General features: G+C 63.1%; 61 protein-coding genes and 1 tRNA gene. 35 read left to right on the top strand and 27 right to left on the bottom strand.

What is annotated here, in order from left to right; genetic code table 11:
• Positions 1–269: 269 nt before the first annotated feature.
• A complete protein-coding gene (locus V6K60_RS08885) occupies positions 270–959 on the top strand; it encodes a hypothetical protein (RefSeq protein ID WP_332450165.1) in 690 nt (229 codons plus the stop codon).
• 100 nt (positions 960–1,059) lie between these two features.
• Here V6K60_RS08885 and V6K60_RS08880 read toward each other — a convergent pair whose 3' ends face one another.
• Both V6K60_RS08880 and V6K60_RS08875 read right to left on the bottom strand, forming a co-directional pair.
• A complete protein-coding gene (locus V6K60_RS08880) occupies positions 1,060–1,794 on the bottom strand; it encodes a winged helix-turn-helix transcriptional regulator (protein WP_332450164.1) in 735 nt (244 codons plus the stop codon).
• A 40-nt stretch (positions 1,795–1,834) separates the two neighbouring features.
• Positions 1,835–2,272 carry a hypothetical protein gene (locus V6K60_RS08875; RefSeq protein ID WP_332450163.1) on the bottom strand — a complete coding sequence of 146 codons (438 nt, stop codon included), beginning with the start codon at positions 2,270–2,272 and terminating at the stop codon, positions 1,835–1,837.
• Positions 2,273–2,791: 519 nt separating this feature from the next.
• Here V6K60_RS08875 and V6K60_RS08870 point away from each other — a divergent pair.
• The 17 genes from V6K60_RS08870 to V6K60_RS08790 all read left to right on the top strand — a co-directional run bounded on the left by V6K60_RS08870 (position 2,792) and on the right by V6K60_RS08790 (position 18,099).
• Positions 2,792–3,940 (top strand): hypothetical protein, encoded by a 1,149-nt coding sequence (locus V6K60_RS08870; RefSeq protein ID WP_332450162.1) that lies wholly within the window; start codon positions 2,792–2,794, stop codon positions 3,938–3,940.
• 195 nt (positions 3,941–4,135) lie between these two features.
• Positions 4,136–5,206: a hypothetical protein gene (locus V6K60_RS08865; RefSeq protein ID WP_332450161.1), complete on the top strand. Its 1,071-nt coding sequence runs from the start codon at positions 4,136–4,138 to the stop codon at positions 5,204–5,206.
• 857 nt (positions 5,207–6,063) lie between these two features.
• Complete coding sequence (locus tag V6K60_RS08860; RefSeq protein ID WP_332450160.1) at positions 6,064–6,735, top strand: hypothetical protein; 672 nt, start codon at positions 6,064–6,066, stop codon at positions 6,733–6,735.
• 115 nt (positions 6,736–6,850) lie between these two features.
• Positions 6,851–7,582 (top strand): hypothetical protein, encoded by a 732-nt coding sequence (locus V6K60_RS08855; protein WP_332450159.1) that lies wholly within the window; start codon positions 6,851–6,853, stop codon positions 7,580–7,582.
• A gap of 26 nt (positions 7,583–7,608) precedes the next feature.
• Entirely contained in the window at positions 7,609–7,989 is a 381-nt protein-coding gene (locus V6K60_RS08850; protein WP_332450158.1) for a hypothetical protein, read from the top strand.
• A gap of 25 nt (positions 7,990–8,014) precedes the next feature.
• On the top strand, positions 8,015–8,461 hold the full coding sequence (locus V6K60_RS08845; RefSeq protein ID WP_332450157.1) for a hypothetical protein: 447 nt from the start codon (positions 8,015–8,017) through the stop codon (positions 8,459–8,461).
• Between the two features lie 552 nt (positions 8,462–9,013).
• Entirely contained in the window at positions 9,014–10,306 is a 1,293-nt protein-coding gene (locus V6K60_RS08840; protein ID WP_332450156.1) for a hypothetical protein, read from the top strand.
• A gap of 83 nt (positions 10,307–10,389) precedes the next feature.
• Complete coding sequence (locus V6K60_RS08835; RefSeq protein ID WP_332450155.1) at positions 10,390–11,154, top strand: LolA family protein; 765 nt, start codon at positions 10,390–10,392, stop codon at positions 11,152–11,154.
• A gap of 19 nt (positions 11,155–11,173) precedes the next feature.
• Positions 11,174–11,311 carry a hypothetical protein gene (locus V6K60_RS08830; protein WP_332450154.1) on the top strand — a complete coding sequence of 46 codons (138 nt, stop codon included), beginning with the start codon at positions 11,174–11,176 and terminating at the stop codon, positions 11,309–11,311.
• 132 nt (positions 11,312–11,443) lie between these two features.
• Positions 11,444–11,587: a hypothetical protein gene (locus V6K60_RS08825; protein ID WP_332450153.1), complete on the top strand. Its 144-nt coding sequence runs from the start codon at positions 11,444–11,446 to the stop codon at positions 11,585–11,587.
• A gap of 98 nt (positions 11,588–11,685) precedes the next feature.
• A complete protein-coding gene (locus tag V6K60_RS08820) occupies positions 11,686–12,465 on the top strand; it encodes an ATP-binding cassette domain-containing protein (protein ID WP_332450152.1) in 780 nt (259 codons plus the stop codon).
• The gene (locus V6K60_RS08815; RefSeq protein WP_332450151.1) at positions 12,462–13,169 is read left to right on the top strand and encodes a GTP-binding protein; all 708 of its coding nucleotides are present in this window, start codon (positions 12,462–12,464) and stop codon (positions 13,167–13,169) included. The genes V6K60_RS08820 and V6K60_RS08815 overlap by 4 nt, the downstream gene beginning before the upstream one ends.
• Positions 13,170–13,173: 4 nt before the next feature.
• The gene (locus V6K60_RS08810; RefSeq protein ID WP_332450150.1) at positions 13,174–13,794 is read left to right on the top strand and encodes a (Fe-S)-binding protein; all 621 of its coding nucleotides are present in this window, start codon (positions 13,174–13,176) and stop codon (positions 13,792–13,794) included.
• Entirely contained in the window at positions 13,791–15,032 is a 1,242-nt protein-coding gene (locus tag V6K60_RS08805) for a methanogenesis marker 16 metalloprotein (protein ID WP_332450149.1), read from the top strand. The genes V6K60_RS08810 and V6K60_RS08805 overlap by 4 nt, the downstream gene beginning before the upstream one ends.
• The gene (locus V6K60_RS08800) at positions 15,029–16,321 is read left to right on the top strand and encodes a cysteate synthase (protein WP_332450206.1); all 1,293 of its coding nucleotides are present in this window, start codon (positions 15,029–15,031) and stop codon (positions 16,319–16,321) included. The genes V6K60_RS08805 and V6K60_RS08800 overlap by 4 nt, the downstream gene beginning before the upstream one ends.
• Positions 16,314–17,438, top strand: coding sequence for a sulfopyruvate decarboxylase subunit beta (gene comE, locus V6K60_RS08795; RefSeq protein WP_332450148.1), 1,125 nt, complete (start codon positions 16,314–16,316; stop codon positions 17,436–17,438). Before V6K60_RS08800 ends, comE begins: the two co-directional genes overlap by 8 nt.
• Positions 17,439–17,835: 397 nt before the next feature.
• Entirely contained in the window at positions 17,836–18,099 is a 264-nt protein-coding gene (locus tag V6K60_RS08790; protein ID WP_332450147.1) for a hypothetical protein, read from the top strand.
• Positions 18,100–18,115: 16 nt separating this feature from the next.
• Here V6K60_RS08790 and V6K60_RS08785 read toward each other — a convergent pair whose 3' ends face one another.
• From V6K60_RS08785 to tfrA, 3 genes are all read right to left on the bottom strand, one after another.
• Positions 18,116–19,048, bottom strand: coding sequence for an AEC family transporter (locus tag V6K60_RS08785; RefSeq protein ID WP_332450146.1), 933 nt, complete (start codon positions 19,046–19,048; stop codon positions 18,116–18,118).
• A gap of 274 nt (positions 19,049–19,322) precedes the next feature.
• Positions 19,323–20,786: a fumarate reductase (CoM/CoB) subunit TfrB gene (tfrB, locus tag V6K60_RS08780; protein WP_332450145.1), complete on the bottom strand. Its 1,464-nt coding sequence runs from the start codon at positions 20,784–20,786 to the stop codon at positions 19,323–19,325.
• Positions 20,783–22,414 (bottom strand): fumarate reductase (CoM/CoB) subunit TfrA, encoded by a 1,632-nt coding sequence (gene tfrA, locus V6K60_RS08775; protein WP_332450144.1) that lies wholly within the window; start codon positions 22,412–22,414, stop codon positions 20,783–20,785. Before tfrA ends, tfrB begins: the two co-directional genes overlap by 4 nt.
• Before the next feature lie 71 nt (positions 22,415–22,485).
• Here tfrA and V6K60_RS08770 point away from each other — a divergent pair, with 71 nt between their 5' ends.
• Together V6K60_RS08770 and purM are read left to right on the top strand one after the other, a co-directional pair.
• Positions 22,486–23,874 (top strand): aspartate kinase, encoded by a 1,389-nt coding sequence (locus V6K60_RS08770; RefSeq protein ID WP_332450143.1) that lies wholly within the window; start codon positions 22,486–22,488, stop codon positions 23,872–23,874.
• Positions 23,867–24,865, top strand: coding sequence for a phosphoribosylformylglycinamidine cyclo-ligase (gene purM, locus V6K60_RS08765; protein WP_332450142.1), 999 nt, complete (start codon positions 23,867–23,869; stop codon positions 24,863–24,865). Before V6K60_RS08770 ends, purM begins: the two co-directional genes overlap by 8 nt.
• 450 nt (positions 24,866–25,315) lie before the next feature.
• On the opposite strand, the gene V6K60_RS08760 is transcribed toward purM, so the two are convergent.
• The 6 genes from V6K60_RS08760 to V6K60_RS08735 all read right to left on the bottom strand — a co-directional run bounded on the left by V6K60_RS08760 (position 25,316) and on the right by V6K60_RS08735 (position 27,784).
• On the bottom strand, positions 25,316–25,573 hold the full coding sequence (locus tag V6K60_RS08760) for a type II toxin-antitoxin system VapC family toxin (RefSeq protein WP_332450141.1): 258 nt from the start codon (positions 25,571–25,573) through the stop codon (positions 25,316–25,318).
• Positions 25,558–25,764, bottom strand: a complete 207-nt coding sequence (locus V6K60_RS08755) for a DUF2281 domain-containing protein (protein WP_332450140.1) — start codon at positions 25,762–25,764, stop codon at positions 25,558–25,560. The genes V6K60_RS08760 and V6K60_RS08755 overlap by 16 nt, the downstream gene beginning before the upstream one ends.
• A gap of 254 nt (positions 25,765–26,018) precedes the next feature.
• A complete protein-coding gene (locus V6K60_RS08750) occupies positions 26,019–26,255 on the bottom strand; it encodes a hypothetical protein (protein ID WP_332450139.1) in 237 nt (78 codons plus the stop codon).
• A gap of 76 nt (positions 26,256–26,331) precedes the next feature.
• A complete protein-coding gene (locus V6K60_RS08745; RefSeq protein WP_332450138.1) occupies positions 26,332–26,859 on the bottom strand; it encodes a ZPR1 zinc finger domain-containing protein in 528 nt (175 codons plus the stop codon).
• Positions 26,859–27,236 carry a cell division protein SepF gene (locus V6K60_RS08740; RefSeq protein WP_332450137.1) on the bottom strand — a complete coding sequence of 126 codons (378 nt, stop codon included), beginning with the start codon at positions 27,234–27,236 and terminating at the stop codon, positions 26,859–26,861. The genes V6K60_RS08745 and V6K60_RS08740 overlap by 1 nt, the downstream gene beginning before the upstream one ends.
• 50 nt (positions 27,237–27,286) lie before the next feature.
• Entirely contained in the window at positions 27,287–27,784 is a 498-nt protein-coding gene (locus V6K60_RS08735; protein ID WP_332450136.1) for an RNA-binding protein, read from the bottom strand.
• Between the two features lie 107 nt (positions 27,785–27,891).
• On the opposite strand from V6K60_RS08735, the gene V6K60_RS08730 reads away from it, so the two are divergent.
• From V6K60_RS08730 to purF, 3 genes are read left to right on the top strand one after another with little or no spacing between them, the layout of a single operon-like run.
• The gene (locus V6K60_RS08730; protein ID WP_011843085.1) at positions 27,892–28,119 is read left to right on the top strand and encodes an LSM domain-containing protein; all 228 of its coding nucleotides are present in this window, start codon (positions 27,892–27,894) and stop codon (positions 28,117–28,119) included.
• A 14-nt stretch (positions 28,120–28,133) separates the two neighbouring features.
• Positions 28,134–28,316 carry a 50S ribosomal protein L37e gene (locus V6K60_RS08725; protein ID WP_292519094.1) on the top strand — a complete coding sequence of 61 codons (183 nt, stop codon included), beginning with the start codon at positions 28,134–28,136 and terminating at the stop codon, positions 28,314–28,316.
• A gap of 9 nt (positions 28,317–28,325) precedes the next feature.
• Positions 28,326–29,762, top strand: a complete 1,437-nt coding sequence (purF, locus tag V6K60_RS08720) for an amidophosphoribosyltransferase (RefSeq protein ID WP_332450135.1) — start codon at positions 28,326–28,328, stop codon at positions 29,760–29,762.
• Positions 29,763–29,994: 232 nt separating this feature from the next.
• On the opposite strand, the gene V6K60_RS08715 is transcribed toward purF, so the two are convergent.
• Positions 29,995–30,069: transfer RNA gene (locus V6K60_RS08715), tRNA-Met, on the bottom strand.
• A gap of 162 nt (positions 30,070–30,231) precedes the next feature.
• Between V6K60_RS08715 and trxA the strand changes: the two genes are divergently transcribed.
• Positions 30,232–30,648 carry a thioredoxin gene (gene trxA, locus V6K60_RS08710; RefSeq protein ID WP_332450134.1) on the top strand — a complete coding sequence of 139 codons (417 nt, stop codon included), beginning with the start codon at positions 30,232–30,234 and terminating at the stop codon, positions 30,646–30,648.
• A gap of 56 nt (positions 30,649–30,704) precedes the next feature.
• On the opposite strand, the gene V6K60_RS08705 is transcribed toward trxA, so the two are convergent.
• The 12 genes from V6K60_RS08705 to V6K60_RS08650 form a co-directional block, all read right to left on the bottom strand.
• Complete coding sequence (locus V6K60_RS08705) at positions 30,705–31,274, bottom strand: flavodoxin family protein (protein ID WP_332450133.1); 570 nt, start codon at positions 31,272–31,274, stop codon at positions 30,705–30,707.
• A 2-nt stretch (positions 31,275–31,276) separates the two neighbouring features.
• Complete coding sequence (locus V6K60_RS08700; protein WP_332450132.1) at positions 31,277–32,380, bottom strand: DUF362 domain-containing protein; 1,104 nt, start codon at positions 32,378–32,380, stop codon at positions 31,277–31,279.
• Positions 32,381–32,441: 61 nt separating this feature from the next.
• A complete protein-coding gene (locus V6K60_RS08695) occupies positions 32,442–32,897 on the bottom strand; it encodes a GNAT family N-acetyltransferase (RefSeq protein ID WP_332450131.1) in 456 nt (151 codons plus the stop codon).
• Positions 32,898–34,280, bottom strand: coding sequence for a PAS domain S-box protein (locus tag V6K60_RS08690; protein ID WP_332450130.1), 1,383 nt, complete (start codon positions 34,278–34,280; stop codon positions 32,898–32,900).
• Between the two features lie 54 nt (positions 34,281–34,334).
• Entirely contained in the window at positions 34,335–35,651 is a 1,317-nt protein-coding gene (locus V6K60_RS08685; RefSeq protein ID WP_332450129.1) for an ATP-binding response regulator, read from the bottom strand.
• Position 35,652: 1 nt separating this feature from the next.
• A complete protein-coding gene (locus V6K60_RS08680) occupies positions 35,653–36,873 on the bottom strand; it encodes a hybrid sensor histidine kinase/response regulator (RefSeq protein ID WP_332450128.1) in 1,221 nt (406 codons plus the stop codon).
• Positions 36,779–37,942, bottom strand: coding sequence for an Hpt domain-containing protein (locus tag V6K60_RS08675; protein ID WP_332450127.1), 1,164 nt, complete (start codon positions 37,940–37,942; stop codon positions 36,779–36,781). The genes V6K60_RS08680 and V6K60_RS08675 overlap by 95 nt, the downstream gene beginning before the upstream one ends.
• Before the next feature lie 11 nt (positions 37,943–37,953).
• Positions 37,954–40,335 (bottom strand): methyl-accepting chemotaxis protein, encoded by a 2,382-nt coding sequence (locus V6K60_RS08670; protein ID WP_442919561.1) that lies wholly within the window; start codon positions 40,333–40,335, stop codon positions 37,954–37,956.
• A 125-nt stretch (positions 40,336–40,460) separates the two neighbouring features.
• Positions 40,461–41,414: a chemotaxis protein CheW gene (locus V6K60_RS08665; RefSeq protein WP_332450125.1), complete on the bottom strand. Its 954-nt coding sequence runs from the start codon at positions 41,412–41,414 to the stop codon at positions 40,461–40,463.
• A 44-nt stretch (positions 41,415–41,458) separates the two neighbouring features.
• Entirely contained in the window at positions 41,459–42,319 is an 861-nt protein-coding gene (locus V6K60_RS08660; RefSeq protein WP_332450124.1) for a DUF4097 family beta strand repeat-containing protein, read from the bottom strand.
• 24 nt (positions 42,320–42,343) lie between these two features.
• The gene (locus V6K60_RS08655; RefSeq protein WP_332450123.1) at positions 42,344–43,180 is read right to left on the bottom strand and encodes an ABC transporter permease; all 837 of its coding nucleotides are present in this window, start codon (positions 43,178–43,180) and stop codon (positions 42,344–42,346) included.
• Between the two features lie 6 nt (positions 43,181–43,186).
• Positions 43,187–44,143, bottom strand: coding sequence for an ATP-binding cassette domain-containing protein (locus tag V6K60_RS08650; protein WP_332450122.1), 957 nt, complete (start codon positions 44,141–44,143; stop codon positions 43,187–43,189).
• 352 nt (positions 44,144–44,495) lie between these two features.
• On the opposite strand from V6K60_RS08650, the gene V6K60_RS08645 reads away from it, so the two are divergent.
• Complete coding sequence (locus V6K60_RS08645; RefSeq protein ID WP_332450121.1) at positions 44,496–44,990, top strand: hypothetical protein; 495 nt, start codon at positions 44,496–44,498, stop codon at positions 44,988–44,990.
• Positions 44,991–45,014: 24 nt separating this feature from the next.
• Here the strand turns inward: V6K60_RS08645 and V6K60_RS08640 are convergent, their stop codons facing one another.
• Positions 45,015–45,215, bottom strand: coding sequence for a hypothetical protein (locus V6K60_RS08640; RefSeq protein WP_332450120.1), 201 nt, complete (start codon positions 45,213–45,215; stop codon positions 45,015–45,017).
• A 198-nt stretch (positions 45,216–45,413) separates the two neighbouring features.
• Between V6K60_RS08640 and V6K60_RS08635 the strand changes: the two genes are divergently transcribed.
• The 5 genes from V6K60_RS08635 to V6K60_RS08615 all read left to right on the top strand — a co-directional run bounded on the left by V6K60_RS08635 (position 45,414) and on the right by V6K60_RS08615 (position 48,656).
• Entirely contained in the window at positions 45,414–45,578 is a 165-nt protein-coding gene (locus tag V6K60_RS08635) for a hypothetical protein (RefSeq protein ID WP_332450119.1), read from the top strand.
• A gap of 6 nt (positions 45,579–45,584) precedes the next feature.
• Positions 45,585–46,883 (top strand): arginine deiminase family protein, encoded by a 1,299-nt coding sequence (locus V6K60_RS08630; RefSeq protein ID WP_332450118.1) that lies wholly within the window; start codon positions 45,585–45,587, stop codon positions 46,881–46,883.
• Entirely contained in the window at positions 46,880–47,824 is a 945-nt protein-coding gene (gene arcC, locus V6K60_RS08625; protein WP_332450117.1) for a carbamate kinase, read from the top strand. The genes V6K60_RS08630 and arcC overlap by 4 nt, the downstream gene beginning before the upstream one ends.
• Positions 47,825–47,885: 61 nt before the next feature.
• Complete coding sequence (locus V6K60_RS08620) at positions 47,886–48,224, top strand: DUF5518 domain-containing protein (protein WP_332450116.1); 339 nt, start codon at positions 47,886–47,888, stop codon at positions 48,222–48,224.
• Between the two features lie 60 nt (positions 48,225–48,284).
• On the top strand, positions 48,285–48,656 hold the full coding sequence (locus tag V6K60_RS08615; RefSeq protein WP_332450115.1) for a DUF5518 domain-containing protein: 372 nt from the start codon (positions 48,285–48,287) through the stop codon (positions 48,654–48,656).
• On the opposite strand, the gene V6K60_RS08610 is transcribed toward V6K60_RS08615, so the two are convergent.
• Positions 48,649–49,869 (bottom strand): MFS transporter, encoded by a 1,221-nt coding sequence (locus V6K60_RS08610; protein ID WP_332450114.1) that lies wholly within the window; start codon positions 49,867–49,869, stop codon positions 48,649–48,651. The genes V6K60_RS08615 and V6K60_RS08610 overlap by 8 nt on opposite strands.
• Positions 49,870–49,998: 129 nt before the next feature.
• Here V6K60_RS08610 and V6K60_RS08605 point away from each other — a divergent pair, with 129 nt between their 5' ends.
• The 3 genes from V6K60_RS08605 to V6K60_RS08595 all read left to right on the top strand — a co-directional run bounded on the left by V6K60_RS08605 (position 49,999) and on the right by V6K60_RS08595 (position 53,324).
• Complete coding sequence (locus V6K60_RS08605; RefSeq protein ID WP_332450113.1) at positions 49,999–51,375, top strand: MFS transporter; 1,377 nt, start codon at positions 49,999–50,001, stop codon at positions 51,373–51,375.
• Positions 51,376–51,461: 86 nt separating this feature from the next.
• Positions 51,462–53,072 carry an ATP-binding protein gene (locus V6K60_RS08600; RefSeq protein ID WP_332450112.1) on the top strand — a complete coding sequence of 537 codons (1,611 nt, stop codon included), beginning with the start codon at positions 51,462–51,464 and terminating at the stop codon, positions 53,070–53,072.
• Between the two features lie 93 nt (positions 53,073–53,165).
• A complete protein-coding gene (locus tag V6K60_RS08595) occupies positions 53,166–53,324 on the top strand; it encodes a rubredoxin (protein WP_332450111.1) in 159 nt (52 codons plus the stop codon).
• Positions 53,325–53,542: 218 nt separating this feature from the next.
• Here V6K60_RS08595 and tsaA read toward each other — a convergent pair whose 3' ends face one another.
• On the bottom strand, positions 53,543–54,025 hold the full coding sequence (tsaA, locus tag V6K60_RS08590; RefSeq protein WP_332450110.1) for a tRNA (N6-threonylcarbamoyladenosine(37)-N6)-methyltransferase TrmO: 483 nt from the start codon (positions 54,023–54,025) through the stop codon (positions 53,543–53,545).
• Positions 54,026–54,114: 89 nt separating this feature from the next.
• Between tsaA and V6K60_RS08585 the strand changes: the two genes are divergently transcribed.
• The gene (locus V6K60_RS08585; protein ID WP_332450109.1) at positions 54,115–54,513 is read left to right on the top strand and encodes a nuclear transport factor 2 family protein; all 399 of its coding nucleotides are present in this window, start codon (positions 54,115–54,117) and stop codon (positions 54,511–54,513) included.
• 9 nt (positions 54,514–54,522) lie between these two features.
• Positions 54,523–55,348: transposase (locus V6K60_RS08580; protein WP_332450108.1), on the top strand; the 826-nt coding region annotated here is incomplete at its 3' end.

Below are 55,348 nucleotides of genomic sequence, written 5' to 3'. Positions count from 1 at the left end.
AAGAAGAAATCGACCACCTCCTATTAATGTTCTCTGTCTAAATCGTCTACACGTTGGGGTTTCGATCTTTTTCTCCTCGATGTTACGAGGCGAACGGGATGCACGCCCGCTTCCTCGACGCGGAGGTCACCGGACGTCCATCCGCATGAACCTCGTGTACGCGACGGCGAAGGAAATTCAGGAACACAGCGCAATTTCAAAAATTTCAAGGGTAGGCAACTCCATTACTGGTTCAGGCCGTGCATCTCACCCGGCCGGGAACTTCGATTATGAAACCGATCCTCGCCGTTATCGTGGGAATAACGCTCATCTATGCCTGCATGCACTTCTTCGTCCTGCCGGAGAACCCGGACGTTACCCGCATCGAGAACATCACCCATATCGAGTCCCCGGCGTACGACCCGGCTGCTCTAGACCTCTGGGAGATCACTGTTAGGGAGACCGGTGTCGAGAACGAGTCGGCGGTACTGCGGCAGCTGGAGGTCGATCTCGCCGGAGACGGTGTGGTCCGGATGATGTGGCTCATCTTCTACGGGGTGGGGGATGGCGAGCAGCACGCGTACGAGGCGTACGTGGGACCTGGCGGAACCGTATCCGCCAAATCGCAGGAGTTCAATCATACTGTGCAGGGGGTCCACCCTCTCGCCCTCCTCGAAGAGGTCGACGCTATCGCTCTTGAGAACATCCCCTTCCGGGAGCAGGGTATGACGCTTCTTGTGAGCCCGAACGCCTACGGGGACCAATACGACGAGACCCGGGGGAGGCTCTATGAGGTCTCGGGCGGGGTGTTTCGGCCGGTCAAAAAGGTGACGTTCGGCCCGGATGCATCCTGGTACACCATCACGCTCACCCCACACCGGGACACGGAGCCTCCGGCGTCCGGGGCAGAACTCCCTGACTGCATGATTATATTCACGCGGCAGGATATCGCGGCGGCCGAGTCTGTGGTCTATAGGTAGTTCAGGTCAGTCAGCGTCCAGAGTCGGCAAAGCCGGGACTCATTCACCATCTCCGGTAAAACGTCTCCGGATCATTCACCCCGCCCGGGGTAATGAAGACCTAGCCGGTTGCGTCAACGCCTCTATCTATTGGATATCGGAGAGCATCTTGCCTGGGAAAATAGCGTACTCTCCTCCCGTCCTTCTCGCTCCGTACGGCCTCTTCTCGGATGAGCAGCGCAATATGCCAGGTCACCGATGAACCGGCGATACCGAGCGCGGATGCGAGTTCTGTTCGGGTCATACCCGGGTCCTGTGCGAGGGTATCGAGAATCTGCTTCCGTGCCCCACTGATGAGGTAGTCCTCTTCCTCACCGGCCGCTCTGCCATTCGTATAATATCGTAGAAGTCCGTGAGCGTGTTCTGATCGTATCTTCCTCGTCTCACAAAGGGTTGCAAGGTGGTATCGGAGCGTTCCAACGTTAACCCCCAGCCTGCGGGAGAGGGAAGCACGGTTGATCCCGGGGTTCTCCCGGATGCAGAGGTACGTTGCACGGCGGGTATCGTGTTCGAGGACATTCTTTCGGGAGATCCTTCTGTGCCCGAGCCAGGACCATGCCCCTGCCGCTATAAGGATCTGCACCGAGAGGAGGAGTGCGGGAGCGGTCATGAAGACGAAGTCAAGCAGAACCAGTTTCAGTGGTATGTTCCAGATGTATTCCGGGGCCGGATCGTCGGGTGCCAGTTCGGGAAACTCTCCCCCGCCGAGACCGGCGCCGGAGGCGCTCCCCGGGATGATTGCGAACAGGAGGGCTAAGAGCAGCGCGGCCCTTGCGAGAGAGAGTTTGTTTGACATTAAGAGATTCAGGCACCCGGTGATATAAAAATGATGTGATTCATCCTGCCGTGCCCTCGAATGTATAATCCTGTGTGCCTCGTACTGTTTCTCCATAGACCTGGAACCGCCACGTCCCGGCCTCCGGCGAAGGGATCCATGTGCGGATTTTTGCGTCTTTATTACCATCCAGATCGGTGTCGTGGTAGTAGGCGTAGGTGCTCCCGCTTGGCGAGACGATCTTCAGCGTCAACGACTGCTGGGGGACAAACCAATTCAGGTTCACAAACAACGTTGAGCTCCCGGGAGGTACGTATGCGCTGTGATAGTGTGTCTCTCCCTGCTGTATGGAGTAAAAGGCACATATCCCAGTGTCGCTTAGGGGTGTATCCTCTTCTAGAGTGGTGTTCACAGTACATTCGTTGCCGCCGGCAAAAGCCGGCGGCACAATCAGGACCAGTGCAAGCATCAGTGCAAAGATGCGGTTGTATGTCATCATACCACGGGAAAACTTCTATAACGACCTCTCTTAAGTTTTCTGTCGATCCTCTCTACACGTTCTCCGGTGGGAGGCAGACGGCCGCCCGGGAGTCGGTGTCGAGCAATAGCGAAGAGAGCCTGTCGTGCAGGGTGAGCATTAGTGCCGGCCCCTCCCGTAAAATGGGCATCTGTGATGGAGATACGATATCCGATATCGATTTTTTTCATTGCCGCGGGAGTTTATTATCGGTCGGCGCAGTGTGAGTCCCCGGTCGTTGTGGGATATTTTCAGGAGCAAAATAGATCGAACAGCCTCAACGTGTAGAGAGGTTCGACAGAAATCGTTTATAGAGGAACGTTGAGTTCTCAACTGTAGGTGCCGCAGGCGGCGCCTGCACCAGTGCGGAGGTTCACCCAGCCAGTTTGCCAAACGTCCGGGTGAATGTCCCGCGCGCCCGGAGGCAAAGAGAGTGTAAGTGCCTTGTTGTACTTGAAAGTATGCCTCACTTGCCTCCGGGACACTATCGGAGGAAAGCAAATGAATGGAAAAGCCGGAATACGAGCACTTCCTGTGCTTCTAACATTGCTACTGGTTTGTACGGCAATTACCCCTGTGGTTGCTGAAGATGTGCCAGTTCTCCGACCACAATCCGTGGAGAGACTGGAGAAAGAAGTACCGTCCAACATCGAACTTATGCAGGTTGATGATGAAATTAAGAACTCAACACCGTACTGGATCCTGCTGGCAGCCGGTGAGCTCGAACAGCAAATCATCCTGGAATGGGTAAGTAAACTCAATGTTCCTGAGGACGAAAAAGACCGAATGATTACGTTTCTTCAAGAGGTCTGGAACAAATATCCAGTAATGCTTGAAAAAGGGGGTAATACTATTCATATGTCCTTTACCCCAGGGACACGGTACACCAAATTAACAGAAAATGAAAACCTAACGCTCGAAAAGGTCTCGACAGCGATTACCGAGGTCCAGCTTGATCTATATAACAAGGAGATTTCTCCGCAATGGCATGGAGGTCAACACTCAGATATAATCTATCTATCTGTTAAAAAATGGGGATATTCTGATGCTTTAGCGAATGAAGCAAGTGTTGCTGCAGACGATCCCGATACTTGGCCATCGATAGTCCCACCATCTGGATATGAAGAATTTGATGATTTTATCAACACTGTTTGTCACTCTTGGGATCACTACTTTAATCCCACCTTGGGAACTGGTTGGGCACCCCTCAGATGTGGAGAGTTCTCTGGGAGTGCAAAGGATAAAATCGATCAATACGACTGGGAAGGTGGAATGCGTGACCTCGGTTGGTCAAGTCACTTCATGACCGATGTTGGCAATCCCCTGCACACTGGTAATGAGGTCGAGCAGGCAGCTTTCCCGTGGGTCCACTTTGCATATGAGGACTATGTAGGGAACAATTGGATGGCTGGATATCAGTTCAAAAATGTCGTCGCGAACAATTGGGAGTACCATGCTGTCTACTCACCCGATCTGACGACCCGGTTACTAGCAGGATTCTCAAAGAACTACGAAGACACTGTTTACTGGACGATCTTCTATTCTCCCGATAACTTTGATTCTAACCAGAATCTAAGATCGGCTACAGAAGCGTGTCTGCTCTCAACAGCGAAGGACACTCTGGGGTTGGTAAAATACGTGACCGATTGATCGGGTTAGATGTCTCTTGTTCCCCCTATCCTTTTTTACAGGCCATGGGGCCATACTGGAGGACAAAAAGAATTTCAGCGTTCTGCCTTCGAACACGGAGGGTAAAATGTGAGGTACACTAAAAACAGTCAAGAGATGAATATGACACCGACTGTACATCAAGGACTTGGCGTCCTGGTGGGGATCTTTCTTCTGATGTCAGTATTCGCAGCGGGATGCCTTGTGCCGGAGTATGGGGTAGGCCGCGACATCATGGTCTTCAAGGTCGATGCCGGAGGGACGGAGCAGTGGCAGACGGTCATCGATACCGGAGGCGACGATAGCGCATCGAGCATCATCCAGACCGCCGACGGCGGGTATATCGTCGGCGGAGAGGTCCTGCCCTGGCGCGGGGACCAGTCCTATGGGGTCTTCAAACTCGATGGCAACGGCCCCATCGTCTGGAACGTCACCGGCAGGGGAGCCCCGATCTCTTCCGTTTCCGAGGCGACCGGGGGCACCATCGTCGCAGTGGGTGAGTCCGGGGTCCTGCTCCTCGATCCGGCGGGGAAGATCCTGGAGAACGACGCCGAGACCGATAGCACCCTGCGGTCAGTCGTCGGGACCGCCGACGGTGGATTTGTCGCTGCCGGGACCGACGGCGAAGATCTCCTTGTGCTTAAATGGGATCGAAACCTGACGGAGGAGTGGCGCAAGACCTACGGAACCGACGACCAGGACGGCGCAAAGACCATCATCCAGACATCTGATGGCGAGTATCTGGTGGGCGGCACGACCTATCTCCCGGATCGGGACGGCTCCGATGTGTGGCTGCTCAGGCTGGACTCCTCGGGTGATCTGATCCGGGATGCGACGCTCGGTAGCCCGTCGCAGTACAACACCGTCGCCTTCATGAGCGAGGCGCCGGCAGGCGGGTGCGCCGTCATCTACAACAACGTGGCGCTGGAGGAGGTTGTGTTCGATCGGGCCGGGAGTATGATCGAGGAAAGAACGCTCAATGCGTCGACACCGATCATCAAAACGGCTGACGGAGAATATGTATACGGCGCTATAACATACCATTCCGCACCCCGGTTCCTGATCCTCCCCGGCCAGGCAGGCATCCCTTACCTCACCAAACTCAACGCTGATGGGATACAGGAGTGGAATACGGAACTGAATGCCACATTCGAACTGATCGGCAATGCCGTCTCGATCATTCAGACTGAAGATGGCGGGTATGCCCTCCTGGTGAACCGGCATAACTACCCGGAGGAGCCCCGGTGACCCTCCATATGAAACCTCCCTCCTGGTGGTGAATACAGGTGCCGGCGATCATTCTCGGGCGATCATTCCCGGAACGGGCGGAAGGGGCTTGATCCTCTCCTCTTTGAGCGAATCGCATGTGGTGTGCTGAAATGAGCAACAACCCCCTGTTCCCGGCCCTGCTCCTGGTGGCCGCGGCTACGGTTCTGGTGGCGGGCTTCGTGACCTTCGGGCCGGCACGGAGACCACCGGTGCCGGGATCGTGCAGGAGAGAGCCTTGGTCCACATCGACCCTTTTCACAGACAGAGAAGAGGGACACCCAGGCAGGGATCACAGACTACCCCCGGGATCCCGCCGTCGATCCGGCGCCACGATCTCGTGGTCTACGATACACTGACTATCCGGGACTACCTGCTTTGCGGGGAGCCACTGACTGTGCATCTCGCAGGATAATCTTAAACGGCAAACCTGCAGGAGCCGCACCTCGATCCCAAGGTCCGGAGTACGGACATTCGTTCCTTCATCGGATCCATTGCCGAAGGCGGCGAGGTGGTCCTGACCATCAGCGACGACACCCTGACGGTCCGGTTCAGCACATCTCCAGACTCATCATGTGCTACGTCAAGAGGACGTCGCCTGGAAAGGATTTCCTATCATTAGGAGTGACACCCGGCATCGGATCCTTCTCTGTCGCATGGGCTCTCTATCTACCCACGCAGCATGAATTTCCGGTCGGTTTCGACATGGTTCCGGGAGCAAAATGGATCAGAGCGTCTCGACGTGTAGACGATCGTGACAGAAATCGTTTATAGGGGAACGTTGAGTTCTCATATATCCCGGAAGACGGGGCCCACCCCGGGCCGGGTGCGGTGAGAAGATGGACGAACGACGCACCAATACCCGGAAAACCCTGCTGAACCTGCTCATAGCGGTTACCATCCTCGCCGTGGTGGTCCTCCTGCTCTTCCTTGCAGTCGGGTTCGTCGAGACGACCATGCCGAACGACTCCTACATGATCGAGATCACCGGTCTCTCCGGTCTTGCCGTGAACGGCACCGCCACGGTCATGATCCCGGTTCCGGCGAACGCGGAGGGTGAGCTGGTGATCTTCGAGACGTTCGTTCGCCAGCCCGCCGGGTGGCGGGCGGGGATCCGGGAGACGCAGTACGGGAAGATGCTCGCGTTCACGACGACGGAAGGCTACGCGCAGGATATTTCCATACCGTCCGGCGAGTTCGAGACAAAGGAAGAACCCCGGCTGCTCGTCCCTGTGCTTGCGACGCCCGAGAACGTGAGCGTCGACGAGTTCAGCCGAAGATCGGGCGGGACCTACACCACGGCCGTCTTCCTCGACGGTTTTGTTCCACCAGAGAACGCCGGATCGATCTCGTTCGATCTCAGGTACCAGGGAGGCGGGGGCATGAAATACCTGATAAAAGAGAATATCTGGACGGCGACGGTGGATACGGCCGCCCCGAGCACAGCATCGGGATTCGTTCCGGTGCCGGCCGACTACTACGTCATTCCCGGGGGTCTCATGCCATTATGATGGATGATCTCATGCGGAGAGCCTTCCGGCGGCCCGCGAAGATCCCCTTCCCGGACCTGTGCACTCTTCAGGTATCGATTATGTTACGAGACGAATTTCTGGAAGTAGATGGAAGATGGTCCCCTCGATAATCTCTTTTTCAGGAAAAGTCATAGGCATCTCACTTCTCGCGATTGCAATTGTTGCTATCGGCGGGAATGTTCTCGTTCACTATCATCAGGCTCAGATGGTATCGGGGCATTACCCGGGACATTGCTCATACGCCGTTTCCATTACCGGACTCTCCGACTACCAGGGGGACCCGGTGACCGAGATCGCTGTTCCTATCCCTGTAATCGGCGGGTCGCCGGTCTTCTCCGATGAGGACCTCCAGCGGATGGTCTCTGAGAACTGCACTCCCTTGCCCGTTATGACAAAGGATGGAGAAATGCTTGCACTGTGGTTGTCCGGTACAGGTTTCACAGACATCTCTGCCGCTATCTCACAGGACTTCTCAAAATCTCCCTCGCTTGAGGAGATGCAGGAGGGCGTGTTTGTACCGACATCCTCACGACTCTTTGAGGCGGGGAATACCTCGGATATTTTTCCATACATTATCATTCCTGATTCGCTTCGCCACGTATCGAGCGATCCGGGTCCCATCTTGATAAGTGTCAACTTTACCGTATTCGGCAGTACAACCTTCGGTGAGCGCAGCCCCGACTACCATGTCTCGATAGTGGAGCAGATCCCGCCGGGGAAAACCGGCATTGTCCCCGTGGAGCCGCGGGTCTATTATCGCGACAGTTTGAGCGAGGCCTTCCGCCCTCTGGAGGAGAACATCTCGACAAATTACGACGGACGATAGGCATGAAACTGAAATCCAGCGGAGGTTTGATCGTTATAGGGCTTCTTGCATTCGTCGGCGTCATCATCCTCGTCACGGCGGTCGTGCTCACATATACCACCCTCGTCGCCCTGATCACGGGAATCGACGGTCCTCCAAAGGCGTTGACTGTGGAGGTGGTCGGGGAAGAAGAGCTGCAGAACGCATCCGTCGTCCACCTGACCGGCCGGGACCTGCAGCAGCACCCGGTGCTTGCCTCCGCGATCCGGGAAGCCGGCAGCGACCCGGGCGTGCTGAAATCTGTGCTGGTCCCGATGACGGGGGTCGAGTGCCTCGCACTCACCGAGTCCTTCGGTGTGTATACAGTGAATGCGCCGTACCTCGAATACGACGGAGTATACTACTCCACCCGCGTTCTGCTCCATTAGGGCCGGAGGCTTGAAGAGGTGCAGAATGGAAGAAGATAAGAAACCGGGATCCAGGAACCGGCTCAGAACGGTGAGTCTCGTCGTCGCCTGCGGTCTTGCCGGCATCGTCGCGGTCGCGCTCGGCCTCATGCTCGCCGACGCCCTCACCCTCTACGCTCACGAGAGTTCCGGCGGGCAGCCAATGCTCTACGTCATGGAGCAGGCGGAGCCGGGAGAGAACAGGATCGTCCCCCTGACCGAGCAGGATTTTGCCGACCACCCGGCGCTCGACGCGGTCATCCGTGGCGAGGAGCGCAACCCTTCGGCGTGGGAGTGGGGTATGAGCGACCGGCGTTTCATCGGTGGAGCTAATGTCTCCTACGCGGAGAGCCGGGCGCTCCAGGATGCCTACGGCCCCGACCGGGAGACGTGGGTCTATCCGCACCTGGAGTATGAAGGGGCATACTACCTGGTGGTGACGACGTGGCCGTGAACGGGGCACGCCGTGCAGCGGTACTACAGCCCGAATGTGGGATTTGGGTGTGGAGTCAATCTCGCGGGCCCGGCGCAGAGGTGCGCGTCGTCGGGAGTGGGTACATCTGAAACCCGGGTTTTGATCCGGGGTCCGGGCGTTCAGCGCGACTTCCTTGAGATCATGTGTTTACGGCCAAGAAAATGTCGTCCAGAAGAATTCCCTATCAGTAGGAGTGCCACCCGGAATCGCACCCCTCTCTGTCGCGCGGGTTTCCCTACCAACGGCGTAGCATGAATCTTCGGTCGACTGCGGTATGTTTCCGGGAGCAAAATAGATCAGAGCATCTCGATGTGCAGGGAAGATCGACAGAGATCATTTATAGAGGTACGTTGAGCTCTCAATCGTGGATGCCGAAAATGGTATCCCGAAGCGCGGAGGTCCACCCGGCCAAGAGCGAATCGGATGGGTGAACGTCCCGCATGCCCGGAGGCAAAAGAAACGTGTACTCTTCCTCTACTTGAAGGTATGTCTCTTCCGCCACCGGGGAACAAAAACGGAGGTAGAGCACATATGAAAAGAGAAATCAGAATGTGGGCACATCCCCTGCTCCTCGTGGTGCTTCTTGGGAGTGTGATGGTAATATCGATTGCAAGTGCGCAAGCAAGTGCCGTAGGGATGGAAAAGGTGAGTATAGGCGTTACAGGCTCTGATGCGTTCAATCCCGAAACGAGATCCGGTGGGAACTCCCCCGTGGACGGAGAACTCACTGACAGTGTGATCATCACTCCGGACTTCAGTTCTCAAGACATTGTCGTTTCTCCATCGTTAGGGGAAGAAGACCTGATAACACTGGTGTTTCCCGACTCCTGGATCAGGGACAGAAACTCGACAGATTATGCCGATCGGGTTGAAGTTACCGACGCGAAGATGATACTGGAAAATGAGTACTTCGATGAAAAGGTCGGGTTGAGGTACTTTTCTCCGATCCCAATAACCGAAACCCAAAGCCTGACGGTATTGAGGATTCCGAAAAAGATGTTTGAGCTTTCGCTTGCCATGAATGACGGGAGTATCTCGTTTCCTATGAAGTATTTTACCACGTATCCGGACTTGTACACGATGCTGGGTGAAGTGCGCGTAGCCCCTCCCTCTGAGCCGAAAGTCTACTCCCCTGCAAACGCACGATCCACGTCATATGTATCTCCACCCTTGCATGGCGAATGGGCCCAGTATTATGTGAACCCGCAATATGCCGGCAAGCCTGTTCACCTTGAGGGATTGATCAAGCCGGGTTCGTTTACAAACAACGGCCATGAAGGTGCAATCTACCATGAGCGTGAGATCTATCTGGATGGCGGAGACGCAATTGAGTACATATTCTTTTACGACGAGGACTACTACGGTGACAAAGTATGGCTGGGCGCAGCGATTTACGATAACAGTGATACATTTCAAGGATGTCCGACAGTTAAGTGGTTCGATGCTACCTCAAGACATTGGTACGATTACGACTTCACGATAAGCAGCTCCGGAACCTACTATATCTGGTTCAGGGATTGCACGACAGGTAACTGGAAGGAGCATATTTACTACGACAACGATGACCCCTCCACTTCAATCAACCGGATCTGTGGTTCTGCAGAGATTTATGCCGATGTGCCTGTCCAGTATTCATTCGAGGCGATAACGGATCGCATGTATGATGAATACGTGAAAACGAACGATGGGCTGACAAAGTCTCCTGGGGAAGTTTTCTATTGGGTCGATTACACTGGTGAAGACAGGACATACTGTAATATGAATGCGTGGATCACCACTTCGGGTTGGATCGCCACATATCACGAGTGCGACAGCACTCTATAATCTCTTTTTGGACTAAAATCACATTGAGGTGCGAGATGCAATCACGACGATGGATCCCCTGGCTGCTGGTGGTTGCCGTTTGTGTGACCGCGGGCTGCAGCGTAAGTCCGGTTACTCCGGAACCCCTGCCGCCGGACGAAAGTTTGACGCCTGACGAAGTTCCTCCTCCCGGGCCGGAGGTTGCGGCGAAGTTCATTGAGACGTACGACTCCCTGCAGGACTTCTCCGCGACGGTAACAACCGTATCGGAGCGCGGCATATTCCGTGAAGAGGTCTGGTTTAAGGAGCCGGATCGATTCCGGGTCAATTACCTTGAGCATCCCGGTTCTGTTGAAGGACTTCCTCCAAAGACAGGAGATCTCGTTGTTTTCGACGGCGAGACCCAGTGGCACCATGCCAATGCCACCGGGAACGTCCTCTATGTCTCCGCCCGGGCCCGCAACTACACCTTCAGTGAGGAGTACGCGACGGGGGCGTTGGATGTTCTCGGCCTGGTCAGGAACTTGCTCGCCGGGTATGAGTGCTCATTATCCGGAGTGCAAACTGAGGATGGAAAGACAATCTATACTCTTGAGATCGTGAACCTCACCCGGATAACGGACACCCCGGGTCTCTGGCGGTACCCGATCTATGCCGTGCACGCCGGGATTGAGGAGGAGTCCTGGACTCTCAGGAGAGCCGAATTCTTCAATGCCAGCGGCGGGAAGGTCCTGACGGTAGAGTATCGCAACGTCACTCGAAACATCGGGGTCCCGGACAGCATGTTCCAGTACAGCCCGCCTGAAGGGGCGATTGTCGAGCCTATGAGAACCCTGGCGATAACTCCTCCCTACATCGGCGACGTATAGGAGAACGAGAGGAAACAACATGAAACAAACCTATGCAGGGGGTGTCGCCCTCCTGGCATGTCTGGTCGTCGTAGCAGTGATCGTGCTGGGCGCAAACACCCCGAGGTCGGCAGACCCTTCTCCCGAAGATGACAGCGGACCCGCCCTGGTGGACTAAGGGCCGGTGACGCCGCCCGGGCACTCCTCCACCGCAGGACCTGAGCTATGAAGACGAGCCGGACGGTTCCGCGATCGCGGTTCTCTCGTTCACCGGGGCGCTCCTCCTCATCGGCTGGAAGAGGGGGGTGAGGTGCCGCAGAGTGGCTCCGGGCAGCCGACGATCTTCTCCACGATCGGGACGCCGACGATCCGGGGCACTCCTATCCCGCCGGGCGAGTTCCTTCTGGAGTGCCCCGGCAAGACCGGTTTGAAGATCCTCCTTGAGGGTATTTGATCTACTTTAGTATAGATCTTATGCATGTTTTACCTATTTTAGCCAATTTTTCCACTTGAAATGACAACTCTTATCCTCTCACCCGGCAACTCTCCCTCATGGACCCCATACCCATCCGGGAGATCACGATCCTCCCCGGCCGGAGCCGGAGCGGCGAGCCGGAACGGTTCACGTCGATCACCATCCGCCCGGGCGACACGATATCCATCGTCGGCCCCACCGGTTCCGGGAAGAGCGCCTTCATCAACGATATCGAGGTCTTCGCCCGGAACGACACCGCGACGGGACGGACGGTCCTCGTCAACGGCACCTACCCCTCAGAAGAGTTCGTCCGCGACCCGGCGTACAAACCCGTCGCCCTGATCACCCAGAATACCCGGTGCCTCGCGGACCTTACGGTCACGGAGTTCCTCGCGATGCACGTCCGGTCCCGGAAGATCGGGGACGACGATATCGCCCTCCGGACGATCGACCTCGCCAACGAGTTCACGGGCGAGAAGATCCTGCCCGGTGCCCGGATGACCGCACTCTCCGGCGGACAGACCCGGTCGCTCCTGGTGGCGGACGCGATCCTCGTCGCAGCAGCACCGGTCCTCCTCCTCGACGAGGTGGAGAACGCTGGTATCTTCAAAGAGCGGGTGATTGAGATTCTCCAGACCGGGGGGAAGGCAGTCATCTTCGTCACGCACGATCCCCTGATCTCCCTCCTCTCCGCCCGGCGGATCGTCATGAGGGACGGAGCGGTCGACCGGGTCATCGAACCCGATGGTCGAGAGAACGATGCCCTCCGGGAGGCCCGCCGCCTTGACGGTATTCTCCGCAGGATGCGGGAGCACATCCGGGCGGGCGACCTGATCACGGAACCGGTCGGGGCATGAGACTCGCGGTCGTCGCCGGGCCGCCTTCCGCCGGAAAGACCGCCGTCATCCGGCAGATCATTCGCTCTCTAACGGATCGGTACCGGATCGCCTATCTCAAGATCGACGTCGTCCGGGCGTTCGAGGACGAAGAACTTGCAGCCGAGTTCGGGATCCCGACGCGAAAGGTCTGCTCCGGCGACCTCTGCCCGGACCACGCCGGGGTGATGGTGATGCGGGACGCCATCGCCTGGGCCGAGGGGGAGGGCGCCGATCTCCTCCTGGTCGAGAGCGCCGGGCTCTGCCTCCGCTGCTCTCCCTACACGACGCAGGGGCTCGGGGTCGCCGTCCTCTCTGCGGTCTCGGGCACGAACACCCCCCTGAAGATGGCCGCGATGCTTGCGCTCGCCGACATCGCGGTCGTGACCCGGATCGACCTCGTCTCCCAGGCCGAGAAGGAGGTCTTCCGGGAGCAGATCCGGGAGGTGAACCCGGCCCTCGATGTCGTGGAGACGAACGCCGTTCAGGGGACCGGGGTGCGCTACCTCCTCCGGGCGATCGAGGACTACCCGGAGATAACCGACCCGGACGCCATCGTCCTCCGGGGTGCGCCGCCGCTCGGGGTCTGCACGATCTGTGTCGGGAAGACGGAGATCGGGTGGCAGCACCACTTCGGCGTCGTCCGGAGACTCGAGGGTGCCGACTACCTCTTCCGGGGGGACTAGCCCGGTGGCGTGGCGACCACCCGGGAAGGACTGCGGGGCCTGCGGAGCCCCGACCTGTGAAGCCTTCCTTTCCCGGGTCCGGCAAGGAGGAAAGGTACTCGCGGACTGTGTCTTCTACCGCACCACCGCCGCGTCTTCCCGGTTCGAGGGCGAGGCATGCCATACCGGCCGGGACATCCTCGGTGCGGAGTACGACTTCATCCTCGACCCCCTGCCCGGCGAGGTCTCGGCCCGAAAGATCGTCCTCCCCTTTCGCCCGGACCTCGTGGAGAAGTGGGAGATTAGAGCCGGGGATATCGTTATCGGGCGACCGGCCGGTGCCGGCTGCCCGGTCCAGCACGTCCTCTCGGTCCTCCACGCAAGCCCGGTGAGCGGCCTTCTTACCTGCCTGGTCGTCGGCCCGCAGGCCTCCCGGGGCGGAGGGTTTAAAGATGTGGAGGCATACCACATCATCGGTTTTGAAGGGATTGCCCGGACGGTGCGACGTGAGCCGGTCTTTGGGATGCGGCAGCGATTCCTGCCCGGCTACTGCATGATGGATCTCGGGCATACGGGTGTCGTGAACATGGTCCTCGCACAGTCCGGCGGTCTTCACGTGCGGGTGGAGGATATCAGATTACTATGAAGACGATGAGAGAGATCGACGAGAAGATCCAGAACGGGTCCGCGGTCGTCTACACCGCCGCGGAGTTCAAGCGGCTCATCCGCGAGGGTGCGGAGGTATCGGCTGAGGAGGTCGACGTGGTCACCACCGGGACCTGCGGGGTGATGTCGGGGACCGCGGCGATCCTCTCGGTGCCGGTGGCCGATCCGGGGACGTTTGAGCGGGCGGAACGTGCCTGGTTGAACGGGGTCCCCTGCATGCCCGGCCCCTGCCCGAACGAGCGCCTCGGGCTCGTCGACCTGATCGTCTCGGGGACCGCCCACGCCGGGGGCGGCTACGGCGGCGGCCACCTCTTCCGCGACATCGTCGAGGGGCGCGAGATCGAGGTGCTGGTGGAGGCCGCCGACCGGTCGATCGAGGCGAAGGTGACCCTCGACGACTTCTCCTACGCCCGGCTCTTCACCACCCGGAGCGCCTACCGGAACTACACCGCTTACGTCAACACCCAGCTGACCCGGGTGAAGACGATCTTCTCGGTCACGGGGCTCGAGGGTCCCTGCCGGGAGGCCTCGGTCAGCGGGTGCGGCGAGATCAACCCCCTCCAGAACGATCCGCTCGGGCTTGCGGTCGGTGCCGGGACGCCGGTCCTCCTGAACGGCTCGGCGGGGCTCGTGACCGGGGAGGGGACCCGGAGCACGCCCGAGCGGCCGAACCTCACGGTCATCGCCGATATGGCCGGGATGCAGCCCCGCTACATGGGCGGGTTTGCGACCTCCGCCGGGCCGGAGTGCATCACGAGCCTCGGTGTCGCGATCCCGGTCCTGGACGACCGGCAGGTCGCGGGGCTCCGCATCCTCGACGAGGCCATCCCCCTCCCGGTCGCCGATATCAACACCCGGAGAGTCCTCGGAGAGGCGACCTACGCCGACGTCTGGCAGCGGCCCGACCGGGAGGTGACCTACCACCCCGAATGGTGCGAGGAGTGCTCGACCTGCACTGTTGCCGCGGTCTGCCCGACGGACGCGTTCACCCGCGAAACCGGGATCGACCGCGACCGCTGCCTCGCCTGCACCGCCTGCCTTGGTGCCTGCCAAAACAACGCCCTCGAGGCGGGGGAGGGCTCGCTCCGGGTCCGGGGGCGGCGTGTCCCGATCACGCTCCGCCAGTCCGGCCGGACGCTCGCTGAAGACCTCTGCCGGGACCTAAAAGAGCGGGTCCTCGATTCCCGGTTCACCTTCACGGGGGGCGGGAGATGTTGAGGGAGAAGTACCTCCTCCGGTGCCCGGGGTGCGGCCGGTCCTTCCCGGACCATTATACCCTCGACTGCCCGTCGGGGTGCGACGCCCTCCTCCGGACGGTCTACCGGGAGCGCCGGCTCGTCCTCCGGGACCTCCCGGGGATCTTCCGTTACATCGAGTGGCTCCCGGTCGAGGGTCACCTCAAGATCGACGCCGGTCCGGTCTCCTACGAGAGCGTCGGCCTCGCCCGGGAACTCGGTCTCTCCCACCTCGCCATCACCTTCTCCGGCTACTGGCCCGAGCGGGGCGGGCGGATGGAGACCTGCTCGTTCAAGGAACTGGAGGCGCAGCCGACGCTCCTCCGTCTCCGGGAGAAGGGGGCCGGAGTCATCCAGGTATCGTCGGCAGGGAACACGGGCCGGGCGTTCTGCCAGGTCTCGGGCCTGACCGGGGCCCCGGTCGTGGTGGTGGTCCCGGCGGTCGCCGCCGAGCGGCTCTGGACGACCGCCCCGGCCGAAAACGTCTGCCTCATCACGGTGGACGGGGACTACTCCGACTCCATCGCGTTCGGGCGGGAGGTCTGCTCCCTTTCCGGGATCGTCCCCGAGGGCGGGGCGAAGAACGTCGCCCGCCGGGACGGTATGGGGACGGTGATGCTCGACGGGACACTTGCCGCCGGGAGGCTCCCCGACTCCTACTTCCAGGCAGTCGGGAGCGGAACCGGGGGGATCGCCGCGTGGGAAGCGGCCGAGCGGCTCATCGCCGACGGCCGGTTCGGTTCCCGCCTCCCGGAACTCCACCTCTCCCAGAACCTCCCCTTCGTCCCGATGGTCCGGGCCTGGGAGGCAGGGAGGCGGGAGATCGTGGCCGGGGATATGCCTGAGGCCGAGGCCTCGATCTCCCGGGTTTACGCCGACGTCCTGACGAACCGCCACCCACCCTGGGGAGTGCGGGGCGGGGTCTGCGATGCGCTCGCGGCTTCTGGCGGGAGGATGTATGCGGTCACAAACGACGACGCCCGGTCCGCCGGGCGGCTTTTTGCCGATACCGAGGAGATCGACCTCGACCCGGCCGCCGCTGTCGCGGTCGCCTCGCTCGTCCGGGCGGTGGAGGAGGGGCTCATCGGCCCGGATGAGCGGATACTCCTGAACGTGACCGGCGGGGGCTACGAGCGTGCGGCCGAGGACCTCGACCGCTACCCGGTCGAGCCCTACCTCCGGGTCCGGGCCAATGAGACATTCGCGGGAGACCTCCGTGACGCTGTCCGGGGCTGGCTTGCGGAGCAGGCGGGGGTGGCTATCCGTGCGTGAGGGCTGCGTCCTTGACCGGCTCGCCGCCCTCGGGGTCGATACCGTGGCGTCGCTCCCCTGCGACCGGACGCAGGACTTCTGCGCCCTCATCCCGGAACGGTTCCATGCGGTGAACCTCACCCGGGAGGAGGACGGTGTCGGGATCTGCGCCGGACTGGCGATGGCCGGGGGGCGGCCGGTGCTCCATATGCAGAGTTCGGGGCTCGGGAACTCCCTGAACGCGATCATGTCCCTCACCGTCACCTTCGGTCTCCCGCTCCCCGTCCTCGCGAGCTGGCGGGGGGTCTACCGGGAGGCGATCCCGGCCCAGGTCCCGTTCAACCGTGCGATCCCGGAGGTGCTCGCGGCGCTCGGGATACCATATACGGTCATCCGCGGCCCTGAGGACGAGGCGCTGATCGACGCCGTCGTCTCCGATGTCTACGCTTCCATGCGGCCGCACGTGGGACTGATCCTCCCCTCGTTCTGGGAGGGGGCGGAGGAGGCCTGCCCGGCGGAGCAGCCGCTCCCGACCCGGGCCCGGGAGTCTGCGCTCGAGTACCGGCGGACGTTCCGCGAACCGGCGATGACCCGGAACGATGCAATCCGGGTGATCGCCGCCGCCCTGGATGGGGAGGCGGTCGTCGCAAACATCGGCGTCCCCTCAAAAGAACTCTACGCGGCAAACGACCGGGACCTGAACTTCTACATGCTCGGGAGTTACACCCAGGCGACCCCGATCGGGCTCGGCCTTGCCATCGCCACCGACCGGGAGATCGTCGTCCTCGACGGCGACGGGTCCCTGCTCGGGACCGCCGTCCTCCCGGTGGTGGCAGCGGAGGCGCCGGAGAACCTCACGATCGTCTGCCTGGACAACGGGGCCTTCGGGAGCACGGGAAACCAGCCCACCCCGGCCTCCGGGCTGGTGGACATGGAACTCCTCGCCCGTGCCGCCGGGATCCGGCGGACCTGCAAGGTGCAGGATGAGCGGGAGCTCGCGGAGACCTGGGAAGACCGGGGCCGGGGGCCCACCTTCATCCATGTGGTCCTCGCGCCCGGGAACGCGGCGGTCCCGAATATCCCGCTCGCCCCGGCCGAGATCCGGGAGCGGTTTATGCGGGGGCTTCGGGGTGTTTAGCCTCTCCATCGACCGGGTCTACTGGTACCTCCCGTACGTCAACACCGGCCTTGGGGGCATGGTCTTTCTTCTTGCAACCCTCCCGGACAGTGGCGTGGTAGGAGGGCATTTCTCCGCACGACCCGCATTCCCGGTCTTTAAGGGGCATGTTTTCTTCATGGATCTGAAATTGGGTCCTGATTGCTAAACAGGCTTCACAGAAAGAGTTTATAGGAGAACGTTGACTTCTCACCCGTAGATGCCGATATCCGGGGATGTGCCAGGGTCTGGTGAACAAGATGGACGAAACGGATGGGCTGTCGGCGCCCCGAAGGGGTGAGTTACTATGGTTCTGGAGAGACGGGGAGTAGCCCTGCCCGGGCTGTTCCTCGCGGTATCGGTCGTGAGGTGATCTTTGGTGGAACACAGATATCTCGTCGTGCTGATGCTCTCCGGCATCGTGGGCGGCCTGTATGCTGCGCTCACCTACCAGTGGGTCTTGATGATCCTTATCGCCGCACTGGTGGTGCTGATCCTGATCGCCGCCGAGATGCTTCGGCAGGTCCGGTTGCTCTCAGAGGCAATCACCACCGGCGTGGCGGACCTGGAGGAATCGATGGTGTCCATGGAGCAGACCGTCGAGGAGATCGAGCGGCGCTTGAACGACCCGGGGAACCGGTGAGGACACCGCTACTACCCTAGAGCAGCAGCGTCGTCACCAGCGGGATCGTAACGAGCGACCCGATCGTCGAGACGAAGACGATCTGCGACGCAAGCTTTGAGTCCGCACCGTACTGCTCCGCAAAGATGACGGTGTTTGCCGCGGCGGGCATCGCGGCCATCGTGATCATGATCCCGTTGATGTAGGGGTCGGGAAAGATCGGGGCGAGGAGGTAGCAGTAGGCCGCCGGGACCGCGAGGAGGAGGACGGCGCTCGCGACCCAGATCCGCCAGTTCCCGACCATCTCCCGGGCCGGGAAGGTCGCGAGCATCGCCCCGACGATGATCATGGCGAGCGGCGTCGTCACCCCGCCGAGGAGGTCGATCGAGTCGATGAAGGGGCTCGGGATCTCTACCGACCCGAGGAAGAGGGCGAGCCCGACGACGGAGGCCGCGATCCCGGGGTTTACGAGCAGACGGAAGTCAAACCCGTCCCTCCTCACCCCGGTGAGCATCATGATCCCGACCGAGAAGACCAGGATGTTGAAGATGAGATTGAATATCGCGACGTAGAAGAGCGACTCCTGCCCAAAGAGCGTCAGGGCGACCGGAAACCCCATGAACCCCACGTTCCCGAAGACGATCGCGAACTGGAGCACCCCTTCCTCCGCGGCCGGGACCCGCATGGCCTTCGAGACGGCCCAGGCGATGGAAAACGATATGATGTAGAGGGCCCCCGTCGCAAGGATCAGGGTCTCGGCACCCGCGAGGCGCTCGGTGGTGAAGGGCACCTGCATCGAGGCAACGATCAGTGCCGGCAGGGTGATGTTGATGAGGAGCCCGGAGAGCCCCCGGGTGGCCCGGGGGTCCACGATCTTCATCGAGACGGCGACGTAGCCTGCGGCGATCAGGAGGACCAGGATGAAGATCTGGTCCGCAACTACCAGGAAGTCCGTGATCGCACCGTTCATAAGGATACCGCTCCGTCCGGTTCATGAAGGTGAGTGCCGGTACCCCTTTACGGTTCTGCTTGGGGGTATGGGGTGCAGTGAGTGAGCGGGAGCCTGCCCGGGTTTTAGAGCGGGGTTTTTCGGGATCGCGGCGTGTTCATCACACAGAGGAGCGCCTTGCCTGCGTAGGGGAGGAGGGGTGCAGCTGTCCGGGACTGTGGGGTGTCGGCGGGTTCGAGAGCATGAACGTCTGGTATCGGCCACTCGCCGAGTAAAAAAAAGAGTTCTTCGGGGTTTACGCGGAACCCTTCCGCTCCGCATCCTTCTTCCGGTAGCCCTCGAGCAGCACCGTCACCAGGTTCTTCACCGGCACGTCCGTGCAATCCGCGATATGGAACTCGCAGAACGGGCAGACCGTCACCACCACGTCCGCGCCGGTCGCCTTCACGGCCTCGCCGCGCTTCGCCCCGAGCGCCATCGCCTCATCCGGCACCCCCGACCGGACGCCGCCGCCGGCGCCGCAGCACTGCGAGGGCATCTCCACGAATTCCCGAACAGCCCCGCGCAAGAGCGTCCGCGGCTGATCGCGGATCCCCTGGCCCCGGAGGAGGTGGCAGGGGTCGTGGTAGGTCGCCCGGACGTCGAGTTTCGCCGGGGGTTCGATCCCGTACTCCGTCAGGACCTCCGTGACGTCTTTGACCGTAAACGGCGTATCGTAATCGTTCTTCAGCGTCGCCCCGCACCCGGCGCAGATCGTCATCACGGTCGTGATCCCCCGGCTGGCGAAGGCCTCGATGTTCTTCTGCTTCAGGCCCGCGACGTCCGCCGTCTGCCCCGTCCGGATCAGCGGCGAGCCGCAACAGACCTGCTCGTGGGGGACGATCACCCGGATCCCGTTGCGCTTCATGACCTCCATCGCGTCGAGCGCCGTCTGCGGCACCCGGCCGTTGAACATGCACCCGACGAAGAACCCCACCTCGCCGCGGACGGGACCGTCGGGCTCGATCACCTCGGGCACCTGCTCGAGGAACGTCTCTTTGGTCCGCTCGACGCTCCGTCCTGTCTCCCGGACCAGCCGCGCCACCTCCCGGTGGCGGGGGAGGGTCAGCCCGCGGCGGTTCGCCAGTTCCCGGAGTTTCTCGATGGCTTTGCCCGGGATGTCGATATCCTTCGGGCAGACCTCCGTGCACCGCTTGCAGGTCGTGCAGTAGAAGAGCCCCTTCTCGATCGCATCCGTGATCCGGTCCCCGGAGTCCCGGGGGTCGAGGGCGAGGCGCATCTCCTGTCGGAGAACCGTCGGGCCGGCGAAGTCGGTCACCTGGAGCGCCGGACAGGCCGATACGCAGGAGAGGCACTCGATACAGTCCCGGAGCGGCTTGATCGCCGCGATCTCTTCGGAGTCCGGGAGGGCCGCGTCCGGCGCCGGGCAGATCCGGGCGATCTTCGCGATGACCGGGCTCATGTCCACCGTCAGGTCTTTTAAGACCGGGAGGTCCAGCGGCTCGACCGTCATCCCGTCGCGGGCCTCTTCCATGCAGGCGAGGACGGGCGTCCCGTCCACCCGGACGGCGCAGCTCCCGCACTGGCCGGACCCGCAGCAGTAGCGGTAGGCGAGCGTCGGGTCGTGCTCGTCGCGGACCGCGTGGAGGGCATGGAGCACCCGGGCGCCCTCGTTCACCCGGACCGTGTACTCCTCGAAGTACGGTTCCTCATCCATGGCGGGGTCGAAGCGCGAGACCCGGAGGGTGATCGTTCTCATGCCGCGACCTCCCGGCGCTCGATCCGCGCTCCTGCGAGCGAGATGCAGGTATGGGAGAACGGCGAGGTTGCAGGCTCGGTCACGACCGTCGCGTCGCGCCGGACGTGGGCGCCCCGGTTCTCGGGCCGTAGGAGGGCAGAGCGGACGATCAGGGACGCCGTGGTGCACATATTCCGGACCGTGCAGCACTCGAGCAGGTTCGCAGTCGAGGCGGCGTGGAGCCGCCGGTCGGTGAGCCCGCGGATATCATCGAGCGCCGCCGTCAGGTCGGCGGCGGTCCGGAAGATCCCGGCCTTCTTCCACATCGTGAGTTTCAGGTCTCTTCGGACCGTTGCGGGAGCGGTATCGCCCACAAAGAACTCGTCGAGCATCCGGAGCGTCTCGTCGACCCGGGCCCGGTCGAACCGGCCGCTCTGCACCGGCGCCTTCCCGGCGGATTCCCCGGCACGCTTCCCGAAGACCTGCGTCTCCGCGAGAGCGTTCCCGCCGAGGCGGTTTGCGCCGTGCACCCCGCCGGAGACCTCCCCGCAGGCGAAGAGGCCGGAGAGCGTCGTCCGGCACTCCGGGGTGATCCGGAGGCCGCCCATGATGTGGTGGGCGGTGGGCGCCACCTCCATCGGCTCCCGCCGGATATCCACGCCATAGGTGAGGAACTGCTCGAGCATCACCGGGAGGCGGGTCTCGATCTTCTCTGCGGGGAGGTGGGTCACGTCCAGGTAGACCCCGCCGCGGTTCGTCCCCCGGCCCTCCAGCACCTCGGTCGCGATCGCCCGGGCCACCACGTCCCGGGTCGAGAGCTCCATCCGGGCAGGGTCGTAACGCTCCATGAACCGCTCCCGCCGGGCGTTCAGGAGGATGCCCCCTTCACCCCTGACTGCCTCCGTCACCAGGCGGCCGCGGGCGTCGTAGGGATAGACCGCTCCGGTGGGGTGGAACTGGATCATCTCCATATCGATCAACTCCGCCCCCGCCCGGTAGGCCATGGCGAACCCGTCCCCGGTCCCGGCGGCGGAGTTCGTGGATATATCGTAGACCTGCGTCCCCCCGCCGGTCGCAAGCACCGTGGCGTCGGCCGAGAAGAGGATGGGGTTCCCGTCCCGGTCGAGAGCGATCGCGCCGGCGACCGCGCCGTTCTCGTCCGGTACGAGGTCGACGACCGAGACTTCCTGGTAGAGCTGCGTATCCGTCGCGTCGAGACGGTCGAGGAGGGTCATGATCAGCTCGTGGCCCGTCCGGTCCCCGGCGTAGCAGGTCCGGGGGAACCGTTGCCCTCCGAACGGCCGTTGTGCGATCGTGCACTCGTCCGTCACATCGAAGACCGCACCCCACCGGACGAGGTCGTTCATCCGCTCCGGCGCCTCCTGGACCAGTACGTCCACGAGTGCCGGGTCGTTGAGGTACGCCCCGCCCTTCAGCGTGTCTTCGCGGTGGACGTCGATCGAGTCTCCTTCTCGCAGAACAGCGTTGAAGCCGCCTTCCGCCATCGTCGTGCACCCGCCCTTGCCGGCAATGGTCTTGGAGACCAGGACCACGCTGCCGTACCGTGAGGCCTCGATGGCAGCCCGCACCCCGGCGCCGCCGCTCCCGATAACCAGCACGTGCGCGTCCACACTCTCGTCTACAAGCATTATTAGTCGGTGAGTTGTATAATACCATAAAGCAATTGCAGGGGACACGTGAGCCAGAAATGAGGCTTTTAATGAAATTTGGCGGCACCTCCGTTGGAGAAGCGGACTGTATCCGGCGGGTCGCAGACATTGTAGAATCCAATCGTGCAGCAGGCAACGAGGTCGCATTGGTCGTCTCGGCCTGCTCGAAGGTCACCGACCAGATCATCGCGGTGACCGATGAGGTTGCAGCGAGCAAGGAGCAGCCCCCGATCGGGGACCTCCTCTCCGCGGTGCGGACCCGGCACACCCGGCTCCTCGAGGAGGTGGCCCCCGACTACGCCGGCGAGGCGCTCTCGGTCATCGACGACCGGCTTGTTCAGCTGCAGAACATCCTCAGCGCGGTGCATACCTTGAAGGAACTGACGCCCCGGTCCCGCGACTACATCATCTCCTTCGGGGAGCGGCTCTCCGCCCCGATCGTCTCGGCCGCCCTTCGGCAGCGCGGTATCCCCTCGGTTGCCCTCGACGGCGCCGAGGCCGGGATCGTCACGACCGCGAACCACGGGGACGCCCGCGCTCTCCCGGCAAGCGAGGCGAAGATCCGGAGCCGGGTCACCCCGCTGCTCGTCGATACCGTCCCGGTGATCATGGGGTTCATGGGGGCGACCGAACAGGGCGTCGTCACCACCCTTGGCCGGAGCGGCTCCGACTACTCGGCTGCCGTCGTCGGCGCCGGGATCGATGCCGACGAGATCTGGATCTGGACCGACGTCGACGGGGTGATGACCTCCGACCCCCGGATCATCAAGGACGCCCGGGTCCTCGACGACATCTCCTACCTCGAGGTGATGGAACTCTCCTTCTTCGGCGCGAAGGTCCTCCACCCACGGTCGGTCGAACCTGCGATGCAGAAGGATATCCCGATCCGGGTCAAGAACTCTTTCCGGCCGGAAGTCCCCGGGACCCTCATCCTCCGGGATAAGCACCAGGAGAAACGGGTGGTCAAGGCGATCGCCCTGATCGAGAAGGTGGCCCTGGTCAACGTCAACGGCGCCCAGATGATCGGCCGCCCCGGTGTCGCAAAGACGATCTTCTCCGCGCTCGCGGAGCAGGAGGTGAACGTCATGATGATCTCGCAGGGCTCCAGTGAGGCGAACATCTCCCTCATCATCGACGAGTCCCACCTGGATGCCGCGGTCGAAGCCCTCACCCCGATCGTGAAGCAGGGTGTCGTGCGGGAGGCCACCTACGACCGCGACGTCGCTGCGGTCGCCGTCGTGGGTGCGGGGATGGCCGGCACCCCGGGGACGGGAGGCCGGATCTTCTCCGCGCTCGGCCGGGCCTCTATCAACACCATGATGATCTCGCAGGGCTCAAGCGAGGTGAACGTCTCGTTCGTCGTGAAGGGCAGCGAGGGCAAGCGGGCCCTGCAGGTACTGCACGATGAGTTCCGCCTATCGGAGAATTCTGATGACTGATAACAGACATACTTACCGCGATGCCGGGGTCGATATCGACCTCGAGGCCCGGGCGGTGCGGGCGCTGATCGACTCGCTCACCTACCAGAGGACCGGCGCGTTCTCGATGCTCGGGAAGGTCGGGCACTTCGCCGGCCTGATCGACTGCGGCCCCTTTGTCCTCGCGCTCGCGGTCGACGGCGTCGGGACGAAGATGCTCGTCGCCGACGAGCTTCGCGACTGGAGCACCGTCGGGATCGACTGCATCGCGATGAACGTTAACGACCTCTACGTGATGAACCTCGAACCGGTGGCGTTCGTCGACTACATCGCGACCGACGCCCTTTCACCGGAGAAGATGGCCCAGATCGGCCAGGGCCTGAACGAAGGGGCACGGCTCGCGAACATGAACATCGTCGGCGGCGAGACCGCGACCCTCAAAGGGCTCGTGAACGGCCTCGACCTCGCGGGGACCTGCCTCGGGGTCCAGAAGAAGGAGCGGCTCGTCAACGGTGAGACGATCGTCCCCGGCGACGTGATCGTCGGCGTCCCCTCGAGCGGCATCCACAGCAACGGCCTGACGCTCGCCCGGAGGGTCGTCGAAGACTGCGCCTCTTACGATACGCTTCTCCCGAACGGGAAGACTCTCGGCGAGGAACTCCTGACACCGACCCGGATCTACCACGAGGTGCTCCGGGTGACGGAGGCCTGCGAGATCCACGGGATGTGTCATGTCACCGGCGGCGGCCTCCTGAACTTCAAGAGGCTCACGGGATACGGGTTCTCCTTCACCGATCCCCTCGCGGTCCCGGCAATCTTCGCCTGGCTGCAGGAGGCCGGCGGCATAAGCGACGTCGAGATGTACCGCACCTTCAACATGGGCATGGGCTACGCCTTCGTCGCCCCGGAGAAGAGCGTCGCCGCCATCCGGGCGATCATCCCCGATGCCCGGGTGGTCGGCACGGTGACCGAGGAGCCCGGGGTGCGGCTGAAGGGCGTCGAGATAAAGTGAGGGATCTCCCCTCGCCCCTCCGAGTTTTTTCTGCGTTGGATGAGGCATCCGTCGCAAAGTGCACATAACGGTGCTCATGCCTCCGCCCAAAGGCCGGCTGCACCCTTCGGGCAGCTATTTTAGCAGCGCAATAGCCGCCAGAGTTCAGTCTACGGGGTCTTTCCGCCGCCCTGGAGTTATCGTCAACGCCGGTTCACATCTATGGTTTATTATTTTCCCTGGAGGTCGCGAGCGCAACACCTCTCAACGCTCGACAACGTCCGCAGGTGTCAATCGCCCGCTGGGCGTCTTCTCAAAAGCGATGGGCCGAAGGGCCGGAGCGTGAGCATCGTTAGGTGCGACTCTCGGTATCGAATGATACGAGCGCAAGACCGTTTTCGACCGCGGAGGTATACTGATATGCGTCATCGAAATCGAGGCGGTACAACTCCATGGCCTGAGCGAGGCGCCTCATCTGACGGGACCAAGGGCGATCACGGTCACCGAGCCCTCGATGAAGAGATCCGTAATAAAGTTGCAAAAGACTGACATGCACCCGAGACGACCAAGGATCACGCCGATGGAATGGAGTGAGAAATCTGTGATGAACAACCGTTCGGATGGAACGGTGGAGAGGAACTCGTCCACTTCTTCCGAACGGCCCTGATCAAGGAGGCGTTCCAGCCAGATATTCGTGTCCAGAAGGTACATCGTCACTCGGTACGCCACGAAAGCGACTCTTTCTGCAGTTCAAGAGCAGTGTAGTTGTCCCGGTACCGGCGAAGCGCCCCTGCCCAGGTCTGCCGGAGTGGCTTGCCCTGCTTGCGTCTCTGTTTCTGAAGGAGGTAGGCGACGAAGTCCAATGCCTCTCTCTGGTGTTCGGGGGAGAGTTCCCGCACGAGTTCCTCGATATCCGCCATAACATTCATCCCCGCATTGATCCGTGGATCCGGATAGGTATCTATTGGTCAGACTTGACAAGAACATTTTCCTCACCGAGATTGTAATTCTTCTGATCCCGCAGTGAGGGCTTCCCTGTTGTCGTGCACAGTGCGAACCTAGCGAGCATGAGAAGCCATCAGGCTTTGAGGCGCGATGAGGCGATCCCTGAAGCAGGAGTACCTACCGGTCCTCCTCACTACGCTCGCCTCTCACACCTGTCCGGTATTCCCGTCTAAGCCCCCCCGCCTGCCTCCTCGAAGTAGTGCATCGCCTCAGGGGCGTGCTCCCGGACCTGCTTCAGGAAATGCTCGGTGAGGTCGGGGTCGGCCACCATGAGCGAGTGCTGCATCGCCCGCTCCGTCTCCTTGGATAATCCCCCGTCCCGGTCCATCTCCGCCTTGATATCATGGACGGCGTTCTCGACCTCCATCTCGCTCTCCCACTTCAGCACTGATATCGTTTGTGCCATTCACTTCACCTCAGGGTGTCGCGTATGGGAAGAGGTCCTACTTTATAGTTACCCGGTGGGGCAAAAAAGAAGAATTTCAGGCTTCGCCCAGATCGAGGAGCATCTTTTCGGCTTTATCGCTGACGAGCATGCTGTTTCCGGCGGGGTCCTCGAGGATGACTGTGAACGGGAAGACCACCTCCCGCGCTGCGGCGAGCGCATCAAGCGTCTGGAGTGCGGCCGCCCGCTCCTCGTCGCTCTCCGGGTTTGCGAGGACCGTCCCTACCGCCTGCTCGAAGCGGGAGAGAACCCCCTCGATGTTGGTGACGAACCCTTCACAGGCAGTCCCGGGCTCGACCGAGAGACCGAGTTCCGGGATCTCGATCGTCCCTGTCGTGCTCCGGGCCACCCGGATGGCGAGGTCGCCGGGCTCCTCCACGCGCACCGTCCATCGCACCGGGTCGCCCTCCCCGAGGATGATGGTGTCGGTGTGCCGGTAGCCGCAGGCGTTGCAGGAGATCGCGACGAGCAGGAGGTCGGGGAAGTGGGGGATATCGAGACGGTGGTGGACCATCTCGATATCACACCCGCACGCCGGACAGGTTCCGGGATAGGTCTCCCGCACTAGACGCCACCGCCGATCTTGTCGCGGGAGACCTTGACGGACATCGGCGTGATGACGACGTACTTCTGCTCCCCGAGGCCGACGATATCGCCGTTCACATCCTTCGCCACGTCACGGAGGTCCTTTAAGACCCGCTCGAACGTCACCTTGTCCATCTTCAGCCGCCCGATATCGACGATGACGATGTTGCCGTTGTAGACCTCGTCTTTGACGCGGGGGGTATCCTTGAGGTCGGCGATGGTGGCGATCTTGATGTACATGGCTGCCGGTTCTTCGGCGCCCGATCCCTCATACGAGGCGAGATCGAGTTCCATGTATTCGTCTTCGTTTTTGACGGGACTTTTACCGAGGATGCTGTCAAAGAGCTTCTTAACCATAAGAAAAATGAGGAAAGAATTTTATTTAATAGTATCTTTTAAAATCAGTCTCATATCTCAAGATTCCAGATGTCGTCCCCGACATAATGGATGCTCTTGACCGACTTCCCCTTCTCCTGCCGCTCCATATCGGCGGCATCCAGGAGCGCAATACCGACAGCGAGCGGTTTGCCGTACCGCTCCTCGACAACCTGCACCGGGCGCCCCTCGCGGATGTCGGGTGCGATCGCGACGATCCCGGGGCGCATGGCGTCCGCGCCGTTTGCGACGAACTTGATCGCGCCGGCGTCGACCGTCACCCGCCGCTCAGGGAGCGGGTGTTCGACGAGGCCCCGGAGGGTGGGGAAGGCCCAGTCCCCGGAGGCCATCAGGAGCGGTTTCTTGTCGACGAGGTAGAGTTCGACGGAGGCGTCGGTCTCCACCCGCTCGATCCGGTCGGACCGGAAGAGTTCGGCCGACGGACCGATCTCGCTCGTGAGCCGGTCCAGGAGCTCGGTTATCTGCGATTTCCGGATAACGTGACGTTTCTTTACAGCGATCTTTGGCATGGTATCTGGACCTCAGGGGGCAGGTATCTCTGCACCAACGCGGTTATATTTAAGTAGCTTCTTCACTCAAATATATTACTCCAGAATGGACGGCACAGGGTAATCTTATGACGCCAAGACCGTTGGATATTTTAGATCAGGTACTGAATCGTCAGCCCGTCATCATCAGTCTCAAAGGTGGAAGGGAGATCCGGGGAATCCTCCAGGGATACGACGTTCACATGAATCTGGTATTGGATAAGGCAGAAGAAGAAGTGGACGGCGCGGCGCAGAAGCTCGGCACGTTGATCGTCCGCGGTGACAATGTGATCTACATTACCCCTTCAGTAGAATGAGCAGGTGAAAGTACATGTCAAAAGGCACACCCTCAATGGGCAAGAGGCAGAAGCGCACCCACATCGCCTGCAGGCGGTGCGGCAAGATCTCGTTCCATGCACAGCACAAGGTCTGTGCGTCCTGTGGATTCGGCAAAAGCCGGAGGATCCGCAGTTACCGCTGGACGGAGAAGAAGGCAAAGGTACCGACGCATTAGAGTTGTATCATGTGTGGTATCGTTGGCATCGTCGATGCTGGCGGTGTCTCTTTCCCGCTGTATTATGCCCTGTACGCTCTCCAGCACAGGGGGCAGGAGAGCGCGGGGATCTCCACTTTTGAAGGCACGACCCTGTACACCCACAAGGCCCAGGGGCTCGTCGCCGAGGTCTTCAACAGCCATACCCTGCAGGGTCTGCGGGGCACCGCGGGAATTGGACACGTCCGCTATCCGACGACCGGGTCAAAGGTTCCTGAGAACGTTCAGCCGTTCAACTTCCGGTATCAGGGGCTCGACCTCTCGATCGCCCACAACGGAAACCTGGTGAACACCGGTGAACTCCGGGAGGAGTACGAGCGCCGGGGACAGATCTTCTGCACCACGAGCGATACGGAGATCATCGGGAACATCATCGCCGAAGCACTTCGGACCTCAAAGAGCATGGAAGACGCCGTCCAGCTCTGTATGCGGCGGCTGCGGGGCTCCTATGCCACCGTTGCGCTCTTGAACGATACCGTCTACGCCTTCCGCGATCCGCTCGGCATCAAACCGCTCTGTATCGGCAAGATCGACGGCGGCTACATCATCGCCTCGGAGAGCGTGGCGATCGACGCGCTGGATGGGACGCTGGTCAGAGACGTGCGCCCGGGAGAACTCGTCAGGATCGACGAGACCGGGCTCTCCTCCATCCAGATAGCGACCGCGAACAGGACGGCGCACTGCATCTTCGAGTACATCTACTTCGCCCGCGCCGACTCGGTCATCGACGGGACGCTGGTCTACGACGTCCGGCGCAGGATCGGGCAGAAACTCTATGATGCGAGTCCCCTTGAGGCAGACACGGCCTGTCCTGTCCCGGACTCCGGGATCGCGTATGCCGCAGGCTACGCCGAGCGGTCCGGGATCCCGTTCGTCGAGGGGCTGATGAAGAACCGCTACATGGGCCGGACGTTCATCATGCCGACCCAGCAGCAGCGGGAGCGGGCGGTCCGGATCAAGCTCAACACCGTCAAGGGGAACCTCAAGGACAAACGAGTGGTTCTCATCGACGACAGCATCGTCCGGGGGACGACGTCCCGCCGGATCGTGAACATGATCCGGAATGCGGAGGCGAAGGAGATCCATCTCCGGGTCGGCTCCCCGCCGATCGTCGCTCCCTGTTACCTCGGGGTGGATGTGCCCACCCGGACGGAACTGATCGCGAACGGCCGGGACGTCGAGGCGGTGCGGGAGAGCATCGGCGCGACGTCGCTCACCTACATCCCGCTCGAGGACCTGGAGGAGGCGATCGGGTGCGACGACCGGAACCTCTGCACCGGGTGTCTGACCGGGTGCTACCCGGTGGAGATCAACGGGGAGAAGAGCTGCCACTCTGTCGTGAACTACGTGGCCGGCACCCACCAGTCCGACCTCTCGGCCTTCAAGGCCGGGAAAGAACGGACATAAGATATTTTTAGGCACCCCGTTCGGGGTGCCCCTCTCTTTTCGAGCGTCGAAACTCTGGAAGAGATCCGGATGGAGTTTTGGCTGCCCTGATCCGCGCATGATCTCGACGGGGAACGCAAGCGGGGTAACGGCTCCGGCCATGCGGTCCCGGCCCTATCGAGCGTGGGCGCGCCGGAGAGATAAGCAGCAAAATATCTGTGAAAAGATTGCAAAAACGCTGAAGAACCGGACATAGCGAGGGATGGATTTGAACCATCGGTCTACGGGTTATGAGCCCGCCGGGATTTCCTGACTACCCCACCTCGCTTCTCATCTGTGAGGTAGTAAACATTGTACTCCCCGGGATATATACCTATCCGCGGATCCGGTGCGCACTTCCGGCGCTCACCCGCTCCTGTCCCCGGTCCGTCTCCTCCAGGGCGTCGGTTTGCCGAACCTTTAATACGGGCGCGGAGCATAATTCCGCTACATGGAAGAGAAAGGACCGGTAGACGACGACCTGCAGCGCCTCCGGGAAGAACGCCTCCGGGAACTCGAGGCCAGGATCACGGGCACCCCGGGCGGTGTCATCGAGGTCGCCGACGATACGTTCCAGGAGACCGTGGGGAACCACCCCTTCCTGGTCGTCGATCTCTGGGCGGAATGGTGCGGCCCTTGCCGGATGGTGGCCCCGGTGATCGAGGACCTTGCGCATGACTTCGCCGGCAGGGTGACGTTCTCCAAGTGCGACGTCGACCAGAACCCCCGGATCGCGGCGGGATTCAGTGTGACAGCGATACCGACACTCCTGTTCTTTGCAAACGGCATGCTCGTCGACCGGGTGGTCGGCGCGCTCCCGAAAGAGGCCATCAGGGCAAGGGTCATGCGGGCCTTCGGTACCGGTTGACGGGCTCCGGCCTGCCGGTGCCCCCCCGGCCGTCACCCGGCCGCTCTCCCCCCGGGTCAGCGGCGCAGTTTTGTTATCAGGAACGCCACGTTCTCGGCGAACCGCCGGACCGTCCGCATCCCCTCCTCGTCGTTCAGGGCTTCCCCCGGCTCTCTCCCAAAAACCATATTCCAATACGTCGAGCCCGGCACGATCATGTCGTTCATCAAGAAGAACATCAGCAGCTCCTGGATCGTGGCGGTATGCCCGCCCCGCCGCGCCACGACGATCGGGCCCCCCACCTTCCGGGAGAGGAACGAGTCCGATGCCGTCGAGACCATCCCGATCCGTTGCAGCGCCGAGGTCACGTCGCCCCGCGCGGTCCCGAAGTAGACCGGGGTCCCGACGATGAACCCGTCCGCCTCCCGGAGTCTCTCGATGATCTCGCCTAAGTCGTCGTCGAGGGCGCACTCCCCACCGCTGCAGAGGCCGCAGGCGGTGCAGGAGAGGATGCGCGTCCCCGCGAGCGAGACCGTCTCGGTCGTGAGCCCTTCGCGTTCGAGGACCTCTCTGCACGCGCGGAGTACCTGTGCCGTGTTCCCCCCGGGCCGGGGGCTTCCGCAGAGGAGCAGCACGTCTGCGGCCATCGTCACACCTCGATCAGCCGGTAGGCCTCTTCCCCGAGGCCGATCCGGGCGGCGTAGGCGATCTGGTAGTCGCCGTCCGTGTAGTCCCAGACCCCTTTGAACTTGTCCTCTCCCGGGGCATGGTTCGCCGCAAGGTGCGTCCGGGCGAATCCCTGCTCGTTGTTGATGAGGTCGAGACTCGCGCGGTCGATCGCGACCGGGTCGGTGGAGGCGAGGATCCCGATATCCGGGACAACCGCCGCGTCGCTCCAGGGAACGCAGTCGCAGTCCGGGGTGATGTTGAGGAGGAAGTTGATGTAGCCCACCCGCCCGGGCTTACTCCGGGCGGCTCCGAGAGCGTACTCGCAGAGCCGCTCCAGGAACGGCCGGATCTCCGTTGTCCAGTCGAAGTCGATCGCCCCTTCCGGGCAGGAGCGCACGCAGTCGCCGCACCCGACACAGTGCTCCGGGTTGAACTTCGCCCGCCCGTCGACGACCGTCATCGCCGCCTGCGGGCAGACCATGGTGCACATGCCGCACCCGATGCAGTTTTCGGTCTCCAGGCACGGCCGGGCAGCATGCTGCTCCGCCTTCCCGGCGGGCGGGGCGCAGCCCATCGCCAGGTTCTTGATGGCCCCCCCGAGCCCGGCGGTGTCGTGTCCTTTGACATGCGAGAGGACGAGCATGCTGTCGGCGTCGAGGATGCTCCCCGCGATCTTGACCCGCTGGAAGTGCTTCCCGTCGATCGCGACCTCTCTCCAGTAGCCGCCCGCAAGACCATCGGCGATGACCACCGGGGCCCCCGAGACCGCGTAGGCAAACCCGTGCTCGATCGCGGTGACGGTGTGCCTGACGGCGTCGGCCCGGCTCCCCGCATACAGGGTGGCGGTATCCGTGATGAAGGGGTGGGCCCCCTGCTCCTTCACCTTATCGACCACCTGCCGGACAAAGACCGGGTGCAGGTAGGTGTCGCACCCCCGCTCCCCGACGTGCAGTTTGACGGCCGCGAGGTCGTCCGGCCGGATCGTCTCGCCGAACCCGGCCGCATCGAAGAGGCGGCGGATCTTCTGGACTTTGCTCTCATGGTGGCTTCTCGCCCGGAGATTCGCGAAATAGACGTCTGCCATTCTGTATCGGCTCCCTTACGAGTGATCTCTGGTCGGCAGAGGATAAGAATTGGGGGGTCGGTCACAACCCCGCCCGGCGGTACATCGGCCGGACCTCGGCCCCTTCCATGTTTCCTGCCGCCCAGGTGTAGCGTTCGCGGATGTCGGGCGGGAGGTCGCGTTCCGGTATCGAGACGAACCCGAACTCCGCGTAGAGGCTCGTGAGGCTCTCGACCGCGTACATGTAGAGGTCGTCGTTGTGGCAGGCCACGACGAGCGCGCCTACCACCATGCGGGCATACCCCCTGCCGCGATACGCCTCGGGCGTGAAGACGCCGTCGACCTCCTGGCTGCCGTCGGGATGTCTCCGGCACCGGGCGAGGGAGACGATCTTCCCCGCGGAGAAGACCGCGAAGACCCTGTCCCTCGCGGGATCGCCATCCATCCCGTGGTAATCGCGCCAGACCTCGTCTGCAAGAGGGAACTCCGCGCTCCTGAGTTCACGAACCACCGGTTCTGCAGTCGGCCGTTCGTTCACTCAGATCACCCTGTGCCCTTCGGGAGGCACCAGGAGCTCGAACCTGGCACCCGTCCCGAACCTTCCCGTCTCGCGGATCGTGATCCCGGTGATGGCCAGGATCTCGTGGGCGAGGAAGAGCCCGCGCCCGTATCCCTCCGCCTTCTGGACGAAGAGCCCTTCCTTCTCCGGATCAGGGATACCGGTCCCGTCGTCCTCGACGACGATCGCGCAGCCTTCAGGGCGCAGGTGGTAGGTGACGACGATCCGGGTTGCTCCTGTCTCCGGCGCAAGGGAGTTCTCGAAGAGATGGGTGAAGACCGTCCCGAGATGGGGGTCGGCGAAGACCTCGAGCCGCTCCGTCCATGCTTCGAGGGAGACGGGACCGAAGGCGAGGCCTGCGGCTGCTCCCCGGACGGTCTCCTGGACGGGCACCCAGGCCGGCGGCGACGTCCCGATATCGCGGAACTCGCGGGAGATCTCGATCTGCCGCCGGATCCCGTTTGCCGCATCGTTCAGGTCATCGATGAACGAGAGGACCGCCGGGTCGTCAAACTTCATCACGCCGAGCGAAAGATGCCCGTAGAGGACCGCAAGCCGGTTCGAGAGGTCGGTGCGCAGGATCCCCGAGAGGGTGTTGAGCTGGCGGCTGGCGTTCTGGAGCGCGGCCTTCGTCATCACTTCATCGCTCACGTCCCGGATGGACTCGATGGCGCCTGCGACGTTGCTCTTCGCGTCGATGAGCGCGGTCGCCGTGGACCTGAGGTGCGTCCCCTTCCCGTCCCGGAGACGGGAGGTGGTGCTCTCCGAGACGAGGACCTGCCGACGTCCCCCCTCCCCCTGGAGAACCCGGTCTGCAAGGAGCGGCCGCCGCTCCCCGCAGAGGGGTATGGCGTATTCGTGGTCTCCCCGGGAGAGCACGGCCTCCTTCTTCACCCCGGTCATCTCCTCGATCGCGCGGTTCCAGGCGATGACCTTCCCCTCGCGGTCGATGGCAAACGTTGCGTCCGGCAGGAACTCGATGATCTGGTTCATCTGCTGCACGGACTCCCGGAGCCTCAACGAGAGGAGCGCGACCACCCCGCCGACGAGGACGAGGAAGACCGCACGGAGGAGGATGCTAGCCAGGAGCAGCGAATCGGGCGGAGAGAGGAGGGAGGTCGTGACGGCGTAGACGGCCGCGAGGCATGCCGAGAAGAGGAGGCCGTGCCGCGGATACCAGTAGCTCGCAAGGATGATCGGGATGCTGAGCGGGAGGGCCGGAAGGGGGAGGATCCCTTCCGGGGCGCCGAGGAGGAGGCCGAGCAGGTTCCCGCCGAGGGTGAGCGCGGTCAGCCCGGCGATGGCCGCGATACGGTTCCGCGTCCCGGCAAAGGAGATGCCAAGGGGGTTTGTGATGCTCATGAGGGGACCTTCCGGCGTATCTCCAGGCCGCCCCGGCACCGTGGACCGCACCCCTCAGGCGTCCTGACCGTAAGCACGGATCACCTCCGCCGGACAACGGATCTCGAATCGTGCTCCCCTTCCCGGAACTCCCGTCTCTTTGATCGCGATCCCCGTGATGGCCAGGATCTCCCGGGCAAGGAAGAGGCCGAGGCCGGTGTTCATGCCGTGCGCATAGGTGAAGATCTTCTCCTTCTCGTCGCGAGCGACCCCTACCCCGTCGTCTTCGCAGACGATGGTAAACGCACCCCCCTCCTGCCTGAGGCTGAAGGTGATCGTGGTGATCGTCCCCCCGTAGCGAAGCGCGTTCTCGATCAGGTTTGAGAAGACCTTCTCGATGAGCGGGTCTGCGTAGACCTCCACCCCCGCCGGAACGGTGTTCTCAAGGGTTACCGCCCCCATCGAGAGGTAGTTTTTCGACCGTTCCACGAGCGCCCGGACCTCCTGCCAGACGGGTGCTGCGGCACCCACCTTCTGGTACTCGGCGGTGAACCGGATGGTGTTGTCGATCCGGTTCGTCATCCCGACGGCGCTCTCGACGTGCTGCCACGCGTTCTCCGGCTCCCGGTCACGGAGCGAGAGAGCCAGGTCCAGGTACCCCTGGAGCGCCGAGAGCTGGTTCAAGAGGTCGTGGCGGGTGATGCTTGCCATGAGCTGGAGTTTCCTGTTCGCGTCCGCGAGAGCCTTCTCCACGCGTCTCCGTTCCTGGTTCTCCGCCGCGAGGCTCTCGTTGCTGCGCGAGAGATCCCCGACGGCCTCCTGGAGTTGATCGTTCAAGGAGTTCAACTGCTCCTGCGCCTCCTGGAGCTCGGCGTTCTTCGTCACCGCGACGGAGTAGGTTGAGAGGAGGGTGTTGAGGATCTTGAGCCTCCCGGCAGAGATGGTATACACGCTGCCGGAGAAGGGAACCTCCAGTTCTGCCGGAGGGCCGTCCGGCTCGGGCATCTTTGCGGTCCGCAGGACGGCCTCGATCTGCGAGCGGACGTGCTCGGGGGTGACGGGTTTGACGATGAAACTGTCGGCCCCGGATGCGAGCCCCTTCATCACGTCGGCAGGGTCGAAGAGGCTGGTGACCATGACGACCGGGATCCCGGGTTCCTCCTGCTTGATCCGGCGGCAGAGGTCGTACCCGTCCATCCCGGGCATCATGACGTCGGTGAGGACGATGTCGGGGCGGGCGGCCTCGATCCGCCGTAGTGCGGCGGTGCCGTCTGCAGCCAGGGTGACATCGTATCCTTCCGTCTCAAGGATGTGGCGGATATATTCGGCCTGCGTTCGGCTATCTTCCACCACCAGAATGCTCAATGGGGGTTTTCTGTCTCTTTCTTCCATACTACGGCTCCTCTCTCTTGCGGCGCATCAGGTGACGGATCGTATCGATGAAGCCTTTCGTCTCGAAACTGCTCTTGACGATATAAGCATCTGCCCCGACGGCCTTCCCCCGCTCCCGGTCTTCGGGTGAGTCGAGCGAGGTGACCAGCACCACCCGGAGATCGGCAGATTCCCGGGTGTCGGCACGAATCTTCTCGACGAGCGAAAACCCGTTCATCCGGGGCATATCCACATCCGAAACGAGCATATCAAACTCATGCTGCTTAAACTTTGCGAGCGCGTCGACACCGTCGACAGCGGTCTCCACCCGGTATCCGGCTCCCTCGAGGACCGTCTGGAGCAGGACCCGTGAGGTGATCGAGTCTTCAACGACGAGGATCCGCTGCCCCGTCCCCGGGAGTGCGGGTTCCAGCGCCAGCCGATCCGCCTGCATCGCATCCTGGATCAGTTCGAGCGGGTCGAGAACGAGCGCCACGCTCCCGTCCCCGAGGATGACGGCCCCCTCGATCCTCCGGACGGAGCGGAGCTGGCTCCCGAGCGGCCGGACGATGATCTCCTGCACCCGGATCACCTCGTCGACCATGCACGCGATCTGCCCCGCCCCGTATGCGATGATGACGAGAGGTGCAACTCGCGACGGGTCGTAAGAGCCGGACGGGGGGATCCCCAGGATCTCGGTGAGCCGGATGACCTCGATCGTCTCCCCGGAGAGCCGGATCGTCGGCCGGCCCCGGGATGTGGCGAGGGAGTCGGGGCGCACCCGGAGCACCTGCTTCACCTGCTGCATCGGGAGGACGTATACCTGCCTCTCAGAGCGGACGAGCAGCCCGCGGAGGGTGGCCATCCTCACCGGGACGAAGAAGGCGATCGTGGTCCCTTTTCCGGGAGTCGAGGAGACCGTCACCGACCCCCCGAGACGGGATACGGTATCCTCCACGATTGCAAGGCCGAGCCCTCTCCCGGAGAGGTCGGTGACGAGCCGGCTGGTCGTCATCCCCGACTTGAAGATGAGCCAGATCGCCTCGCTGTCCGTGAGGGCTGCGTCCTCGTCCTTCGTGATCACCCCGTTCTCGACGGCGGTTCTCCGGATAGCGCTGCTGTCGATCCCGGTGCCGTCATCGGCCACCTCAATCCCGACCCTGCTGCCGGAACGGGGGAAGACCCGGATCCGGACGGTCCCCCGGGCCGGTTTCCCCCGGGCCACCCGGATCCTCGATCCCATGGTCGATGCTGTTCCTGATGAGGTGCGTGACGGGCTCCTTCAACGCGTCGAGGATACGCCGGTCCACCTCGATCTCCCCTCCCTCGATCACGAGGTCGACCGATTTGCCCGAACTGCGGGAGAATCCTCTCACGAAGGCGGAGAACGGCGCGAGCATGCTCGAAGCCGGCAGCAGCGCGGCGTCGTGAACCAGGTCGGAGATCTCGGAGGTGCTCGCCTTGAGTGCCGTCCGGTCGATCTCCAGGGCCCGGAGGTGCATGGCGAGGTCGTGCTGCAGGCCGGCCACGAACTCCCGGTTGTACTCCTGGAACTCGACCGCCCGCTGGAGCGGCAGGATGAGGTCGGGGGGGATCGCCCCCCTCTCTTCACCGAACGCCTCCCTCCGGATCAGGTGCAGGTCGTTGAACGTCTGAGAGTGGTTCCACTGCCAGAGGGTGAACCGGGTCATCATCTCCTCCAGCTCGCGTATCCGCTCTGTGATGAAGAGCTGGGTGGTGAGGAGACCGTCGGCCCCGGCGGTGAGCCGTTCGAGTTTATGGACCGCAACCCTCACGGTGCCGCCGTTCGGCTCCGGGAGGACCGTCTCGCCATCGTTGCGGCTCATGACCGTGCCGGGAGCACGGCTCTCTCGCGGTGCCGGGTCCGGTTCGCTTCTGGCAGGCCTCCCGTCGACGGCCGGCTTCTTCCCTTCGGGGAGGGCCCGGAGCGCCCCGATGATCTCCGCCGGCGAGGCATCGGGCCGTTCTCCGGCTAAAAGCGCCTTCACGACCGCGAGTGTCCGGAAAAAGAGGTCAAAGTCGTCCACCCCGGGGGTGTACTCGCCGCGCTTCACCAGGGAGAAGACGGTCTCGAGGTTCTGGCAGACGGACTCGATCTCCCGGAGGTTGACCGCACGCGCCGCTCCCTTCAGGCTATGGATCCTGCGGTAGACCGACTCGACCACCTCGGGCTCGAGCCCCCCCTTCTCGAGTTCGAGCAGTCCCCCGGTGATCGCTGCAAGGTATTCGTCCGCCTCCTCGCGGAATGTCTCGAGGAGGCGGGCGCGGAATGCTTCGTCCGGTCCTGCCATGGCAGTTCTGTTCAGACCCGGTACTGCTGGGTGATCCGCTTCAGGCGGCCACCGAGCTCGTGCAGGTCCTCGGCGGTCTTCTCCGCCTTGTGCGTGGTCTCAAGGTTCTTCTGCGCCGCGTCGCGGATGTTCTCCATCGCGCGGGAGATCTGGTCTATCCCTGAGGCCTGTGTCTGGATCGAGGCCGCGATCTCGATGACCTCCTGGGAGGTGTCCGCTATCGACCGGGCGAGCACCTCGATCGCCTCCTGGGCGTTGCTCGTCATCCGGGCTGCGTCCGCAACGGACCGGATTCCCTGCTCGGTCGAGACCGCGGTCGAGGAGACCCCCCGCTGGATATCGGTGAGGATGACCCGGATGTTCGAGGTCGCCTTCTTCGACTGCTCGGCAAGGTTATGGATCTCGTTTGCGACGACTGCAAACCCTTTCCCGAACTCCCCGGCCTTCGCGGCCTCGATGGAGGCGTTCACCGCGAGGAGGTTCGACTGTTCGGAGATGTCGGTCACCGTCGCGATGATCTCGCCGACCGCCTGGCTCTGCTCGGAGAGCCGGATGACGTTCATCCGGACGATGTCCATCTGCCGCTGGATCTGGTTCATCCCGTCAAGGATCTCGCGCACGGACTTCTGGCCGTCCTTTGAGACGTCGAGCGCCCGCATCGCCTTCTCGGAGACCGCCTTCGTCTTCTGGTTCACGAGCTCGGTCTTCTTCCTGACGCTCTCGACCGAGTCCGAGGTCTCGTTCACCGTTGCAGCGGTCTGCGAACTGGCCGCGGAGAGCTGGGTCGTGACCGCCAGAATCTCGTTCGATGCGAGGGAGAGGACCGAGACGCCTTCGTAGAGTTCCTCGCTGATCAGTTTCATCAGCCGCGAGAGTTCTATCCCGATGGTGTTGAGGGCGTCGCGATAGGCGACGAACTCCCCGGCGACCGGGATCTTCTCGTCGAACCGGGCGGTAAAGTCGCCGGAGGCATAGAACCGGGCAAGCCGCATCGCTTCATTCACCGGCTCCGTGATCGACTCAAGGGTCCTGTTGAACCCGGCGATGATCATCTGATAGCCGCCGCGGAACGCCGTCTCGTCGCCGCGGATCGAGAGGTCGCCTGCGCGTGCGGCGTCCGTGAGTTTGATCGTCTCTTTATGGAGGTGGTCGAGAGACTGGACCATCAGCGCGAGCGCGGGCCGGATCTCGTCGCCTTCGTCGGTGACCGGGAACTCCTTGACGTATTCGCCGAGGGCGATCTTCTTCAGCTTCCCGACGACGTTCGTCTGGAGGTCGCCGGCGAACTCGTCCATCATCGCGGCCATGACCCCGATCTCGTCCTGCCGCCTGATGTTGAGCCGGGTGGAGAGGTGGCCGTTCCTCAGTTCTTTGAGCATCAGCACGACCTGCTGCAGGGGCTCAGAGATCGAGCGGCCGAAGAGGATGGCGATGACGACGCCGAGGGCGATGGATGCAAGGACGACGAAGACGATCGTGTTCCGGATGGTATCGATCGGCCCGGTGAAGTCGGAGAGTTCGGCACGCGAGACGATGTGCCAGTCGAGCGGCTCAAAGTAGGTGTAGGCGTCGATCATATCGGTCCCGTCGACCTGGTGGCGGATGACCCCGACCTTGTTCTGGATTATCTCCTGGACAAAGCCCTCATCCGACCAGTTCTCTCCCTCAAGGGACGGGTGCACGAGCAACTGACCGTTGCTGTCGATGACGAACATATAGCCGTTGTTGCCGATGACCGTGTCGCGGAGACTTGCCTTGACGACGTCGAGCGTCTCCTCCTCCTCCGTCCCGACGAAGAGAACCCCGACGATCCTGCCGCTGCTGTCCTTTATCGGCTCGTATGCCGTGACGTAACGCTTGCCGAAGAGATCCCTGCTCCCGTAGTAGGTCTCCCCCTGGCTCACCACGACGTCGTAGACGTTCTGGGTCAGTTCGGTCCCGACCGCCCGGCTGCCATCGGTCCCGATGACGTTCGTGGAGATCCGGACGGCGTGGTCGTCATACACCTGGAAGACCGTCGCCGCCCCGCCGACCAGGGACTGGACCTGGTCGACGATCTCGAAGTTATCGTTGATGACGTACGGATCGCCCTCGGCGTTCACCAGCGTCAGTCTCCCGTCGATGACCTCGGGAGTGCCCCGGGCATAGAAGTTCTCCCGGAGGACGTTGAGGTCGCTGTTCACCTTGTTGCGCGTGAGTTTGTAGACATCGTTGGTCCATCCCCTCGCGTCGTGCACCTGCGTCTCAAGCAACGTCTCGATCTGGTCGTTTATCACACCGCTCGAGCTGGTATACGCTACCACGCCGAGCACAAGTGCCGGAACGATCGCGAGAAATAGACAGATGACGAGGATCTTCGTTCCGACCTTCATGTCAGAGAAAAACGTGAACATTATACCTGGCTCCGCTCGCTCCAATGCGCCGCACTAGATAGATGCACACATCGGAATAAATAATATTCCTTCCGGGAATAGGGGGTTTTTTGGGGCTATTCCGTTCAATGAAAGGTATTACTGCTTCAATTCCGGTTCTCGTCTATAACCATCTGTGGATCGGCGAGGATAGCCGCCGCATCGAGGACGAGCGTCGCACCGTCCGCAACCCCGAGGAGGTAGCGGTCGCCGATCGGCGTCGTGCCGGGGTCTACGGGAGAGAGCCGGTCGGTCGGCCTGGTGCCGATATCCGTGATGTAGTCGGCAAGGATCCCGAAGGTTATCGTCCCATCGGTGAGGACGATGACCCGGTTGAGGTCCGTCAGCCCCTGCTTCGGGATCGAGAAGAGCGTGCTGAGATCGACGAGGGAGATGATCTCTCCCCTGACGGCACATATGCCGGCGATGAAATCGGGCACCCCGGGAACCGGGGTGATCTCGCGGATGATGAAGACCTCCCGGATGTACTGCATCTCGATGGCATACTCCCCGCCGCCGAGCCGGAACGTGAGGATCTCTGAGAACCGGGCCTCCCGAACCTCCTCTTTCGGCCGGGCGGCCGCTCGTGCCCGGACGGCGAGGATCGCCCCGGCTCTCCCGGGATCATGGGCCGGCGCCTCTTCGCCGGTCCTGTTCGCAAGATGGGCGAACTGCCCGCTCCCTTCCGCAGCAAGGAATGCCGGGAGGTCGTGGATGAGGACCGTCCCGTCTTCCGTCAAGAGCGCGCCGGGAGAGGAGGGCGCCTCCGGGAGGGGTTCTGCGCTCGTCCGCACCCCCTGCACCCCATCGACCCAGAGGGCCACGCAGTCCTTGCCGGCGATGATGAGGGCGTCGGTGGTGAGGGGAGGGCGGTCCGGGAGGCCGAGGAGTCTCCGGACCGAGTAGACCGGGACGGGCCGGCCGTGCAGGTTCATGGTCCCGGCCACTCCGCCGGTCCCGGGGGAGAGCGCCACCATCCCGACGACCTGCCGGGTATCGGCGAGAGGGAGTGCACAGGGTATCCCCTCGACGGTGAAGGAGAGGAGGTACGGGCCGTCCATGGATGTTCGATGGTTGGTCGCGTGCGGATAAAAGGTTACGGGGATCAGAGCCCCGAGAGATCGATCTTCCCGTTCGAGGTGGTGACGGCGATCGTCGGCCCCCCGTTGCCGAGCGTGCCCGCTATCCGGGTCCCCGACGACTCAGTGAGCAGGAGCGGGAGGTCGTCTATCGCGATCCTGCCGTTTGAGGTGGTGGCGACCACCCGGACGTCGAGGTCCCTTGCGAGCCGGAGCGTTATCGGGCCGTTTGAGGTGGTGATCGCCGTATCGCCCCGGACGGCAGGGATATCGGCCGAGATCGGGCCGTTTGAGGTCTGCAGCTCGAGAACCCCCCCGGAGTCCTCCACCGTGACCCCTCCGTTGCTGGTCCTTGCGGTGACGTAGCCCTCAAGACCCCTGACCTCGATCGGCCCGTTTGAGGTGGCTGCCGTGATATCCCCGCCGGGAGCGCCGCGGATCCGTATGGGACCGTTCGATGTCCGGAGATCTGTTCCGTTCACCCGCACCCCCGCGAGGTCGATTCCCCCGTTAGAACTCTCGACCCGCTGCAGGAGAACGGTGGGGGGCACCTCTATCGTGTAGTCAACGCTCACCCGCGGGTTTGGCCCGTCATGCACCGTCTCGATCCGGAGGGGATCGCCCTCCGTCACCTCTATCCGGACCTTATCGAGTTCTCCCTCGCCGTAGACGGACCGTTTGACCGCACGGACGGCGACGGTCTCCCCCTCCCGGAGACTCACGTTCACGGACCCGTCCCGGTCGATCACGACGAGACCGCTCCCCGGCTCCACCGTGACCGTCCGGTTGACCTCCTCCGTCGTCTCAAGGCCCGGCACCCCGGTGCACCCGGAGATGGCGACGGCGAGGAGAAAGAGGGCCAGCACCGCATACCCTGCTCCCTGCATATCCACCTCTCTCCCGTTCTGTCCTTATGTAACCACCGCTTTCTGGAACGTCCAGCGGGCGACGACGTACATCACCGCCGCGAAGACCACGAGGTAGGAAAACGATACGAGGAGATCGGTCGTGGTGTAGGAGTAGTAGGCGCCGACGGCGAAGAAGTCGGTCCCGAGGGCGAAGTAGCGTATCCCGTTGACCAGGTGGGTGAGCGGGTTGTAGATGGAGAGGACCTGCAGGAGCGGCGGGAACGCCTGGATCGGGTAGAGGGCGTTCGAGACGAAGAAGAGCGGCAGGGTGAGGAGCGTGATGATCCCCTGCAACCCCTCGGGGCTCTCGAGGCGCATCGATATGGTGGAGGAGAAGAGGAGGAACCCGAGCGAGAAGACGCCGACGAAGACGAATATGCCGAGGACCGCGAGGACGATCCGGGCGGCCGGGTACCCGGGGAAGAACTGCACCCCGAGGAGGAGCCCGAACGCCATGATGATCGCCACCTGGATGAACGATTTCGTCATCCCCGAGAGGCTGACCCCGAGCATGATATGGGTCCGGGGCATGGGGCTTGCCAGCATCTCCCGCATCAGCCCCCAGTTCTTGTCGAAGAGGAGGCTGATCCCCCCGAAGAGGCTCGTGAAGAGGGTCGTCATCGCGATCACCCCCGCGGCCATGAAGGTGAGGTAATCGACCGGAACGACGCCTGGCGGGGGCGGGATAGCGGAGGCGAACCGGTTGAAGTTCGACGACATCGCGACGCCGAAGAACGCCATCCAGAGCGCCGGCTGCAGGAGCGACGCGAAGAGTTGCGTCTTGAACCGGACGAACCGGATCATCTCCCGCCAGTAGACGGTGAGGAACTCCCATGCCACCGCTGCTCACGCTCCGGTATCCCGCAGTTCTCTGCCGGTGTAGTGGACGAAGACGTCGTCCATCGTCGGTTTCTTGAGGTTCACGCTCGAGATCCCTACCCCGGCGTTCCTCACCGCCTCGACGATCCGCGGGAGGCAGTGGCTCCCGTCAGCCGAGATCGTGATCGAGAGGCCGCGGGGCGACTCCGTGATCGACCGGATCTCCCCGACCCCCCGGAGGGTCTCCCGTGCCTTTGCGTCGTCTCCGGTCTCCAGGTAGACGACGTCCTCGCCGAGGGTGTTCTTCAGTTCTTCCGGGGTGCCGGAGACGATGATCTTCCCGCCGTCGATGATGCTGATCCGGTCCGAGAGCATATCGGCCTCCTCCATGTAGTGGGTCGTCAGGAATATCGTCGTCCCGGTCTCGTTCACTCCCTGGATGTACTCCCACATCCGCATCCTGGTCTGGGGGTCGAGCCCCTGAGTCGGTTCGTCGAGGAAGAGGACCTCCGGCCGGGTCATCAGGCCCCGGGCGATCTGGAGCCGCCGTTTCATGCCGCCGGAGAGGTTCTTCGTCCGCTCGTCCCGTTTGGTCCCGAGTTCCACGACCCGGAGCAGGTCGTCGATCCGGCGCCGCCGCTCATCGCGGGGGATGGCGTAGAGCCGGCCGTGGAACTCCATCGTCTCCCAGACGGTGAGGTCGCGGTCGAGGACGTCGTCCTGGAAGACGATCCCGATGGACTCCCGGACCTTCCCGGGTTCCCGGGCGACGTCGTAGCCGGCCACCCGGACCGTGCCCTTCTGGAGGGGGAGGAGCGTCGTCAGGATGTTGATGGTGGTGCTCTTTCCCGCGCCGTTGGGGCCGAGAAACGAGAAGACCTCGCCTCTCCTGACGGTGAAGCTGATGCCGCGCACCGCAGCAAAGCCGTTGAACGTATGTTCGAGGTCCCGCACCTCGATGATATCGCCCTCTCCCGTAATCACCACCCTCCCGGTGCAGGGATTCTCCGCGCCTCTCACCCTCTCCTACACGGTGCCGTCATATCTTCTTTTCCGTGCCCGGCTCCCGCCCCCTCGCGTGGCCCCCGTGCGATCTCGGGCCACCTGTCCCGATCTAGACCCCGGGGTGCGGTCCCGGGCAGCAAACCCGTTCCGGGCCTCGTTTCCGCCGGCAGGGGATAGATATTCTGAAATACCTGGACTTCCTCACCCTTCAGAGAGACGGCATGTACGGCTGCTATTCGCTCGCCCGCAGGGGCAACCAGGGGGCTCTATCCGGGTATAGCACCCCTCCCGGCACCGGCGCACCGGAAGGCGGAGAGCGGAGGGCAGGGTTGTGGTGACCCGGGCTTGCCGGGTGGCTCTCGCCCTCCTCGCAGCGCTGACGCTGGTGACGACGGCAGGCGGGCTTGTGGTCGATAACGCCGATATGAGCCCGGCAGAGGTGAAACTCCTCTTTGCGATGCGGGAGTATACCCTGACCTACAACGAGTATGCCCCCCGGCTGCCGGGGTGGGTGACCGGACCGTTCGAAGCCGAGAAGGTCAACCTTCACGTCGTCTCTCCCGACGGCGTGATGGTCATCGGGATCACCTTTCACGACCGGAAGATCGTCCAGTTCGACGCAAAGGGCTGCCCGGACCCGCTCGTCACGGTGACCGCCGACTCCGCGGTGGTCGAGGAGGTCATGCACTCGAACCAGCCGTTTGACGTCTTCCGGGAGGCGATGCGAAACGGCACCGTCACGATCGAAGGGGAGACCCTCCTCGGGACGTTGCGGTTGGGGATGGTATGGTTTGGGCTCTGGGTGATGGATCTCCTCAGGTTGTGACGGGCTGAAAAATAGGCGGGGATCTCAGAGTCCTATAAGGCGGATGCAGAACCCGAGGATCAGTCCCGACATGGCCGATGTAGCCGAGAGGGCCGCGAGGACGGCGGCGTTCACCACCGGCCCGGTCCTGAGCGGGGTGTAGGTCGGGTTGCGCTGCAACCGCCGCACTACCCTGAACGGTTTTGCGGTCGTTTGGATGGGGGACTTGTAGCGTCTGATCTTCATGTGAACACCTCCCTGGTTGCGGTAGTCGCTCTTATGAGTCGATTGTTCCCCGGAATAATAATGATTGCGATTCCGCGTTCTCGGGGGCAACAGGCGGGTCTCGGCGCGTGGATCGAGACGGAGACGGCAGGACCCCTCTAAAACTCCCGCTCCGAGTTCGCGGCAGGTTTATCCGTCTGGCGACCAGAGGACTCATCGATGCATCGGTATGCAAGAACTCTCCTCTACGGCATCCTCGTCTTCGTCATCTACTCCGGGATCAGTTTCGCTCTCAGCGGACGGGTGAACTGGACGCTTGCGGCAGCAACGGCCGCCGGGGTGATGATCGCCTACTACTTCATCGCCCCACGGCATGGGGGGTGAGGCGGCATGGCGGCGGGCGTGCGGGCGGAGTGGGAGCGGCTCCGGACGGTTGCCGTCCACCGGCCGGGGATCGAGATGTTCTTCGGGCTGCTTCAGCCCTATGCGGCGCTCTACGAGCGGGCGTTCAGCCGCTACGAGGCGCGCCGGGAGCACGATGCGCTCACCCGCACCCTCCGCGAGGAGTTCGGCGTCCGGGTGCTGCACCTCAAGGAGACGATCCTTGAATCCGCCGACCGCGACCCGGCGGTGCGCCGGCGGCTCGTCGATTGGGCGCACGAGACCGTCACCTTCCGGGGGAGCCCGGGGGAGGTGGCGGAGGCACGCCGGAGCATGGAGCAGAACGCCGATGGACTGGACTCGCTCCACTTCTTCACCCTCCTCCTCATCAACCCGGTCCTCGAGGTGGGACGGGGGCACCCCCCGGGCGGGGTGGACGTCCGGATACCCGGGCAGAGCCCGCTCGCCAACCTCTACTTCATGCGCGACCAGCAGGCGGTGACCGGCTGCGGCCTCGTCGTCGGCCGGCCGGCAAAACAGCAGCGGGCCCGGGAACCCGGGATCACCCGGTTCCTCTGGGAGACCCTCGGCATCCCCATCGCCGGGACGGTCGAGGAGCCGGGGACGTTTGAGGGCGGGGACTTCATGCCGATGGGGGAGTTCGCCCTCATCGGCACCGGGGACCGGACGAACCATGCCGGAGTCCGCCAGTTCCTCGGCTGCACCCCGGGCTACGACGAGATCGGCGTCGTCCACCAGCCGGGCCACCCGCTCATCCCGGGCGACCGGCCCGACCCGATGGTCGATATGCACCTGGACACCTACTTCAACGTCGCGGGAAGCGGCGTGGTGATCGGATCCGGGGCCCTCCTCCGGCGGGCGCAGGTCGACGTCTATCTCCGGGCGAGCGGGGGTTACGAGTTCTCGGGCGAGGCCGTGCCCCTCTACGACTACATCCGGTCGAAAGGCTTTGCGGTGATCGACCTCTCGATCCTGGAGCAGCTCTCCTACGCCGCAAACATCCTCTGCATCCGCGACGGGTGCATCCTTGCGGTGGAGGGGGAGCAGGTGGTGCCGACGGTCCTCCGGAACCTGGAACGGAAGGCCGCCCGTGACCCGCAGCGTTACGGGCGGCTCCTCCAGGCGGCGGAGGAAGACTATCGCCGGATCAGGGCCGCCGGCCGGTTCTTCCCGCAGAAAGAGGAGTTCTCCCGGCACGGCATCGAGGTCCACCCGCTCCGCCTTGAGAACCTGACGGGGGGCTACGGCGGCCCCCACTGCATGACCTGCACGCTGGAGCGGGGATGACGGGGAAGGCCGTGGTGATTGCACTCGGCGGGAACGCCATCCTCCGGCACCGGGAGACGGGGACGGCCGAAGAGCAGCTCGCAAACGTCCGCCGCGCCGCACGACAGATCACCGGGATCGCAGGCAGCGGCTATGCGGTCATCATCACCCACGGGAACGGCCCCCAGGTGGGGGACATCCTCCTCCGAAACGAGCTCACGAAGGACACCCTCCCCCCGATGCCGCTCGATGTCTGCGGGGCGGAGAGCCAGGGGATGATCGGCTACCTGCTCGCGCAGGCGATGGAGGAGGCTCTCCGGGAGGCCGGGCTCGACTACCCGGTCGCGACGGTGCTCACCCGGACCCTGGTCGCCGGGGACGATCCGGCGTTCGAGAACCCGGAGAAACCAATCGGGCCGTTTTACACGGCGATGCAGGCAAAACGGCTCGCGGACGAGAAGGGCTGGCGGATGGTGCAGCTGCCGGGGCAGGGCTATCGGCGGGTGGTCCCCTCGCCACGCCCGGTCGCCCTCGTGGAGGGGGAGGCGATACGGAGGCTCTTCTCGGCCGGAGTGGTCGTGATCGCCGCGGGCGGCGGCGGCGTCCCGGTGGTCGCGGGTCCCGGGTCCACCCTCCGGGGTGTCGAGGCGGTGGTGGACAAGGACTACACCGCGGCGCTCCTGGCCCGGCTCGTCGGCGCCGGCGACCTGCTGATCCTGACCGACGTCGAGCGTGTCGCCTTGAACTACGGGCGGCCGGATCGGCGGGACATCAGCGAGATGACGGTTGCTGAGGCGCGGGAGCACCTCGCGGCGGGGCAGTTCCCGCCCGGGACCATGGGGCCGAAGATCGAGGCGGCCATCGGGTTCCTCGAGGCGGGAGGGGGCCGGGTCACCATCGGGTCGCTTGACTCGGCCACCGCAGCCCTTCTCGGGCGGGCCGGGACCCGGATCCGCCGCTGACCGGCACCCGGCCCAACGCTTATATACTACATCTCCGAATTCCCGGCGGTGATGGAAGGATATGGCTGATAACTTCTGGAGGGGTGTCATCGTCGGGTGGCTCGTGGGGCTTATTCTCGGCTTTCTGCTGCCGGTCATCGGGCCGCTCGTCGGCGGGTTCGTCGCGGGCTGGATGTCCGGGCGCGGAATCGCGAACGGTGCAAAGGCCGGGCTGCTTGCCGGCATCCTCGGTGCCATCGTCATCGCGGTGCTGCTCCTCGTCGGCGGCACGGTTCTCCTCGGGGCGTTCGGGTTCATTGCGGGCCTCGGAACGTCGCTCGTCATCATCGTGGCGGCGTTCGTCTACCAGGGGATCCTCTCCCTGATCGGTGGGGTCATCGCCGGGGCGATCCGGCGGTAATTGCAGGCAGACCACCGGGGAGGATCACCCTCCCCGGCTTCTTCTCAACCGAAGGCGAAAGTGGCGGAAGACGGCGGTTCGTTCTGGCTCTCCACGCTCGTGGGACTCATCTTCATGCTCTTCATCAGCCCGTTCTTCCCGGTAGGGGGCCCGATCCTCGGGGGGATCGTCGGCGGCTACCTCGGGCCGCCGGGAGCGGCCAGGGGGGCTCTCGGGGGGCTCATGGGCGGGCTCATCGTCGCCGCGATCTTCTCGGTCGTCGCCGTCGTCGGGGGGACCGCGCTCCTCGGCCCTCTCGGCGCCACCATCGGCCTCGGTATCACCGTCCTTCTCTTCGTCCTGGCCCTTTACTTCGGGCTCCTCGGCGCCGTCGGCGGCGCGATCGGCGGGGCGCTCAAGGCATGGGTGGTCTTTCGCCGCAGGACTACGTGATGAGGTCCCCGATCCCCTCCTGGACCCTCACCGCGATGCGGGAGCGGTACATCCAGAGGTAGGCGAGCAGCGCCGCAACCTCGACGATGACGACGTAGGCGACGATATGCCCGATCGAGACCTCGTAGAGGACACCCATCACGGCGCTCCCCACGAACCACGCCGTCCCGAAGGCCGCGCTTGTGGTGCCGTAGGCCTCTCCCCTCCGGTCCATCGCCGTCGACTCGGCGATCGACGCCCGGAGCGAGGTCTCGAAGATCCCGATCCCGGCCCCCCAGACGAGTGAACCGGCAAGTGCCAGAGTTGGAACGGGCGAGAAGGCGAGCAGGACCGTTGCGGTGCTGAGGACCGGGATGGCAAGAAGCGTATGAATACCGACGCGGTCGAAGACCCGCCCGACGAGCAGCGCCACGACGACCGAGACGACCATCGCAGAGGCGTAGAAGAGGGGGATGGCGGCATCGGGGATGATCGATTGGGCTTTCAGGTGAAAGGAGATGAGCGGGAAGCTGGCAAATCCGGCCATACCGAGGAAGATGAACGTGACGTAGGGCATGATCCCGGGCAGGTCGCTCTCCATCTCGCCGGTCCCCCCTTCTGCCTCCAGACGTCCCGGCTTTGGGACAACCGACCGGGCGAAGAGGAGTATCACCGCAACGCCGGCGAGGGGGATCCCGAGCAGGAGGAACCCCGGTCCGTAGCCGCCGGTGAAAGCGAGGGCGGCGACCATCACCAGCGGGCCGATGACGGCACCGACCTGGTCGAGGGCCTTGTGAACCCCGAACCCCCACCCCCGCCCGACCGAGGTCGTCGCATGGGAGAGGATCGTGTCCCGCGCCGGCGTCCGGACGGCCTTTCCTATCCGTTCCGCGATGATGAGGAGTGCCGCAGACTCCCACCTCCCCGTCAAGGCGAGGAGCGGGATCGCGGCGAGCAGGCCGTAGCCGGCCATCGCCACCTTCCAGTAGCGGCGGTTCCGGTCGATGTATGAGCCGGTGGCGAACCGGAGCGCATACCCTATGAACTCGCCGAACCCGGCGACCAGTCCGACGACGGCCGCGCTCCCGCCGAGGAGGAGGATGTAGGGGCCGGTGACGCTCCGGGCGCCGTTCGAGACCAGGCTCCCGAGGAGGCTTGCCACGCCGAGGAGCAGGATGAGCCGGAATGAAAGGTCGTAGACCTCCTGCCGGGTCCCGGGGGATGGGTCGGGCATCTTTGCGGGGATAGGGGGGCCGGGTCTATAAGGTATTGCACGGACCCGGAACGAACGATAGCCGGTCCTTAAATAGGGCAAATAGCAATACCTGTTATACGCTCTCTATAGGGAGGATGGAGGCTGGCAGTGAAGCAGGAAGAGGAGAAACCATATTCGCGAAGATTTATCCTGATCCTCATCACCGCCGTCACGTTCCTCAACCCGTTCACGGGATCCGCGATCAACCTGGCCCTGCCGGCCATCGGGGCTGAGTTCTCCGCCGACGCTGCCATGCTCGCCTGGATCGCGAGCGCCTATCTCCTCTCGTCGGTCATCTTCCTCCTCCCGGCGGGGAGGCTCGGCGACTCCCGGGGAAGAGTCACCGTCTTCCTGCTCGGGGTCGTCGTCTACACCGCCGGCTCCCTCCTCACCATCTTCACGCCCACGCTCGAGCTGCTCCTTGTCTTCCGGTTCCTGCAGGGGATCGGCGGCGCCATGATCTATGCAAACAGCGTGGCCCTGATCACCCACCTCTATCCTCCCGGCAAACGGGGCACCGCTATCGGGCTGAATGTCACCGCCACCTATGCCGGGCTCTCGCTCGGGCCGTTCCTCGGGGGTGCCCTGACCCAGTTCTTCGGCTGGCGGAGCATCTTCATCCTGACCATGCTCCTCGCCGTCCCGTCCCTCCTCTACGCCGGAAAGTACCCGGCGTTCCTGAACGAGCGGCGCGACGAGCGCTTCGACGTTCCCGGGATTGTCATCTCCTCCGCCCTGATCCTCTGCCTCTTCCTGGGCCTCGCATGGGTGACCGCCCCGGCCGGCGTGGCGCTCCTCGTGGCGGTCGTCCTGCTCGCGGTGATCCTGATCCGGGTGGAGCAGCAGCAGCCCTGCCCCATCCTCCCGGTCTCGCTCCTCACGTCGAACCAGGTCTTTGCCGCCTCGAACGGGGCCGCCCTGATCAACTACAGCGCCACGTATGCGGTCGGATTCCTCCTCTCCCTCTACCTCCAGTACGTCCAGGGCTACGAACCCATCGCCGCGGGCACCCTGCTCCTGATCCAGCCGGTGATCATGGTCTTCGTCGCCCCGATCTCGGGCCGCCTCGCCGACCGGATACAGCCCGGGCTCGTCGCCTCAGTGGGGATGGCGCTCTCGGGCGCGGCCCTCTTCGGCTTCTCCTTCCTTACGCTCGCGACGCCGGTCGCCGCGATCGTCGCCCTCCTGGTCCTGCTGGGTGTGGGGGTCGGGCTCTTCTCGTCCCCGAACACTACCGCCATCATGGGCTCCGTCACGAAGCAGGATTACGGGTGCGCATCCGCGATGACGGCGATGATGCGGTCGCTCGGCATGATGCTCAGCATGGGAGCGGTCCTCGTGGTCTTTGCGGTCATCATGGGATCGACCGTCGTCACGCCGGCGATATTCCCGGAGTTTCTGCTGAGCCTGCGACTGGTCTTCTTCGCGCTCGCGGTCCTTTCGGCCTTCGGTGTCGTCCTCTCGCTCAAAAGGAATAAACTCTGATAGTCCGGGGCTCAGGGGGGAAACGCCGCCCCCCGGTTCCTAAAGAAATGGTTAAACCTCCCCACACCCTGTGATCTCTTGATCGGATGGAACTCGCAATCGGCAGGGCCGGTGAACGGGAGGTCGCCGTCGATGCCCAGGAACTGGTCACGGGGAGGACCTGTATCATCGCGCAGTCGGGTGCCGGGAAGAGCTGGGGCATCGCGGTCCTCTGTGAGCGGCTCCTGCAGGCACGGATAGGGTTCTGCCTCATCGACACGGAGGGAGAGTACTCCTCGCTCAAAGATCGGTTCTCCCTCACCTGGATCGGATCAGGCGAGAACTGCGACGCGGAGCTCGGGAAGGTCGATGTCAGGGAGGTGATGCAGGATGCCATCACCTCAAGGACGGCGGTGATCTTCGATGTCTCGGAGGCGGCGGATATGCGCGAAGAGGTCTCGAAGCTCGCCGAGATCCTCTACGACCTGGAGAGCCGGGCAAGGCAGCCCTTCCTCCTGATCGTGGAGGAGGCGGACAAGTTCATCCCCCAGGTCGGCGTCTCCGTCAAGAAGATCGAGGAGATATCCCGCCGGGGACGCAAGCGCGGGCTCGGCCTCCTGGTCGCGACCCAGCGGCCGTCGCTCGTGACGAAGAACGTCCTCTCCCAGTGCAACAGCCAGATCATCGGGAAACTCTCGATCGAGAACGACCTGAAGGCGGTCAGCCTCTTCTTCTCGTCCCGGAGAGAGGTCGAAGAACTCGCGGAGCTCGAACCCGGGGAGTTCTTCGTCATGGGCGGGCTCTCCCGGGAGAAGGTGAAGATGCGGTTTGGGCAGCGGCTCTGCGAGCACCGGGGGACGACACCCCGTCTCACGCCCGCACCCCGGGTCGAGCCGGCGGCCCTGCCCGAGACCCGCACTCCTCCCCCGAAGAACGATCCCCTCCCTGAGAGCGATCCGCCCCCGGCGGTCGATCCGGTGGAGCCGCCCGCTTTCGGCGAGGCGGTGGTCCCGGTGCTGCTCCGCGAGGAGGCGCTCGATATCGCGATGACGATGCGGAAGCGCCGGTTCTTCCTCCTCGAACCCGAAGAGAGAGTCGTCTCGGGCGATCAGGTCTACCGGCCGCTCCACCGGATAGAGGTCCGCTACATCGGCGGGTTGATCCTGAAAGGGACAAAGACGGCGTCGTTTGTCATCGACGGCTGCACCGGCAGCGTCGTTGAGGTGGACCGCGGGCTGACGGTCAGGCCGGGGTTTGCGGAACTCCTGGGCCTCGACGAGGCCGCGGTGAAGGTCGTTGCCGGGCTCGCGAACGGCGGATCCACGCTGGTCGAGATCGAGGCCGAGACCCGTCTTGCGCCCGACGTGGTGAAAAAGGCCGTAAAAAGCCTCAAGCGGGCGAAACTGATCACGGAGATGAAGACGATGGGCGACACGGTGGTCTACGTGCCCCTGCTCGCCGAGGAGGTCCCGGCGCTCTCCGCCCTCCGGCGGGGAGCCGACCTCCCGATGGAGCCGCTCCGGGAAGCACCCGCCGAAGCGAAGGTCACGGAGGCCTCGTTCCGGACCGTCCTGAAAGGGCTTGAGCCGACGGCGGAGATCGTCAGTTTTCAGACGATCTACTACCCCGTCTTCGTGATCCGGTTCGCATCAGACCACGGGGAGCGCTCAATCGTCCTCGACGGCTGCACGGGAAAGGAACTCCCGCTCCCGGTATAAGGGATCGACGGAGCGTTTATCCCTGCCCCGGAGAAAATGAAAAGTATGCACCTCGACCGACCCTGCGGTCGGTCGGGGCAAGGAGAGATGGCTATGGATTCCTACAAATGCAAACTCTGCGGTTACGTGTATAACCCCGCAATCGGCGACACTGCGAGCGGCGTCAAGCCCGGAACGGCCTTCGAAGAGATTCCCGAGACCTGGAAATGCCCCCGGTGCGGCGCGGGGAAGAGCCGGTTCGCCAAGATCTAAGAGAACTGTCCCTGACCGGATTCCGGTCTTTTTTCTCGTAGCACGCACCGGTTAGCGTACCGCGCTCCCTCGCCCGAACCGGAAACCACTGTATCTTTCTCTGCGATTCCTCTCGCCTCGCTGAACGATTCACCCCCGACAGGGGTTGGATAGAAAAAGCCCCTGCGATCCTGAGGTGTTCTACCCCGACCGTCCCGTAATGTTGCCCCTCTCGCCGGTCAGCAGAACCGGCCGTCCGAGCGCCTGGTGCGGGCGGCCTCCGAGGCCGAGGCCAGCCACCCGGCCCGCTCGTCGGGGTAGGCGTCGAACGCCGGGACGTAGGGCTTGATGTCGATGACCGGTGTTCCGTCCAGGATATCCACGTCCTCGATGGTGAGCGTGGCGCCGTCGACCGCGACCAGTCTGAGCACGGAGAGCCCGATCGCGTTCGGGCGGCGGGGTGCCCGGGTCGCAAAGATGCCGTGGGACGTTGTATCGAGGAACGGCACCACCTCGAGCGCGTAGCCCTCCGAGCGGTGGAGGTGGTAGAGGAGGATGATCCGGGAGAATCCCGTGAGGTCCTTCAGGCCCGCCGCGTAGGCGGGGTCGAGTTCGATCGTGCCCCGGACACCCCGGGCGCCGACGGGCTGGATGGGCATGTCGCGGGGGTCGCTGAAGGGAGAGTGGACGGTGCCGATGGGAGTGAAGGTTATCGGGGTCATGAATACCAATCTCCGGGAGAAATGAAGAGGGTTTGCGTCCGGGCAGAGCGCGGGAAACGGTTATCACCCCGTGCGTTTACGTGCTCCTTATGGAAGACCTCGTAACGGTTCTGCTGGAGATCGAGAAGCGGGCCTGGAAGGCCAATGATGCCCGGGACGTGGCGTTCTACCGTGAGTATCTCGCGCCGGGAGCCCTTGTCGTCAGCCCCTGGGGCGTCCTGGACCGGGAAGGGATCCTCGGGGATCTCGTGAAGAATCCCCATGAACTGCCGGAATACACCGTTCAAGACGAAAAGGTCGTACCCCTCGGGGAGGAGAGTGCCGTCCTCACGTATACCGTCTCCCTCGGCGTCCAGACGTTCTATCTCTGCGGGGTTGAAGGGGCAGAGCGGGAGGGCTCCCTCCGCAAGGGGGGAGGTGAAAGCGGAGCCCCTTCTTCACTTTCGCGGTGCGCGGTTATTCTTTATGACGGAGAGGAGCCAACATAATCCTATCGTATGCTGCGGAGGTACCAGTACCGGCTCTACCCGACGAAGGATCAGGAAGTCCTGATCGCCAGGCACCTCGGGTGCTGCCGGTTCGTGTACAACTGGGCACTCGACCGCAAGAACTCGGCGTATCACGACGAGGGGGCCAGTCTGTCTGGGTACGACCTCATAAACCAGCTTCCCACCCTCAAAGGCGAGTTGCCCTGGCTGAAAGAGGTCAACGCCCAGTCGCTGCAGCAGTCGATCATCCACCTTTCTCGTGCGTTCACAAATTTCTTCGAGGGCCGTGCCGAAGCACCGACCTTCAAGAAGAAGCACAGCCCCGAACAGTCGTTCACGGTGCCGCAGGCGTATACCGTGGACTTCCAGCAAGGGACGGTAAAACTCCCGAAGATCGGGTCGATCAAAACCGTCTTCCACAGGACGTTCACCGGGACGACGAAGTCTGCAACGGTGATCCGGAAATCAACCGGCCGATACTTCGTCAGCATCGTGGTCGAGGATGGCAAGAAACCCCCGAAACCCCCCGATCCGATCCCGGATCAGACGGTCGGGATCGACCTGGGTCTCACGCACTATGCTATCCTCTCGACCGGGGAGAAGGTGGAGAACCCGAAGTATCTCAAGAATTCGCAAACACGGTTAGCTGTGCTCCAGCAGCGGCTCGACCGCAAGGAAAAAGGGTCGAAGAACCGGCACAAAGCCCGGCTCAAGGTTGCCCGGTGTCACCAGAGAATTGCCGATCAACGGCGGGACTTCCAGCACCAGCTCTCTTCTCGACTGGTTCGCGAAAACCAAGCACTAGCCGTGGAGTCCCTGAACGTGGACGGTATGG

The sequence above is a fragment of the Methanoculleus sp. genome, assembly GCF_036677455.1.
GTDB lineage: Archaea > Halobacteriota > Methanomicrobia > Methanomicrobiales > Methanoculleaceae > Methanoculleus.
Note: the sequence above shows the minus strand (reverse complement) of the source record. Positions and strands in the feature narration are given on the sequence as shown.

Coding starts and splice junctions, on each gene's coding strand:
- V6K60_RS08785 (WP_332450146.1), bottom strand. CDS start 19,048: ATGAACGGTGCGATCACGGACTTCCTGGTAGTTGCGGACCAGATCTTC.
- arcC (WP_332450117.1), top strand. CDS start 46,880: ATGACGGGGAAGGCCGTGGTGATTGCACTCGGCGGGAACGCCATCCTC.
- V6K60_RS08620 (WP_332450116.1), top strand. CDS start 47,886: ATGGCTGATAACTTCTGGAGGGGTGTCATCGTCGGGTGGCTCGTGGGG.
- V6K60_RS08665 (WP_332450125.1), bottom strand. CDS start 41,414: ATGGACGGCCCGTACCTCCTCTCCTTCACCGTCGAGGGGATACCCTGT.
- V6K60_RS08660 (WP_332450124.1), bottom strand. CDS start 42,319: ATGCAGGGAGCAGGGTATGCGGTGCTGGCCCTCTTTCTCCTCGCCGTC.
- tfrA (WP_332450144.1), bottom strand. CDS start 22,414: ATGCTTGTAGACGAGAGTGTGGACGCGCACGTGCTGGTTATCGGGAGC.
- V6K60_RS08805 (WP_332450149.1), top strand. CDS start 13,791: ATGAAGACGATGAGAGAGATCGACGAGAAGATCCAGAACGGGTCCGCG.
- V6K60_RS08705 (WP_332450133.1), bottom strand. CDS start 31,274: ATGGCCGCAGACGTGCTGCTCCTCTGCGGAAGCCCCCGGCCCGGGGGG.
- V6K60_RS08635 (WP_332450119.1), top strand. CDS start 45,414: ATGCATCGGTATGCAAGAACTCTCCTCTACGGCATCCTCGTCTTCGTC.
- V6K60_RS08740 (WP_332450137.1), bottom strand. CDS start 27,236: ATGGTTAAGAAGCTCTTTGACAGCATCCTCGGTAAAAGTCCCGTCAAA.
- V6K60_RS08855 (WP_332450159.1), top strand. CDS start 6,851: ATGGTCCCCTCGATAATCTCTTTTTCAGGAAAAGTCATAGGCATCTCA.
- V6K60_RS08600 (WP_332450112.1), top strand. CDS start 51,462: ATGGAACTCGCAATCGGCAGGGCCGGTGAACGGGAGGTCGCCGTCGAT.
- V6K60_RS08845 (WP_332450157.1), top strand. CDS start 8,015: ATGGAAGAAGATAAGAAACCGGGATCCAGGAACCGGCTCAGAACGGTG.
- V6K60_RS08630 (WP_332450118.1), top strand. CDS start 45,585: ATGGCGGCGGGCGTGCGGGCGGAGTGGGAGCGGCTCCGGACGGTTGCC.
- V6K60_RS08880 (WP_332450164.1), bottom strand. CDS start 1,794: ATGTCAAACAAACTCTCTCTCGCAAGGGCCGCGCTGCTCTTAGCCCTC.
- V6K60_RS08700 (WP_332450132.1), bottom strand. CDS start 32,380: ATGGCAGACGTCTATTTCGCGAATCTCCGGGCGAGAAGCCACCATGAG.
- V6K60_RS08750 (WP_332450139.1), bottom strand. CDS start 26,255: ATGGCACAAACGATATCAGTGCTGAAGTGGGAGAGCGAGATGGAGGTC.
- V6K60_RS08730 (WP_011843085.1), top strand. CDS start 27,892: ATGACGCCAAGACCGTTGGATATTTTAGATCAGGTACTGAATCGTCAG.
- V6K60_RS08610 (WP_332450114.1), bottom strand. CDS start 49,869: ATGCCCGACCCATCCCCCGGGACCCGGCAGGAGGTCTACGACCTTTCA.
- V6K60_RS08680 (WP_332450128.1), bottom strand. CDS start 36,873: ATGGGATCGAGGATCCGGGTGGCCCGGGGGAAACCGGCCCGGGGGACC.
- V6K60_RS08675 (WP_332450127.1), bottom strand. CDS start 37,942: ATGGCAGGACCGGACGAAGCATTCCGCGCCCGCCTCCTCGAGACATTC.
- V6K60_RS08670 (WP_442919561.1), bottom strand. CDS start 40,335: ATGTTCACGTTTTTCTCTGACATGAAGGTCGGAACGAAGATCCTCGTC.
- V6K60_RS08865 (WP_332450161.1), top strand. CDS start 4,136: ATGTCAGTATTCGCAGCGGGATGCCTTGTGCCGGAGTATGGGGTAGGC.
- V6K60_RS08725 (WP_292519094.1), top strand. CDS start 28,134: ATGTCAAAAGGCACACCCTCAATGGGCAAGAGGCAGAAGCGCACCCAC.
- trxA (WP_332450134.1), top strand. CDS start 30,232: ATGGAAGAGAAAGGACCGGTAGACGACGACCTGCAGCGCCTCCGGGAA.
- V6K60_RS08690 (WP_332450130.1), bottom strand. CDS start 34,280: ATGAGCATCACAAACCCCCTTGGCATCTCCTTTGCCGGGACGCGGAAC.
- purM (WP_332450142.1), top strand. CDS start 23,867: ATGACTGATAACAGACATACTTACCGCGATGCCGGGGTCGATATCGAC.
- V6K60_RS08735 (WP_332450136.1), bottom strand. CDS start 27,784: ATGCCAAAGATCGCTGTAAAGAAACGTCACGTTATCCGGAAATCGCAG.
- V6K60_RS08770 (WP_332450143.1), top strand. CDS start 22,486: ATGAAATTTGGCGGCACCTCCGTTGGAGAAGCGGACTGTATCCGGCGG.
- V6K60_RS08830 (WP_332450154.1), top strand. CDS start 11,174: ATGAAACAAACCTATGCAGGGGGTGTCGCCCTCCTGGCATGTCTGGTC.
- V6K60_RS08640 (WP_332450120.1), bottom strand. CDS start 45,215: ATGAAGATCAGACGCTACAAGTCCCCCATCCAAACGACCGCAAAACCG.
- tsaA (WP_332450110.1), bottom strand. CDS start 54,025: ATGACCCCGATAACCTTCACTCCCATCGGCACCGTCCACTCTCCCTTC.
- V6K60_RS08840 (WP_332450156.1), top strand. CDS start 9,014: ATGAAAAGAGAAATCAGAATGTGGGCACATCCCCTGCTCCTCGTGGTG.
- V6K60_RS08870 (WP_332450162.1), top strand. CDS start 2,792: ATGAATGGAAAAGCCGGAATACGAGCACTTCCTGTGCTTCTAACATTG.
- V6K60_RS08585 (WP_332450109.1), top strand. CDS start 54,115: ATGGAAGACCTCGTAACGGTTCTGCTGGAGATCGAGAAGCGGGCCTGG.
- V6K60_RS08885 (WP_332450165.1), top strand. CDS start 270: ATGAAACCGATCCTCGCCGTTATCGTGGGAATAACGCTCATCTATGCC.
- V6K60_RS08815 (WP_332450151.1), top strand. CDS start 12,462: ATGAGACTCGCGGTCGTCGCCGGGCCGCCTTCCGCCGGAAAGACCGCC.
- purF (WP_332450135.1), top strand. CDS start 28,326: ATGTGTGGTATCGTTGGCATCGTCGATGCTGGCGGTGTCTCTTTCCCG.
- tfrB (WP_332450145.1), bottom strand. CDS start 20,786: ATGAGAACGATCACCCTCCGGGTCTCGCGCTTCGACCCCGCCATGGAT.
- V6K60_RS08860 (WP_332450160.1), top strand. CDS start 6,064: ATGGACGAACGACGCACCAATACCCGGAAAACCCTGCTGAACCTGCTC.
- V6K60_RS08685 (WP_332450129.1), bottom strand. CDS start 35,651: ATGGAAGAAAGAGACAGAAAACCCCCATTGAGCATTCTGGTGGTGGAA.
- V6K60_RS08875 (WP_332450163.1), bottom strand. CDS start 2,272: ATGATGACATACAACCGCATCTTTGCACTGATGCTTGCACTGGTCCTG.
- V6K60_RS08755 (WP_332450140.1), bottom strand. CDS start 25,764: ATGGCGGATATCGAGGAACTCGTGCGGGAACTCTCCCCCGAACACCAG.
- V6K60_RS08820 (WP_332450152.1), top strand. CDS start 11,686: ATGGACCCCATACCCATCCGGGAGATCACGATCCTCCCCGGCCGGAGC.
- V6K60_RS08595 (WP_332450111.1), top strand. CDS start 53,166: ATGGATTCCTACAAATGCAAACTCTGCGGTTACGTGTATAACCCCGCA.